General features: G+C 67.5%; 41 protein-coding genes, 1 pseudogene and 1 riboswitch (1 of these 43 running past the window's edge). Of the genes and pseudogenes, 25 read left to right on the top strand and 17 right to left on the bottom strand.

Going from position 1 to position 57,671, the window contains the following annotated elements:
• Positions 1-346: the 5' portion of a MerR family transcriptional regulator gene (locus tag BMX65_RS04490; protein ID WP_074998848.1), read on the bottom strand. Its footprint begins 23 nt before the window's first position; the window shows 346 of its 369 coding nt (coding positions 1-346); the start codon lies at positions 344-346; its stop codon lies off the left edge, out of view.
• A gap of 113 nt (positions 347-459) precedes the next feature.
• Here BMX65_RS04490 and BMX65_RS04485 point away from each other — a divergent pair, with 113 nt between their 5' ends.
• The 3 genes from BMX65_RS04485 to BMX65_RS04475 all read left to right on the top strand — a co-directional run bounded on the left by BMX65_RS04485 (position 460) and on the right by BMX65_RS04475 (position 2,157).
• Entirely contained in the window at positions 460-1,056 is a 597-nt protein-coding gene (locus BMX65_RS04485) for a DsbA family oxidoreductase (RefSeq protein WP_074998847.1), read from the top strand.
• Positions 1,057-1,220: 164 nt separating this feature from the next.
• A complete protein-coding gene (locus tag BMX65_RS04480) occupies positions 1,221-1,541 on the top strand; it encodes a DMT family transporter (protein ID WP_074998846.1) in 321 nt (106 codons plus the stop codon).
• Between the two features lie 121 nt (positions 1,542-1,662).
• A complete protein-coding gene (locus tag BMX65_RS04475; protein WP_204357580.1) occupies positions 1,663-2,157 on the top strand; it encodes a DMT family transporter in 495 nt (164 codons plus the stop codon).
• A gap of 59 nt (positions 2,158-2,216) precedes the next feature.
• Here BMX65_RS04475 and BMX65_RS04470 read toward each other — a convergent pair whose 3' ends face one another.
• From BMX65_RS04470 to BMX65_RS04460, 3 genes are read right to left on the bottom strand one after another with little or no spacing between them, the layout of a single operon-like run.
• Entirely contained in the window at positions 2,217-4,004 is a 1,788-nt protein-coding gene (locus tag BMX65_RS04470) for a precorrin-2 C(20)-methyltransferase (RefSeq protein ID WP_275435219.1), read from the bottom strand.
• Positions 4,001-4,627 (bottom strand): precorrin-8X methylmutase, encoded by a 627-nt coding sequence (locus BMX65_RS04465; protein ID WP_074999241.1) that lies wholly within the window; start codon positions 4,625-4,627, stop codon positions 4,001-4,003. Before BMX65_RS04465 ends, BMX65_RS04470 begins: the two co-directional genes overlap by 4 nt.
• A gap of 17 nt (positions 4,628-4,644) precedes the next feature.
• Positions 4,645-6,210: a precorrin-3B synthase gene (locus BMX65_RS04460; protein WP_074998845.1), complete on the bottom strand. Its 1,566-nt coding sequence runs from the start codon at positions 6,208-6,210 to the stop codon at positions 4,645-4,647.
• Between the two features lie 273 nt (positions 6,211-6,483).
• Positions 6,484-6,559: riboswitch (cobalamin riboswitch) on the top strand.
• 124 nt (positions 6,560-6,683) lie between these two features.
• Here BMX65_RS04460 and cobN point away from each other — a divergent pair.
• Positions 6,684-10,556 (top strand): cobaltochelatase subunit CobN, encoded by a 3,873-nt coding sequence (gene cobN, locus BMX65_RS04455; RefSeq protein ID WP_107437404.1) that lies wholly within the window; start codon positions 6,684-6,686, stop codon positions 10,554-10,556.
• A 194-nt stretch (positions 10,557-10,750) separates the two neighbouring features.
• On the opposite strand, the gene BMX65_RS04450 is transcribed toward cobN, so the two are convergent.
• From BMX65_RS04450 to BMX65_RS04430, 5 genes are all read right to left on the bottom strand, one after another.
• On the bottom strand, positions 10,751-11,407 hold the full coding sequence (locus BMX65_RS04450; protein ID WP_074998844.1) for a histone deacetylase: 657 nt from the start codon (positions 11,405-11,407) through the stop codon (positions 10,751-10,753).
• Positions 11,408-11,453: 46 nt separating this feature from the next.
• Positions 11,454-13,187 (bottom strand): methionine--tRNA ligase, encoded by a 1,734-nt coding sequence (gene metG / locus BMX65_RS04445; protein ID WP_074998843.1) that lies wholly within the window; start codon positions 13,185-13,187, stop codon positions 11,454-11,456.
• 942 nt (positions 13,188-14,129) lie between these two features.
• Positions 14,130-15,878 carry a hypothetical protein gene (locus BMX65_RS04440; protein ID WP_239502149.1) on the bottom strand — a complete coding sequence of 583 codons (1,749 nt, stop codon included), beginning with the start codon at positions 15,876-15,878 and terminating at the stop codon, positions 14,130-14,132.
• A 187-nt stretch (positions 15,879-16,065) separates the two neighbouring features.
• Positions 16,066-16,899, bottom strand: a complete 834-nt coding sequence (locus tag BMX65_RS04435; RefSeq protein WP_074998841.1) for a PIG-L family deacetylase — start codon at positions 16,897-16,899, stop codon at positions 16,066-16,068.
• Between the two features lie 1,757 nt (positions 16,900-18,656).
• The gene (locus BMX65_RS04430; protein WP_074998840.1) at positions 18,657-19,196 is read right to left on the bottom strand and encodes a VUT family protein; all 540 of its coding nucleotides are present in this window, start codon (positions 19,194-19,196) and stop codon (positions 18,657-18,659) included.
• Between the two features lie 474 nt (positions 19,197-19,670).
• On the opposite strand from BMX65_RS04430, the gene dpdE reads away from it, so the two are divergent.
• Genes dpdE through dpdD form a run of 8 tightly spaced genes read left to right on the top strand, consistent with a single transcriptional unit; the run spans position 19,671 to position 37,280 of the window.
• Positions 19,671-22,946, top strand: coding sequence for a protein DpdE (gene dpdE, locus BMX65_RS04425; RefSeq protein WP_079171692.1), 3,276 nt, complete (start codon positions 19,671-19,673; stop codon positions 22,944-22,946).
• Positions 22,939-25,536: a protein DpdF gene (gene dpdF, locus BMX65_RS04420; RefSeq protein ID WP_239502151.1), complete on the top strand. Its 2,598-nt coding sequence runs from the start codon at positions 22,939-22,941 to the stop codon at positions 25,534-25,536. The genes dpdE and dpdF overlap by 8 nt, the downstream gene beginning before the upstream one ends.
• Positions 25,536-26,468 carry a protein DpdG gene (gene dpdG, locus BMX65_RS04415; protein ID WP_074998839.1) on the top strand — a complete coding sequence of 311 codons (933 nt, stop codon included), beginning with the start codon at positions 25,536-25,538 and terminating at the stop codon, positions 26,466-26,468. Before dpdF ends, dpdG begins: the two co-directional genes overlap by 1 nt.
• Positions 26,461-29,553, top strand: a complete 3,093-nt coding sequence (gene dpdH / locus BMX65_RS04410; RefSeq protein ID WP_074998838.1) for a protein DpdH — start codon at positions 26,461-26,463, stop codon at positions 29,551-29,553. The genes dpdG and dpdH overlap by 8 nt, the downstream gene beginning before the upstream one ends.
• The gene (locus tag BMX65_RS33280) at positions 29,550-30,236 is read left to right on the top strand and encodes a hypothetical protein (RefSeq protein ID WP_074998837.1); all 687 of its coding nucleotides are present in this window, start codon (positions 29,550-29,552) and stop codon (positions 30,234-30,236) included. Before dpdH ends, BMX65_RS33280 begins: the two co-directional genes overlap by 4 nt.
• Positions 30,233-34,735, top strand: a complete 4,503-nt coding sequence (dpdJ, locus tag BMX65_RS04400; protein WP_074998836.1) for a protein DpdJ — start codon at positions 30,233-30,235, stop codon at positions 34,733-34,735. The genes BMX65_RS33280 and dpdJ overlap by 4 nt, the downstream gene beginning before the upstream one ends.
• Entirely contained in the window at positions 34,732-35,250 is a 519-nt protein-coding gene (gene dpdK, locus BMX65_RS04395) for a phospholipase D-like domain-containing protein DpdK (protein WP_074998835.1), read from the top strand. Before dpdJ ends, dpdK begins: the two co-directional genes overlap by 4 nt.
• Positions 35,247-37,280 (top strand): protein DpdD, encoded by a 2,034-nt coding sequence (dpdD, locus tag BMX65_RS04390; RefSeq protein WP_074998834.1) that lies wholly within the window; start codon positions 35,247-35,249, stop codon positions 37,278-37,280. Before dpdK ends, dpdD begins: the two co-directional genes overlap by 4 nt.
• Positions 37,281-37,346: 66 nt before the next feature.
• Here the strand turns inward: dpdD and dbpB (BMX65_RS04385) are convergent, their stop codons facing one another.
• Genes dbpB (BMX65_RS04385) through BMX65_RS04370 form a run of 4 tightly spaced genes read right to left on the bottom strand, consistent with a single transcriptional unit; the run spans position 37,347 to position 41,669 of the window.
• Entirely contained in the window at positions 37,347-38,441 is a 1,095-nt protein-coding gene (dbpB, locus tag BMX65_RS04385; RefSeq protein WP_074998833.1) for a DGQHR domain-containing protein DpdB, read from the bottom strand.
• Positions 38,442-38,488: 47 nt separating this feature from the next.
• Complete coding sequence (gene dpdA / locus BMX65_RS04380) at positions 38,489-39,712, bottom strand: tRNA-guanine transglycosylase DpdA (RefSeq protein ID WP_074998832.1); 1,224 nt, start codon at positions 39,710-39,712, stop codon at positions 38,489-38,491.
• The gene (dbpB, locus tag BMX65_RS04375; protein ID WP_074998831.1) at positions 39,709-40,851 is read right to left on the bottom strand and encodes a DGQHR domain-containing protein DpdB; all 1,143 of its coding nucleotides are present in this window, start codon (positions 40,849-40,851) and stop codon (positions 39,709-39,711) included. The genes dpdA and dbpB (BMX65_RS04375) overlap by 4 nt, the downstream gene beginning before the upstream one ends.
• Positions 40,848-41,669, bottom strand: a complete 822-nt coding sequence (locus tag BMX65_RS04370; protein WP_239502152.1) for a hypothetical protein — start codon at positions 41,667-41,669, stop codon at positions 40,848-40,850. Before BMX65_RS04370 ends, dbpB (BMX65_RS04375) begins: the two co-directional genes overlap by 4 nt.
• Positions 41,670-41,871: 202 nt before the next feature.
• Here BMX65_RS04370 and queC point away from each other — a divergent pair, with 202 nt between their 5' ends.
• The 4 genes from queC to BMX65_RS04350 are packed head-to-tail and all read left to right on the top strand — an operon-like array spanning position 41,872 to position 44,332.
• On the top strand, positions 41,872-42,567 hold the full coding sequence (gene queC, locus BMX65_RS04365; protein WP_074998829.1) for a 7-cyano-7-deazaguanine synthase QueC: 696 nt from the start codon (positions 41,872-41,874) through the stop codon (positions 42,565-42,567).
• A gap of 2 nt (positions 42,568-42,569) precedes the next feature.
• Positions 42,570-43,205, top strand: a complete 636-nt coding sequence (gene queE, locus BMX65_RS04360) for a 7-carboxy-7-deazaguanine synthase (protein ID WP_074998828.1) — start codon at positions 42,570-42,572, stop codon at positions 43,203-43,205.
• Complete coding sequence (queD, locus tag BMX65_RS04355; RefSeq protein ID WP_074998827.1) at positions 43,206-43,562, top strand: 6-carboxytetrahydropterin synthase QueD; 357 nt, start codon at positions 43,206-43,208, stop codon at positions 43,560-43,562.
• Positions 43,563-43,564: 2 nt separating this feature from the next.
• Positions 43,565-44,332, top strand: a complete 768-nt coding sequence (locus BMX65_RS04350) for a GTP cyclohydrolase I FolE2 (RefSeq protein WP_074998826.1) — start codon at positions 43,565-43,567, stop codon at positions 44,330-44,332.
• 101 nt (positions 44,333-44,433) lie between these two features.
• On the opposite strand, the pseudogene BMX65_RS31865 reads toward BMX65_RS04350, so the two are convergent.
• Positions 44,434-45,217 (bottom strand): annotated as a pseudogene (locus tag BMX65_RS31865) (IS5 family transposase); the annotation flags it as partial.
• Positions 45,218-45,973: 756 nt separating this feature from the next.
• On the opposite strand from BMX65_RS31865, the gene BMX65_RS04330 reads away from it, so the two are divergent.
• The 4 genes from BMX65_RS04330 to BMX65_RS04315 all read left to right on the top strand — a co-directional run bounded on the left by BMX65_RS04330 (position 45,974) and on the right by BMX65_RS04315 (position 51,206).
• Positions 45,974-46,621 (top strand): PE-PGRS family protein, encoded by a 648-nt coding sequence (locus BMX65_RS04330; protein WP_338068952.1) that lies wholly within the window; start codon positions 45,974-45,976, stop codon positions 46,619-46,621.
• 895 nt (positions 46,622-47,516) lie between these two features.
• Entirely contained in the window at positions 47,517-47,885 is a 369-nt protein-coding gene (locus BMX65_RS32700) for a hypothetical protein (protein WP_162637676.1), read from the top strand.
• Positions 47,886-49,204: 1,319 nt separating this feature from the next.
• A complete protein-coding gene (locus tag BMX65_RS04320) occupies positions 49,205-49,660 on the top strand; it encodes a hypothetical protein (protein ID WP_074998825.1) in 456 nt (151 codons plus the stop codon).
• A 37-nt stretch (positions 49,661-49,697) separates the two neighbouring features.
• Entirely contained in the window at positions 49,698-51,206 is a 1,509-nt protein-coding gene (locus BMX65_RS04315) for a hypothetical protein (protein ID WP_074999237.1), read from the top strand.
• 192 nt (positions 51,207-51,398) lie between these two features.
• Here the strand turns inward: BMX65_RS04315 and BMX65_RS31190 are convergent, their stop codons facing one another.
• The 3 genes from BMX65_RS31190 to BMX65_RS04300 form a co-directional block, all read right to left on the bottom strand.
• On the bottom strand, positions 51,399-52,370 hold the full coding sequence (locus tag BMX65_RS31190; RefSeq protein WP_162637677.1) for a restriction endonuclease: 972 nt from the start codon (positions 52,368-52,370) through the stop codon (positions 51,399-51,401).
• 553 nt (positions 52,371-52,923) lie between these two features.
• Positions 52,924-53,319: a hypothetical protein gene (locus BMX65_RS04305; protein ID WP_074998823.1), complete on the bottom strand. Its 396-nt coding sequence runs from the start codon at positions 53,317-53,319 to the stop codon at positions 52,924-52,926.
• Positions 53,316-53,729 carry a hypothetical protein gene (locus BMX65_RS04300; RefSeq protein WP_143081805.1) on the bottom strand — a complete coding sequence of 138 codons (414 nt, stop codon included), beginning with the start codon at positions 53,727-53,729 and terminating at the stop codon, positions 53,316-53,318. The genes BMX65_RS04305 and BMX65_RS04300 overlap by 4 nt, the downstream gene beginning before the upstream one ends.
• A 230-nt stretch (positions 53,730-53,959) precedes the next feature.
• Between BMX65_RS04300 and BMX65_RS04295 the strand changes: the two genes are divergently transcribed.
• The 5 genes from BMX65_RS04295 to BMX65_RS33275 form a co-directional block, all read left to right on the top strand.
• Complete coding sequence (locus BMX65_RS04295) at positions 53,960-54,274, top strand: putative quinol monooxygenase (RefSeq protein WP_074998822.1); 315 nt, start codon at positions 53,960-53,962, stop codon at positions 54,272-54,274.
• The gene (locus BMX65_RS04290; protein ID WP_074998821.1) at positions 54,264-55,490 is read left to right on the top strand and encodes a helix-turn-helix domain-containing protein; all 1,227 of its coding nucleotides are present in this window, start codon (positions 54,264-54,266) and stop codon (positions 55,488-55,490) included. Before BMX65_RS04295 ends, BMX65_RS04290 begins: the two co-directional genes overlap by 11 nt.
• Positions 55,491-55,803: 313 nt before the next feature.
• Entirely contained in the window at positions 55,804-56,154 is a 351-nt protein-coding gene (locus tag BMX65_RS04285; protein ID WP_027760583.1) for an SCO3933 family regulatory protein, read from the top strand.
• A gap of 2 nt (positions 56,155-56,156) precedes the next feature.
• Entirely contained in the window at positions 56,157-57,503 is a 1,347-nt protein-coding gene (locus tag BMX65_RS04280; protein ID WP_074998820.1) for an FtsK/SpoIIIE domain-containing protein, read from the top strand.
• An 84-nt stretch (positions 57,504-57,587) separates the two neighbouring features.
• Positions 57,588-57,671: DUF2637 domain-containing protein (locus BMX65_RS33275; protein ID WP_244905663.1), on the top strand; the 84-nt coding region annotated here is incomplete at its 3' end.

Here is a 57,671-nt window from a genome sequence, read left to right as displayed (position 1 = left end):
CGGGCACGGCGGTCTCGCTGCGGAGCGCCTGGAGCGTGTCGAGTTCGCGGTCGAGGTCGCGCCGTTTGTCCTGGAGCCGCTCGACCTCCTGGGCGAGCAACTGCTCCATGACGCCGTTGCGCTCCTCGAGCGGCGCCTCCAGGCAGGGCAGCAGTTCGTTGACGGTGGCGCTGCTCAGACCGGCGGCGAACAGGTGCTGGATCATCACCACCCGCTCGACCATGGACGCGTCGAAGTCCCGCCAGCCGCCGGGCGTGCGCTGGGAGCGGATGAGCCCGTGCTCTTCGTAGTACCGCAGTGACCTGGCGCTGACGCCGCTGGCGTCCGCCAGCTCACCGATGCGCATGAGACCTCCCGAGGCCGTCCGTCGGACTCCAGTCTTGCAGTTGACACCGGTGTGAGGTTCCACGCTTCTGGAGCCGCACCCACCGGGGGTGCCCAGGGGAATCGGAGGTCGTCATGACCGCGCGGATCCATCTGTGGTCGGACTACGTCTGCCCGTTCTGCCTGATCGCCGACGAGGTGATCGAGCGGGCGGTCCGCGGCCGGCCCGATGTCGAGGTCGTCCACCATCCCCACGAACTGCGCCCCCGTCCGGCTGCCACGCTCCGCCCGGAGGACCCGTATCTGCCCGACATCTGGCAGCGAGCCGTGTATCCGATGGCACGCCGCCACCAGGTGCCGATGCGGCTGCCGACCGTCTCGCCGCAGCCCTACACCGAGTCGGCCTTCCGCGGCGCCCAGTACGCCGCGGAGCACGGCCGGGCCGGGGCCTACCACCGCCGCGTGCCGGCGGCCTTCTTCCGCGACGATCTGGACATCGGGGACCACGCGGTCCTGGTCCGGCTGGCCGCGGAGGCGGGACTCGACCCGACCGGCTACGCCGCGGCCCTCGACGACCCGGAGTACGCCGAGCGGCACCGGCGGGCCCTGGCGGAGTCGGCCCGGCTGGAGATCACCGTCGTCCCCACGCTCGTCATCGGCGACCGGCGCATCGAAGGCGTCGCCTCCGAGAGTGTGATCCGCCGCGCACTGCAGGAAGCGGTCGCCGCATGACCGCGGAGACGGCCCGGCTCCGGGCCCTACCGGCCCGCTACCGCGAACCGCACTCCGTTTCCACCGCCCGCTCCTGACCCCGCGCGCCTTCTCGCCCCCCCCGAATCCGTTCATGCCCTTTCGCGTTCGCGCTCTTTCACCCTTTCGACCTTCAAGGACACCTCATGCACTGGCTCTACCTCGGCGCCGCAGTCGTCTTCGAGATCACCGTCGCCCTCTCGGCCGGCAAGGCCCAGGGCTTCACCCGGCCCGCCTGGACCGCGGTCACCCTGGCCAGCGGCGGCATCGCCACCTATCTCCTCAGCCTGGCGCTGCTGACCTTCGACGTCGGCGCCGGTTACGCGATCTGGACCTCCGTCGCGGGCGTCGGGATCGTCGTCCTCGGCGCCCTCCTGTTCGGCCAGCGCCTGGACTGGCGCAAGCTCCTCGGCATCGCCGCGGTCATCGTCGGCGTTGTCGGCCTGCAACTCAGCGGAGCGGCCTGACCGCCCGGCGCGCTGCCGGCCCGCCAGTCAGCCGGCCCGCCCGCGGTCCGCCGTCCCCTGTTCCGCCGCTTCCCCCGTTGCCTCGTTCACCCGTTCCCGTATTCATGAGAAGGGCCCGCACATGTCCCACCACTCCGCCGCCGTCCGCAACAACGAGACCCTGGGCAGCAAAGAGACCCTCGGCAGCAACAACACCGTCCGCCACGACGACACCACCGGCGGGGGCGACGCCGCCGCCCGCAGCGGCCGGGCGCGAGCCTGGCTCGTGCTCCTCCTGGCCGGAGCGTTCGAGGTCGGCTACGCGCTCGCCGTGGGAGGGAGCCACGGCTTCACCGTGCTGTCCTGGTCGCTCGTCGCGGTCGTCTTCTTCCTGCTGACGCTCTTCTCGCTGAGCCTCGCGCTGCGCACCCTCGACGTCGGCATCGGCTACGCGGTCTGGGCCGGTATCGGCGCTGTCGGAGCGGCGTTGCTCGGACCCGCGTTCTTCGACGAGACGCTCACCCCGGCCAAGGCCCTGTGGCTGACCGTGATCATCGCCGGGGTGGTCTGGCTCAAGCTCGCCGACCGGCCCCAGCACCCCCCGGCCGACGAACTGCCCGCCCGGCCGGACCGGTGAGCAGCAGCCCACCGGCCCGGGGCCGCCGCCCGCTGTCTCCGCAGCGGGCGGCGGCCGTTTCAGACCTCCGGATACCGGCGCGGGGTCCACACCCGCGCCGAGCCGTCCGCTCCGCGGAAGGTCCGGGTCTGCGAGGAGCCGATGAGCAGCAGGGTGCGCATGTCCACCTGGTCCGGGTCCAGTTCGGCCAGCGGGACGGTGCGGATGCGCTCGCCGTCCCCGCCGACGTCCCGGGCCACCACCACGGGGGTGTCCGGCGCCCGGTGCTCCAGCAGTACCTCGCGGGCCTTGCCGACCTGCCAGGTGCGGCTGCGGGACCCGGGGTTGTAGAGGGCCAGCACCAGGTCCGCCGCCGCCGCGGCGCGCAGCCGGCCGGCGATGACCTCCCAGGGCTTGAGGCGGTCGGAGAGGGAGAGCACGGCGTAGTCGTGGCCCAGCGGTGCCCCCACGCGGGCCGCTGCCGCGTTGGCGGCCGTCACCCCGGGCAGCACCCGAACCGGGACGTCCGCGTACGCGTCCTGCTCTGCCGCCTCCAGCACGGCCGTCGCCATGGCGAACACGCCGGGGTCCCCGCCCGAGACGACGGCCACCCGCCGCCCGCGCCGAGCCAGTTCCAGGGCGAACTCCGCGCGCTCGGCCTCCACCCGGTTGTCCGAGCCGTGCCGCCGCTGGCCGTCCCGCCGTGGCACCCGGTCCAGGTAGGTCGTGTAGCCGACCACGTCGTCGGCGGTGGCCAGCGCGCCGCGCGTCTCGGGGGTGAGCCACAGTGGCCCGGCGGGGCCGGTCCCCACGACGACGACCTCGCCGGGGGCGTCCTCGCCGCGCTCACGGGCCGTCGCCCCGACCTTGCTCGGCAGCACGGCCACGGAGAAGTACGGCACCGAGTCCGGGTCCACGTCCGCGACCCGCCCGGTGCGCTCGCCCTCCATGGTGGCGCGCTCGACGTAGCGGGCCTCGGCCAGCCGCCCCGACCGCTCCAGCGCCCGGCGCACCTTGGGGAACGTACGCCCCAGCTTCATCACGGCCACCGCGTCGCTGGAGGCGAGCCGGGCGGTCAGCTCCTCCTCGGGCAGCGTGCCGGGCAGTACCGTCAGCGCCTCCTCGGCCTCCGACAGCGGAGTGCCGAGCCGGGCGGCCGCCGCGCTCACGGAAGTGACCCCGGGGACGACCTCGGTCGGATACCGGTGCGCCAGCCGCTTGTGCATGTGCATGTACGAGCCGTAGAAGAACGGGTCGCCCTCGGCGAGCACGGCCACCGTCCGCCCCGCGTCCAGGTGCGCCGCCAGCCGCGCGGACGCCTCCGCGTAGAAGTCCTCCAGCGCGCCCCGGTAGCCGCCCGGGTGGTCGGTGGACTCGGTGGTGACGGGGTAGACCAGCGCCTCCTCCACGTGGTCGGCACGCAGATGGCGCGCCGCGATGGAGCGCGCGATCGACCGGCCGTGCCGGGCGCTGTGGTACGCGACGACGTCCGCCTCCGCGATGGCCTCCACCGCCCGCACCGTCATCAGCGACGGGTCGCCGGGCCCCAGCCCCACGCCGATCAGCCGCCCGGCGCCGCCGCCGGCTTCCGCGGCTCCTGCAGCTCCCGGGGTCCGGGCTTCGGCCGGTGCGCGGCCGCCGGTTGCCGGGTCGCCGGTTGCCGGGTTGCCGGTCGTCGGGCCGCCGGTTGCCGGGCCGCCGGTTGTCGGGCCGCCACTCGCTGCTGCACCGTTCGCTGCTGCACCGTTCGCGGGTGTGCCGCTCGTGGGTGTGCCGCTCCCGCCGTTCGCCGCCGCGTCGAGCGCTGCCGCATCGTCGGACACGGTGTTCACCTGCTCCTCCTCCGCGCTGCCGGTCACCTGACTCATTCCTCCTCGCTCGCAATGGCGTTGAGCGCGGACACGGCCATGGCGCTGCCACCCCTGCGGCCGTGGACGATCAAGTGCTCCAGTCCGGAGGAGTGCTCGGCCAGCGCCTGCTTGGACTCCACGGCCCCGACGAACCCGACCGGCACCCCGATCACGGCAGCCGGCCGCGGCGCCCCCTCCTCGATCATCTCCAGCAGCCGGAACAGCGCCGTGGGCGCGTTGCCGATCGCCACGACCGCGCCCTCCAGCCGGTCCCGCCACAGTTCGAGGGCGGCCGCGGTGCGCGTCGTCCCCAGTTCGGCCGCGAGCCGGGGCACCTCCGGGTCGGAGAGCGTGCACACCACCTCGTTGTCGGCCGGGAGCCGCCTGCGGGTGACGCCGCTGGCGATCATGGCGACGTCGCAGAGGACGGGTGCGCCCGCACGGAGGGCCGCGCGGGCCTCCGCGACGACCCGCGGGGTGTGGGCGAGGTCCCGGACGAGGTCGACCATGCCGCACGCGTGGATCATCCGTACCGCGACCTGGCTGACGTCGGCGGGCAGCCCCGCCAGGTCCGCCTCGGCGCGGATGGTGGCAAAGGACTGCCGGTAGATGGCAGCGCCGTCCTTCTCGTACTCGAACACTGTCTTCTCGCTCATCGTCAAGGGCCTGCCGTCGCTGAGTCCTCGCGCACGGGCCCGTGGGCCGCGCCGCGCTCGGACGGTCGGTTGCTCTCCCGTGTCGCGGCGCCCGCAAGCGCGCCGCTGCCGTACCGGGTCTGGTCGCACCGGCGCGGTCCGGTGCCCTCCGCCACGCGGGCCGCCGCGGCGGCCGCGCCCGGGTCGGAGCCGGCGGGGACCGGTACGGGGTGCTCTTCGCCGGTGCCGCGCACCACCGCCACCCGGTAGCCGTCGTTCCCGGCGACGACCTCCACCCGGTCGCCGCGCGGATGCCCGCACCGGCGCTCGCACCCGGACCAGTACACGGGCAGCGCGGACGAGCCGCTGCCGGCGCCGGGACCGGGACCGGCGCCGTAACCGGAAACAGGACCGGAAACAGGACCGGAAGCAGGACCAGGGCGGGCCAGGGCAGCGGCGGCATCGGCGCGTACGTCCGTCAGGGACTTGGCGCAGCCCGGGCGCCCCGCGCAGGCGCCCGCTCCCCGCCAGGGCGAGGCCGGATCGGTCACCAGCCCCGCGGCGTCGAGCGCCGCGAGGGCGCCCGGCGCGCGCGGGGGTGTGAGGCCGGGTACGACGACGCCCCGCCACGGAGTCATCCGCAGTTCGCCGTTGCCCTCGCGCTCGGCGGTACGGGTCAGGAGCTCCCACTGCCGACCGGTCAACCGGCCGAGCGGGGCGAGCACGGAGAGCGCCACCACCCCGGAAGGGCCGGTGACCGGGCCGGGCACGGGGGCCTCCGCGGTCTTCTCCACGAGGGGCGCGAGCGGTGCGTCCCGCGCTCCGGCTCCCAGCCGGAGTGCGGTCCTGCGGGCCAACTCGGCGCCGGTCACCGCGAGGTCGGCGACCCGCCAGGCGCGGAGCCCCGACTCCCGTACGGCTTCCAGGAAGGTCTCCGCGGCCACCACGGCCGCGGCTGCGGCGTGTTCGTCCGCGACGCGGAGGACCCCGGCCTCCCGGTCGGCGCCGAGGTACAGAAGCGTCGTGCCGTCCGGCTCGGCGAGCAGGGTCACATCCGCTCCGAGCGCGGCGACGTCGCCTCTCCCGTCGTCCACGGCGAACAGGAAGCGCCCCGAGAGTTCGCGCAGTGCTTCGCTTTCGCACAGGAGTTGATCCAGTTCGGTGAGCTGTCCGGCGACGTCCCGGTGCCCGGAACCGTCCAGGCCGGACAGTGGCGAGGCGGCGATGTTGCGGACGCGCTCGTGCGCGAGCGAGGGCAGTAGCCCCGCTCCGCTCAGCAACTCGGCCAGTTCGGGGCCCGCATCCTCCCGCAGGCCGCGGAGTTGGACGTTTCCGCGGGAGGTCAGATGCAGTTCGCCGGAGCCGAGCCGGGTCGCCGCCGCGTGCAGGGCCGCCGCCTGGGCGACGTCGAGCACGCCGCCGGGTACCCGTACGCGCGCCAGTCCGCCGTCGTCCGCCCGGTGCAGCCGCAGCGCTCCCGGGCAGGCGTCGGCTCGCTCACGCGGGGCCGCACAACTGGTTGCATCAGCAACCGGCGTGGTGCCGTGCGCGGACGGACGACTGGAGGGCATGACCATGTCGGCGAGCATACCGACCCCCGTCGCCCCCCTCCCGGAGCACCGGACCGCCCCCTCCCGCGGCTGCCGCAAACCTGCCGCACCCGCCGCTCCGGACGATGGTCGGCGGTCGGCGGTCGGTGGTGGGCGAGCGCCAGGCGGTCGGCGGACGGTCGGGTGACCACCGCGCTGTGACCACCGCGCGAGCCGCCCCGGACGGGTGCCCTCCCGCCACGCGGCGCGTCCCCGTACGATGCTGTGGGCGGACCACCCGGTCCGCCCACATCGCCAGCGACGGCGACAGGGGAGGAAGCCCGGTGCGAGTCCGGCGCGGTCCCGCCACTGTGAGCCCGGCCACGACAGCCGGGTGAGCCAGGAACTCCCGCCGTCCGAGACCGCCCGGGGCGCGGACACCCCGAGGAAGGGCCGACAGCAGCATGCCGCTTTCGTCACGCGACAACGCCGACTCCGACGCGACCGTCGCCACGCCCGACGACGCCCCCCGGGTGATCCTGCTCCTGTCGACCTCCGACACGGACCTCCTCAGTGCCCGTGCCGCCTCCGCCGAGGTCTCCGCGCCGGCCCCGGGCGACGCCGCCGACGGCCCTGCCGCCGCCCCGCTCACCTACCGCTACGCCAACCCGAGCCGCATACCCGAGGACACCCTCGGTACCGAACTCGAAGCACTGCTGGACGGCGTCGACCTCGTCGTCGTCCGGCTGCTCGGCGGCGTGAGGGCCTGGCAGCAGGGCATCGACCTGCTGCGCGGCTCCGGCGTCCCGCTCGTCGTCCTGACCGGGGAACAGGCCCCGGACGCCCAGCTCATGGCGGCGTCCACGGTCCCCATCGGAGTGGCGGCCGAGGCGCACGCCTACCTCGCACACGGCGGCCCCGCCAACCTCGTGCAGTTGGCCCGCTTCCTCTCCGACACCGTGCTGCTTACCGGCCACGGCTTCGAGCCCCCGGCACCCGCCCCGGCATGGGGCCACCTGGACCGCGAACCGTCCACCCGCGAACGCCCCGCAGGTGAGCCGGGCCCGGGCCGCGACGCCACGTCCGGCGCCCCGGCGCCCTCGGGGACGGCCCCCACCATCGCCGTCCTCTACTACCGCGCCCACCACATGAGCGGCAACACCGCCTTCGCCGCAGCACTCTGCGACGCCGTCGAAGCGGCGGGCGGCAGGGCGCTCCCCCTCTACGTGGCTTCGCTCCGCGCCCCCGAACCCGAGCTCGTCGAGGAACTCCGCGCCGCCGACGCCATCGTGACGACGGTGCTCGCGGCGGGCGGCACCAAACCCGCGGAGGCCGGTGCGGGCGGCGACGACGAGGCATGGGACGCGGGCGCTCTCACCAGCCTGGACGTACCGATCATCCAGGCGCTGTGCCTGACCGCGCCCCGGACCGACTGGGAGCAGAACGACGAGGGGGTCTCCCCGCTCGACGCCGCGAGCCAGATAGCCGTGCCCGAGTTCGACGGCCGGCTCATCACGGTGCCGTTCTCCTTCAAGGAGATCGACGCCGACGGTCTGCCGTCCTACGTGGCCGACCCGGAGCGCGCCGCGCGGGTGGCGGGCATCGCCGTACGCCACGCCCGGCTGCGCCACATCCCGGCGTCCGAGAAGCGGTTGGCGCTCGTCCTGTCCGCGTACCCGACCAAGCACTCCCGGATCGGCAACGCGGTCGGCCTCGACACCCCGGCCAGCGCGGTCGCGCTGCTTCAGCGGCTCCGCGCGGAGGGCTACGACTTCGGCGACGAGGACATCCCCGGCCTGCCCCGAACCGGAACCCCGGCAGCCGGTACCGGCACCGCCCCCGAGGCCCAAGCCGCCTCCTCCGCCTCCGGCTCGTCCGCAGCCGCCTCCTCCGCAGCCGCCTCCGCCACGGCCCCCGAAGCCGACTCAGGCGACGGGACCGAGCCGGAGGAGCACGTCGGCGACGCGCTCATCCGCGCGCTCATCGAGGCCGGTGGCCACGACCAGGACTGGCTCACCGAGGAGCAGCTGGCCCGCAACCCGGTCCGCATCCCGGCGGCCGACTACCGCCGTTGGTACGCCACGCTCCCTCAGGAGCTGCGCGACGCCGTGGAGGAGCACTGGGGCCCGCCGCCGGGTGAGATGTTCGTCGACCGCACGCACAACCCGGACGGCGACATCGTCCTGGCCGCCCTGCGCCACGGCAACCTGCTGATCCTCATCCAGCCGCCCCGCGGCTTCGGCGAGAACCCCATCGCCATCTACCACGATCCGGACCTGCCGCCCTCGCACCACTACCTGGCGGCCTACCGCTGGATCGCCGCGCCGCAGGCCGACGGTGGATTCGGCGCGGACGCGATGATCCACCTGGGCAAGCACGGCAACCTGGAGTGGCTGCCCGGCAAGAACGCGGGCCTGTCGGCGGCGTGCGCACCCGACGCCGCGCTCGGCGACCTGCCGCTCGTCTACCCATTCCTGGTCAACGACCCGGGGGAGGGCACCCAGGCCAAACGCCGGGTGCACGCCACACTCGTCGACCACCTGGTCCCGCCCATGGCCCGCGCCGACTCCTACGGGGACATCGCCCGGCTCGAACAGCTCCTGGACGAGTACGCGCAGATCAGCTCCATGGACCCGGCCAAGCTTCCGGCGATCCGGGCCCAGATCTGGACCCTCATCCAGGCGGCCCGGCTCGACCACGACCTCGGCCTGGAGCAGCGGCCCGACGACGACGGCTTCGACGACTTCCTCCTGCACGTCGACGGCTGGCTGTGCGAGGTCAAGGACGCGCAGATCCGGGACGGCCTGCACGTCCTGGGCGCCGCACCGGCCGGTACCGACCGCGTCAACCTGGTCCTCGCCATCCTCCGCGCCCGGCAGATCTGGGGCGGCACCAACAGCCTGCCCGGCCTCCGCGAGGCCCTCGGCCTGGACGAGTCCGCGGCCACCCGCACCACCTCCGACGAGGCCGAGGAGCAGGCCCGCGCCCTGGTCGAGGCCATGGAGGCGGCGGACTGGGACCCCGCGGCGGTCCCCCGCGCGGCCGCCGGGCATCCGCAGCAGGTCGCCGACATCCTCGACTTCGCGGCCCGCGAGGTCGTTCCCCGGCTGGCGGCCACCACCGCCGAACTCGACCACGCCGTCCACGCGCTCTCCGGCGGCTTCGTCCCCGCCGGGCCGTCCGGCTCCCCGCTCCGCGGGCTGGTCAACGTCCTGCCGACCGGCCGGAACTTCTACTCCGTCGACCCCAAGGCCGTCCCCTCCCGCCTCGCGTGGGAGACGGGCCAGGCCCTCGCCGACTCCCTCCTGGAGCGCTACCGCGCCGACAACGGCAGTTGGCCCACCTCCGTCGGCCTCTCCCTGTGGGGCACCAGCGCGATGCGCACGGCAGGCGACGACATCGCCGAGGCCCTCGCCCTGCTGGGCGTCCGCCCGGTGTGGGACGACGCCTCCCGCCGTGTCACCGGCCTGGAGCCGATCCCCGTCGCGGAACTGGGCCGCCCCCGGATCGACGTCACCCTGCGGATATCCGGCTTCTTCCGCGACGCGTTCCCGCACGCCGTGGCCCTGCTGGACGACGCGGTCCGGCTGGCCGCCTCCCTGGAGGAGCCGGACGACGTCAACCACGTGCGCGCCCACACCCAGCAGGACCTCCGCGAACACGGCGACGAGCGGCGCGCCACCACCCGCATCTTCGGCTCCCGCCCCGGCACCTACGGCGCGGGCCTCCTCCAGCTCATCGACTCCCGCGACTGGCGCACCGACGCCGACCTCGCCGAGGTCTACACCGTCTGGGGCGGCTACGCCTACGGCCGGGACCTGGCCGGCCGCCCGGCCCGCGACGAGATGGAGACGGCCTACAAGCGGATCGCCGTCGCCGCCAAGAACACCGACACCCGCGAACACGACATCGCGGACTCCGACGACTACTTCCAGTACCACGGCGGCATGGTCGCCACCGTGCGCGCGCTGCGCGGCTCCGCGCCCGAGGCGTACATCGGCGACTCCACCCGCCCCGAGACGGTGCGCACCCGCACCCTCGTCGAGGAGACCTCCCGCGTCTTCCGCGCCCGGGTGGTCAACCCCAAGTGGATCGAGGCGATGCGCCGCCACGGCTACAAGGGCGCCTTCGAACTGGCCGCCACCGTCGACTACCTCTTCGGCTACGACGCCACCACCGGTGTGGTGGCCGACTGGATGTACGACAAACTCACCGAGACCTACGTCCTGGACGAGACCAACCGCGCCTTCCTCCAGGAGTCCAACCCCTGGGCCCTGCACGGCATCGCCGAACGCCTCCTGGAAGCCGAGTCCCGCGGCATGTGGTCCAAGCCCGACCCCACAGCGCTCGACGCTCTCCGCCAGATCTACCTGGAGACGGAAGGCGAACTGGAACAGGACGACTGACCCCGGCGCACGCGCCGCGCACACCGCCGCGGTCCCGTCCTGCGCAGCCGGGCCGGCAGATCACCCCGCAGGATCTGCCGGACCCGGACTCGGAGCCGGACCCGGACCCGGAGCCGGACCCGGACCCGGACCCGGGCTCGTCCGTGCACTCGGACCCGCCGTCCCCGACCGACCCGTCCCGGCGTCGGGGCGAACTACTCCATGAGCTGCAGGACATCCGCGGCCGACCACTGCCGCTCGGCCCCCGGCGATCCGGCGAGGTACTCCGCGACCGCCGCCGCGCTCCACCCGCGGCCCGCCGCGAGCAGTCCGGTGGCCAGGAAGCGCAGATACGCGGCCGCCGGAGGCAGGTGCGGCACCTCTCCCACGCGCCACGGCGCGGTGCACGTCAGCACCGGCCGACCCGCCAACTCCCCGGCGTACACGAGGGTCTCGTACCGTCCGGCGCCGATCCGGTCCCGGCCCCGCGCCAGGACGTGCGACAGGTCGAGATCCGTCCCCGGATCCCGGTACATCTCCTGGGCGGCGATGTCCGAGAACTGTCCCGCCGTCACCAGGTGCGCCACCGCGAGCGTGCGCCCGTCGGCGGCCGGATCGTAGAAGGCCCGCCCGCCGCCCCACACGGGCGACGTGGTCGCGAAGTACAGCACCCCGGGCAGCTCGACCGGCACCGACTCCGCGGGCATCGTCCGGTCCCGGCACCCCGGATACCACCGGCTCGCACCCTGCGGCCGCCCTCCGGCGAGGTAGGCCCGCAACCGCTCCGGATGGACGTTGGAACCGTAGGCCGCGTACCAGAGCTTCCGCGGCGTCTCCGTACGGTCCGCGGCCCTCCGTTCCACCTGCCGCACGGGACTCACGCCGTCGCTGCCGGCACCGGACGTCCCGGCAGCGCCGCTACTGGGCGTCCGCGTCCGCTTCCGGCTCGCCGCCGAAGCGCTCGCGGTAGCTCTCCAGATCGTCCTCGGTGATCTTCTGGAAGAGCACCGGCGGCACCGTGAAGCCCGTACCGGCGGGCACCGAGGACAGGGACCGGGCCTCGTCCGCGCTCACCCACGCCGCCGTGTCGTCCGGCAGCGCGAAGGCGCTCCGCATGGCCTTGGCGGAGCTGGGGACGAAGGGCTCGGAGACGACGGAGTAGAGGTGGATCAGGTTCATGGCCGTCCGCAGGGTCAGCGCAGCGGCGTCCTGGTCCGTCTTGATCTCCAGCCAGGGGGCCTTCTCCTCCAGATAGGCGTTCCCGGCGCTCCACAGCGCCCGCAGCGCGGCCGCGGCCTTGCGGAACCGGAGCGCGTCCATGTGCTCCTCGTACTCCGCCAGGAGCCCCGCGATCTCCCGGCCGAGCTTCTCCTCCGCCTCGCCCGCCTCCGCGCCCGCCGGGACGGCGTCGCCGAAGCGCTTGCGGGAGAAGGACAGTACGCGGTTGACGAAGTTCCCGAGCGTGTCCGCGAGGTCCTTGTTGACCACGGAGGAGAAGAACTCCCACGAGAAGGAGGCGTCGTCCGACTCCGGGGCGGCCGCCAGCAGGAAGTACCGCCAGTAGTCGGCGGGCAGCAGCTCCAGCGCCGCGTCGGTGAAGATGCCGCGGTTCTGCGAGGTGGAGAACTTGCCACCGTAGTAGTTGAGCCAGTTGAAGGACTTGACGAAGTCGACCTTCTTCCACGGCTCGCGGGTGCCCAACTGCGTCGCCGGGAACATCACCGTGTGGAAGGGGACGTTGTCCTTGGCCATGAACTCGGTGTAGCGCACGGACTCGTCCGCCTCGTACCACCAGGACTTCCAGTCCCGGCTGTCCGGCTGCGCGTCCGCCCACTCCTTGGTGGCACCGATGTACTCGATGGGCGCGTCGAACCAGACGTAGAAGACCTTGCCCTCGGCCGCCAGCTCCGGCCAGGTGTCCGCCGGCACCGGCACGCCCCAGTCCAGGTCGCGGGTGATGGAACGGTCCTGGAGCCCCTCGGTGAGCCACTTGTGGGCGATGGAGGAGGAGAGCACCGGCCACTCGTCGGTGTGAGCGTCGACGAACTTCTTGACCTCGCCCTCCAGCTTCGACTGGAGCAGGAAGAGGTGTTTGGTCTCCCGCACCTCCAGCTCGGTGCTGCCGCTGATCGCCGAACGCGGTTCGATCAGGTCGGTGGGGTCGAGCACGCGGGTGCAGTTCTCGCACTGGTCGCCGCGGGCCTTGTCGTAGCCGCAGTGCGGACAGGTGCCGATGATGTACCGGTCCGGCAGGAAGCGGCTGTCCGCCGCCGAGTACATCTGCCGGATGGCGCGCTCCTCGATGAACCCGTTCCGGTGGAGCTGCCGCGCGAAGCGCTGGGTGATCTCGACGTTCTGCGGCGAGGAGCTGCGGCCGAAGTAGTCGAAGGCCAGGTCGAAGCCCTCGTAGATGCCCCGCTGGACCTCGTGCTGCTGGGCGCAGAAGTCGGCCACCGGCAGTCCCGCCTCCGCCGCCGCGAGCTCGGCGGGCGTGCCGTGCTCGTCCGTCGCGCAGATGTACAGCACCTCGTGATCGCGCTGCCGCAGATAGCGGGCGTACACATCGGCCGGGAGCATCGACCCGACCATGTTCCCCAGGTGCTTGATCCCGTTGATGTACGGCAGCGCGCTGGTGATGAGGTGTCGAGCCATCCCGGGATGCTCCAATTGATCTTGCGGCCCCCACGGGTGCCACTACGGGTGCAGACAGACGGGCCGCGCGGGCGCCACCATCACCCACGGCACCGGCACGTACGCCATGTACGCCGCGTCCATGAGTCGTCCACTCTCGGTGACGACACCCCACTACGGGCCGCAACCATCCTAACGACAGCTCCCGGGCCCTCGGAATCAGGATTCCCCGGGAGAGGGGCTGGGAGCGTCGGTCGAGCGCGATGCCGGTGTCGCCCGCTCGACCCTCTCCGCGGGTGCGGACGCAGTGGCGTTACCAGGGAGAGGGAGTTGAGGAGGTGTTGCGGCGGTTTCGGGTGTGTTGCCGGAGATACCGGATGTAACCGCTTCCGGTCGACGAAGAGCTGTCGCTTCCGGTCGGCCTCCACCTCGGTTCCCCAGGCATGCGAAGGCCCCACTCGCGATCAAGGGAATGGTTTTCTGACCTGCGTCGGGGTGGCCTGACAGCGACCTCGCCGACGGAGTCCTGACCGATCGGTCCTCGGTGCGGCTCGTCATCAGTTACTGATCCTGTCGCAGGCGGGCGCGGCCGTTGACGGGAACGGCCGGCCAGCGGGACGAGTAGGCGGCGACTCCGACGATGTCTCCCGTCTCCTCCTCGGCGAGCAGCGCGGAGGCCGGCGGCGGCGAGCCGACAGCGCACGCCGCGGTTGAGGGCCACGATGTCCCCCGGCATCCGGACACCGAGGCCGTACTCAGGCCGGGCGGGCCGACCGTCGCACACTCCGCTCATCCACAGCCCCTACCCGGGCACACCCGGGTCGGTGCGGCAGGTCGCTGTGGGCCATGTGCGGACCTTGGGCAAGGGTGCGTCTGAGTCACGGCGTGCACCAGCTTCCGCAAAGCGCGGTGGCCGCTTCCCTGTCGGCCCCCGGCCAGGAACGGGTCAGTCGGGCTCGGGGCCTATTCGGCATCGCACGCCGTGGTCGCCGATCCGGTCGGTTCGATGGCCCTGGTGCCGATGTTCTCGCTCTCCAGGCCCGCCTCGATGGGGGCGTAGCGCCGCTGTTGCAGCTCATCGCGTTCAACGTCCGGGATCGTCATCGACTCGGCGAGCACGGCGGCGAGCGCGTCCACTTGAGTGCTGTCCATGTCAGCGTGGAAGAGCCACCGGATGTTCTCGTCGCGCGTGATGAGGTCGATCGCCAAGCGCGCGCTGCCGTCCTGTGTGGTCGTCGCCCGGACGTATCGCACGTGGTCGATCGGGATGTCGTGCCGGATCTCGGCTTGCTCGAGGAAGGCGTTCGACTTGGCCGTGATGATGCGGCGATCCGTGACGGCGACCAGTGTCCTTGCCACAGCTTTGTCCCTCGCTGCCGCCAACTTCTCCTTCGCGCCGCCGAGGATCGCAGAAAGGGGACCGAGGGCGTCGAGCTGGTCGGGGAAGCCGAGGACACGTAGGGCCTCATCGTCCTCGAGGAACCATCGCAGGATGCGAAGGTACGGCTTGAGATCCAGCGATTCGGGTGCGCAGACGATCTCCGGGGCCTTGAGCGGAGGAGCCGGCGGATGGAGAGCGTCGGCAAGAGGCTCGATCGCCTTCAGCAGACGGGCGGAGGTTTCGCGGGCTGCCTTCACGTCCTTCCGCTTCCCCGGCATCGGCCATGCGTCGGGTCCGGGGAGTTCGGCGGTGATCCGCAGCTCCCGCGTCAGCGCGTCGACGAGGCTCGTCGACTCGGCGAGCGCCGAGTCGAACTCGGCGCGCGTGTCGCGCGCGATGACCTCGGCGTACTGCGCCTCGGCGGCGTCTTCGCGTCCCGCGGCTCTCGCCCTTGCGGCGCGGAGCGCGTGATACCCGGTCCATGCCTTGAGGGAGGACAGGAGGGCATAGGCGTCGAAGGCGATCGCCTCGGCGTTCGTCTGCAGATACTCACGGTGGCTGCGTGCGTCGGCCCGATCGATCTGCCTGATGTGGTCGCGGACGTTCCCTTCATACAGCTCAAGTTGCTTCTGCAGCAGCGCCCCACTGCCCGCGACGTCCTCCCACAAGGACGTCGGAACCGATTCGATCTCTCGCGCCTGGTCGACCGCGCGATCGATGGCGGCGACGAGCCCCGTCAGTTCGGCCCACTGATCCTTGCGGATGGTGGTGAGGACCTGACTTGTCACCGCGAGGTTGGTCCTGACGAGGCCCGAGACCTCGCTCAGCATCACCTGAAGGCCGACCATGGCCAGCGCCGGCCCGATCGACGCCGCGGTCTGCGCCTTGCTCACCGCGTTCACGGAGTAGAGGCGGGCCTGACGCAGGATGCGGCCACGAACCATCACCGTTCCGAGGTTCCCGCCGTCCTTGGCGGCGAGCGTCGCGCCGCTGTTCAGCAGGGCCTGTGACGTGGCGTCGATCCTGTAGAGCCCCTGCACGCCGGCGAACGCGTTTCCGAGATTGCCGACCACGGTCGCCGCGTTCCCGAGCGAGGCGAGGATCGCTGAGATCTGCTGGCGGTCGGCAGCCGGCACGATCCCGAAGTCGATCAGATCGGACTTCAGCTCCGGCGGGACCTCACCGGCGACGACAGCCACCCCCGGGAGCACCTCCACCAGGGCCGTCGACCCCGTCGTCGGGTCGATGTCCGAGTCGGACGCCGACTCGTCCACGACAGACGAGTCGGCGGTATCGCTCCGGCCGTTCTCCTCAGGCTCGACGATCTCCATCGAGTTCGAAGGGTCCTGCATGCGATCTCCTCCCCCGCGGGCGCGTGCAATGGCCGGACCTCGTCGGCGTTGACTGCCGAAGTCTATGGTCCAACGCCTGCGGTTCGGCCCGAATCCGCCGGGCCGATTCCGCACTCGCTGGGACCGGCTGCGCTCTCCAGGGCTCCGCTCCGGATGAGTGGATGGATCAGCGCAGTCCGGCGAAGAGATCGTTCTCGGGTACGGCCGCGCCGGTGGCGTCCCGGACACGTACGAAGGTCTCCATGCCCATCAACTCGCCGAACCTCTCCTTGCCCATCCTGAGGAAGAAGATGTTCTCGCCCTGACTGGCGTGCGCGGCCAGCGAGTCGTACTTCTGGCCGCTGAACGCGGTGGTGTCCACCCACGTGGTGATCTCGTCGTCGGGGAGGCCGATCTCGGCCATCGCAGCGGCCTCGGCAGGATCCGGCTCCGGCATGTCCGGATGGAGCTCGCGCATGATCTCCTCGAACCGCTGCATCCCCGAGCGGGGCATCGTGGTCCAGTACACCTTCGGCGTCAGCGCGGTCATCTCCAGTGCCGCCATCGTGATGCGGTGGGCCTGGATGTGATCGGGGTGGCCGTAGAAGCCGTTCTCGTCGTAGGTGACGACCACATCAGGCCGGTAGTGCCGCATGAGTTCCGCGAGTCGGGCCGCGCCTTCCTCCACGGGGGTCTGCCAGAAGGATCCCGGAGCGTCATTGCTCGGCCAGCCCATCATCCCGGAGTCGGCATACTCCAGCATCTCCAGATCACTGATCTTCAGGACGCCGCAGCTCTCCTGGAGTTCTTGACGGCGCATCAATGCGACGGCCGCGGGATCGTGCCCGGGGTCGCCCGGCTTGACCCCCTCCGGTCCGTCACCGCAACCGCCGTCGGTACAGGTCACGAGAACCGTGCGGATGCCTTCCGCCGCGTACCGCGCGAGGACCCCTCCGGTTCCGGTGGCCTCGTCGTCGGGGTGGGCGTGCACCGCCATGAGCGTCAACGGCCGGTCAATCATCAAGCAGTCCTCCTGCAGAAATACGTCTTGGTCCGAGTGCGCGGCGGGCCTACCGCGATCCCGCGGCCCGGATCCTGTCGGCGCAGACGACCCTGTGGTCTCCGAGTTCCCCGCCCGTGCGGTGCCGGTCCCCCGGACGATGCAACAGCGCCGACCGGACCCGCTGTTCCCGGCGCAGCGGCACGTCTTCGCGCCGGATCGGATCCGACGTCCATCCGGCACCAGGCGTGCGATTCCGATGCGCAACCTGAGACCCCGCATGTCCATCTATCCACCGGTTCGCCGCAGGCAGACAGGAAAGATCCCGAAACCGGGACCACTGGTGAGCAGTTGCGCAGCTACGTCAACCTGCAACACCCTGCCGGAGGACCTGGTCAACGAGGTGACGCCAGTGACCCTGGGGCCAGTTTCCCCCTGCGAGTTTCCCCTGCGAGCCCACGGAGGCACCCCTGCTTCCGCACCATTTCAGCGACCGTTCCCGACTGAATCTGCCGGACCCGGTGTACTGGGTCACCCCGCGTCATCCGGCCGGTGACGACGGTGGGTCCGCCGGGCGGATCGGCGTCCCCCTGTCCGACCTCGTCTGACGCATGCGGCCCACCGCCCGTCGCCCCCTTCTCTGCATAAGCCCGGACGGGCTGCTTGGGGCCGGGCCGGTGGTCGTCGTGATCTCCGATAGCCCCAGCCTGGTCGCCGCCCACTTGCGCAAGGCGGTCGCCAAGGCCCACGGCGGTCAGGCTCACGGGGACGATGAGGCGGGATCGGTAAGCACGGACGGCGCCGCCGGCCCCGAGACCGAGGCCGGTTCCTATACCGCCAGACCCCCGCCGTGGTCATGGCCATGCCTGACGCTCCCCGCGTGCTGCGGGGATCCGTGCCCCGAGTTCGGCTCCCAAATGGCGCCCGAAACGGCCCCCACAACCACTCAGGGGCCCGACCCGCTCCCGCGGATCAGGCCCCTGAACTGGTGTTTCCTCTGTCGGGGTGGCGGGATTTGAACCCACGACCTCTTCGTCCCGAATGAGGGACGGGTCCTGACACTGCTGGCGCCGATTGCGTTTCCCCAGGTCACAGACTTGGCCTCGGTTGGTGCAGGACTGCCCAGGGCGGCCCCGGGGAGCGGCCCGGCTCCTATGTGGCTCCCAAGCATGTATCAGCGATGCACTCCCACGCCCGCTTCTGAGGTGACCGCACCTCGCTGGCGCCGGACACTCTGATCACCGCCAGACAGACCACTGGGCCATCGCCGTCTGCCACGACGACCCATCCCGGCATGGTCAAGCTCCCTCGGGGCCGAAGAGGACGGGTGCGGTTCCTTTCCGGGGAGGAGTGAGCTGGGGTTTTGCTGGTCAGGGGTGTGGTGGGGTGGTGGTGTCCTACCGTGCAGGTAGAGGAGCCGGTGCCGGATGGGCTCGTTGATCGGGGAACTGGAGGCACGGCAGGCGGCGGTGCACTCCCGGGCGGCAGAACTCGAGGAGGAGATCGCGGCGTTGACGGCCCGACTGGAGGCTGAACGGGAGCGGCCGGCGCGGTTGACGGTGACGCGGGAGGGCTGGCCGAACTCGCGGCCGAGGGGATCGCCGTCGATGCGGCCGCGGTGGCTCCGCCGTTGGCGGAGCCGGTGGGCAGGGGCCAGGTGGTGGTGCAGGCGGTGCACGTGGCTCGGGCTGGCGGCGGGTGACGTCGAAGATCGAGAGGCATATGATCCTTCATAGTCAAAAGACAGCGAACCGCCTGGAGTTGCCGATCTTGCAGCCTTATGCGGGGGGCAGGGCTCCTGCGGCGGTGAGCTTCCGGCGGCGTAGGAAGGCGAGGACCGCTACGGCCCCGAGCGTCATCCACGCCTTTCCGAGGATCTGCCCTTGCAGGAAGCCGAAGGAGCCGAATGCCATCCTGAGGAAGATCAGACTGTCGGCGACTAGCCCCACTGCGTTCGAGGCGAGCATGGCTACAAGGAGCCCTCGTGTGCGGAGCGGCTCGTAGACGGCGAAGTCCATCGTCTCCGCGACGGCGAATGCGGCGGCCGACGCGAAGGCCAGGGCCGGGTCGGCCAGGAAGTAGGAGACGACAGTGCCGAGGGCGATCGCTGCGAGGATCGCACGGCGGCCCGCGGCCTCACGGGCGAGGTCGCGCAGCACCAGGGCCAGGCCCACCATGTAGACGCCGGCCGGGGCTTCATAGCCGAAGCCGACAGGCAGGGCGCCGATGTGAGTGACGGCCAGGTTGGCGGCCGGGATGGTGGCGATGTAGGCGACGAGCGTCGCGATTCCGGCAGGAGCGGGGACGTCCACGATCATTTTCCTTCTTGGTGTGACAGGAACCCGGCCCGCCTGCGCTGAGCGGAACGAGGCGGACGGCGTCCAGACAGTACAACTCATGCCACTGACGCTGGCGGGGTGGTCGGAATAACTGCAGATCATGCGCTTCTTGTTCCGGCTCCGACGGGACGGACGGAATCGTCTCGATCGGCACCTTGCAGAGGGGCCGACTGGGCGTCTCGGGCCCGGCTGCGCTCGTGCGGACCAGCCACGCCCACGGGACGAGAATGAGCCATCGTCATCTGCTGGCCCATACGCACCTACACCTCTACCTCACCCACTTTGAGTGATCTTAGAGCGGTCTGTCGTGTGGCGAGCGCAGGACTACTGACAGCTCTCAGCCACTCTCGAATATATATGCGAATTCATATTCGCTATCTTCAGCGCCGTTGTCAGTACCTCCGTTTAGGCTCGTTAGCGCTGTCATGCGAGCAGGTGGGGGGCGACCAGTTGATGTCTTCGGGCTTCGCAGTTGGACACCTCGTCGAGTTCCGGGGAGGCCCTGGAATCGGACGGGTGGGAGCGATCACCGACGGCTCGCTGCGCGTGGACTTTTTCGAGTCCACGGCCGAGCCCACAATCGAGTCCCAGACCGTCCCCGCGTCGGCCTGCAGACGGGTACGACTGGCGGCCCAGACGCGGACATTTCGGCACAATCCGAGCACCGGTGAGTGGATGGCCGGCCGCATCCTGGCCACGGCCCCCGGCGGATACTTCGTCCGGTTCCCCAACGCCGACTACGACATGCCGGTCCCCGAAACCGAGCTCCGGGTCCGCTGGAACAAGCCGGTGCGCAACCCTCTTGAGGTCCTCGTGTCCGGCGGCAACGAATCCGGGCACCTGTACAATGCCCGCCTCCCCATGGTGCACAACCTGATTGCTCAGCGCGCGGCCAGCGCCAGCACCCCCGCTCTCCTAGCGGCCGCCGCCGAGATCTACCCGCACCAGGTCCGCGCCGCGTTGACCGTGCTCTCCGACCCCGTCCAGCGGTATCTCCTCGCCGACGAAGTCGGACTCGGCAAGACGATCGAAGCCTCGTACGTGGCGCTGCAGACCCTGATCGACAATCCGCAAGCGCGCGTCACGTTCCTCGTCCCTGATGCCCTGCGCCGGCAGTGGGTGACCGAACTGCGCACAAAGTTCTTCACCGATGACTTCCCCAGGCGCATAAAGATCATCTCCCACCACTCTCCCGACCTGTGGGAGCAGTATCACGGCAGTGATCTCGTCGTGGTAGACGAAGCCCACCAACTGGTGCAGGACCGCGATGACACCGACCCCATCTATCGCGCACTGCGGGATCTCGCACATTCCGCGTCAAGGCTCCTCCTGCTCTCCGCCACACCCGTCACCTCCAGCCACACCACGCACCTGGGGCTACTGCACCTGCTCGATCCAGACGTCTACAAGTGGAGCGAGCGGGAGGAGTTCGCACGGCGCTACCAACACCGGGCCGAGTTGGCGAACCACGTTCTCAGCCTCGACGCGGAGTTCCACCCTCTGCTGCCGTCCACGATCGAAATGATCAAGGAACTGCTGCCCCCGGAGGACTCCCGCTTCACGCACCTCGCGGCTGACGTACTCGAGTTGCTGGACGAGTACGAGGGCCTCCGCGACGAGGCGAGGATGCCGGATCTTGAGGCTCGGGTGACCGCTCTTCGGGCGCACATCAGCGAGACGTACCGGCTGCACCGCCGGGTGATCAGAAACCGCAGGTCGAACGTCCTGCGACAGAATGACGACTCGGCAGCCGTCCCCTACGAGGTCCGCGGCCGCGCCGAACCGGAGAAGCTGACCGCCCAGTCCTACTCCCCGGCCGCCGACAGCCTCCTGGCGTGGCAGACCCAACTGTGGGGCCATCTCCTCGACGAGGGACTGGAGAACCGGCGCATCGACTACGCGCTGGCCCTTGCTGTGCTCGCCTCCCGTCTCGGTGGCTCGTCCGCCGACTATCTGGACGCCCTGCGATGGCGGGTGCGCCGCGACCAAGGCGCCGCTGAGCGTGCCGGGCTCAACGCCCGGGAGCGGAAATACCTCTCCAGCGTGCCCGTGGCGCCGCACGAGGCCGCAACTCTGGAGAACCTCGAGTCAGCAAGCGCGGGAGAGGGAGCCCGGGAAGTCGACGAACTCATCGACGCCCTTCTTCCCGCCCTGCGCAAAGGGGGACGCATCGCTGTCTTCTGCGGCCCCGGATCCCTCGCCTCGACGCTCACCGCCCGCCTGCGATCCCGCTTTCCCAAGGTGAGCTTCTTCGAGCACACCCGCGGCGCAGGCCCCGACGCGTCTGAAACGGCGACTTCGTCGTGGCGAAAACCCGTCGTAAGCGCTGCCGTTCTTATCGCCGACGACTCTGCGGAGGACGGCCTGAACCTCCAGGCAGCCCGGTCCGTGGTCCACGTGCGACTGCCGTGGTCGCCCAACCAGTTGGAGCAGCGCCTGGGCCGCACCGACCGATACGTCGAATCCAACGAGCAGCGCCAGGCACCCCGCCAGTACGTACTCACGGACGCCGAAGCCCACAGCGACGAGTGGCTGTCGCTGCTCACCGGCGGGTACCGCATCTTCGACGGATCGGTGTCCACGCTGCAGGACGCCATCGCCGAGGGCCTCGCCGTTGTCTGGGCCCAGGCCCTCGAGCACGGGCCGGAAGGCCTGCCGGGCTTCGCCGAGGCGGTGCAGGAGCAACTCGACCGGGCCCGGCGCGAGATCGACAGCATGGACACCCTGGAGTCGATCTTCGACACATCGCCGCACGACATCGACTTCGCCGAACGGCTGGCCACCTTTGACGCCGACTGGGCCGCCACCCGCAACGACCTGCTCGGCTACACCGGGCGGGACAGTTCGGACGGAATCAAGCTCCGCCACACCGTGCGCAAGATCGACGATGTAATGTGCGAGGTCTTCGACCTGAAGTCACGCCCCCTTATCTCCCCCCACCTCTATGACCGCGCGAACCTCACGAAGGAGATGGCCAGGGGTACGTGCAGTCGCTCGCAGGCACTCAAGGCTCCGGGCACCCGGCTGTTCCGCATCGGAAACCGGCTGGTCGACACGCTCGCCAGTGTGGTCTGGTGCGACGACCGCGGTCAGGCCACGGCCTTCTGGCGCGCGGAGGTGGCACACCGAGGGGAGCCGGAGCCCTATTTCGGCTTTGACTACCTCGTCGAAGCCGATATCTCTTCGGCGCTCACGCTGACGCTGCCGCTCGTTCAGCAGTCCCGGGACGCTGAATCGGCGTTGCGGCGCCAGGCCGAGCGGCTCCTCCCGCCCTTCACACTGAAGGTGTGGGTACCAGCCGGAGCATCTGAGGCCCTGGCGGACGGGGACATCCGAAGGTGGCTACAGGCTCCCTACCGCGCCACGGATCACAACTACAACTCCAAGAACATCCACGAGTTGATGAATCTGTTCGACGGGCAGGCGCGCTACGCCGCATCCGCGCGGGGTGCCGAGGCAGTGGCTCGCGCAGAACTAAAGCGGGTAACAAACTTGGCCGACAGGTGCGCCGTGGCCCAGGAGCAGGGACGCCAGCGCCTGTCCGTGGCGAGGGCCCAGGCCGAAGCTCGCCAGGCAGCTGGCCGGCTGCTGGGAGAGAAGGAGAATTACCTGCTGGATGTCGCCATCACCGACGCGCTGGTGCAGGGACTGAGCAACCCGACGGTCCGCCTCGTGGCGGCGACATGCCTGGTGAAGCAGGGGCTCAGGAGGATCCCTCGCAGTGACTGACAACTGGACCGGTGCCAAGACGCTCTTCGACCACCTCTCCCAGCACCGAGGCATTCAGCAACTCCCGGAGGTTCCCGAGGCGAAAGGGACGTTGCGCAGGCTCCGTGACGCTCTGACCGGCGACCCCGGCGGGTGGCGGGACCTGGCCTCGCTCACCCGGCAGATCTTGCTCGAGGCTCAAGCGCGAGAGAACACCTCCGGCTTCACGATTCCGCTGCTCCCGTGGCTGCCTACGCGAGAGCAATGGGAGGAGATGCGCTGTCAGACGGCGATAATTGATGGCGGCACCAACGTGTGGGTGAACGCGCTGCCGTGGCACCCGCCCGTGCCGGACGCAGTTTCCCGCCAGGCAGCGCAAGAAGACCTTCGGCAGATCCATCTCGGTGAGGACTCACCGCACCGCCGCATGCTGGACTCCTACCAGGCCGACCCGTTCTTCACCACCGCCCTCGGTGACGACCACAGCCACTACGTCTCGGCCGGCCAGCGGCAGGCCGCCAGGGCTGTCGCGCTCGCCGAGCCGGGAAGCACCACGATTATCTGCCTCCCCACAGGGCACGGGAAGACCGCCGTAGCAATGGCGCCCGTGCTCCTGGCCAGCAAGAGCAGGGGCGTATCGGTCGTCGTGGTACCCACAAGTGTTCTCGCAGCCGACCTGGAGCGGCGCGCCTTGGAAATCCTAGACGAGCACGGGCCGCACAGCCCCACCCGCCGGTACGCCTACACCAGCGGACTGCCCGAAGAAGACCGACGGCTTATGCGGGAGGACATCTCCGCAGGTCGCCAGCGGCTGGTGTTCACCTCGCCCGAGGCTCTGGTGAAAAGCCTGAAAGGTCCCCTGGAGGACGCAGCCGAGGCGGGGTTGTTCAACTACTTCGTGATCGACGAAGCCCATCTGGTCGAGCAGTGGGGCAACAGTTTCCGCACCGAGTTCCAGACGATGTCCACACACCGCCGAATGTGGCTCAGCAAGGCGCCAGAAGGCCGGCAACCGGCGACCGTGGCGATGAGCGCGACACTCACGGGCCAGCAGGTGCAGACACTCGACACCCTGTTCGCTTCGCCGCAGCAGGCGGAGATCGTGTGGGCCTCCCAACTCCGTCACGAGCCGAGCTACTACCTCGATATCTTCCCGAACGAGGAAGACCGCCAGGCCGCCGTTGTGGAGGCCGTCTCGTACCTGCCGAAGCCGATGATTCTCTACACGACCAAAGTCATCGACGCGCAAGAGTGGGCGGGCCGACTCCGCAGCCACGGTCTTGGCCGCGTAGCCAGCGTCACGGGTGAGTCCAGCGAACTGCAGCGGCGCGATGCCCTGGAGGGATGGACCGGCAGGACCACGGAAGGCGATGCGCCGACGCGATACGACATCGTGGTGGGCACCTCCGCCTTCGGCCTGGGGGTGGATCTCGACGACGTCAAGACGGTGGTGCACGCCTGTCTGCCGGAAACAGTGGACCGCTACTACCAGGAAGTGGGCCGGGCCGGACGCAATGGAAGCCCTTCCCTCGCCTACCTGGCCACCACGCGCAAGGACGAGGCCATCGCCGACCGGATGAGCGATGAGGTGGTCATCGGCGCCCCGCGCGCATGGCAGCGGTGGGAGGCAATGTTCCACAACCGAGAGACCGTCCAGGAGCGTCACCGTGTGAGTCTCGATTCCTACCCCCCCGACATGAACGAGGGCTTTGAACGCAACCGACAATGGAACATCCGGATCCTGAATCTCATGATGCGATCGGGGGTCCTGGCCGTCCATCCTCCACAAGAGCCCGCCATCCGCGAGGGCGAATCACATGCGTCCTGGAGGGCGCGCCTTGATTTGTTCTACGCCAGCGCCGACGGCTACGCAGACGTGCAACTCCTCGATTCCGACGCGAGGAACCCCGAGCAATTTGCCAACCGGTTCAAGGCTGAGCGTCAAAAGCTGCTGGATGGGGCGAAGTCGGCCCTTCGCGAACTGAAGGCCACCCTGCGACGTGATCAGTGCGTCGGCGAAGTACTGGGAGCGTATTACCGAATCGCACACGGCGAGGGTTACCGCCGCACCGGGGTCACCTGCCGGGGCTGCCCGCACTGTCGGGCCACCGCCGAACTCCTTCCCGCAGGGTTCTACCGGCTCGCCGGGGAACCGCGTCCGCTGCTGCCGACCCCGGGGGCGCCCGGGCACCTGCCCTTGACGCCGTACTTCGGGGAACGGCATTGCCTGAGCCTGTGGTGGGAAGACGCCAGCGACCAGGCACTGGCGGCACGCCTGGTGGACAGCCTGGTCCGCCGCAGGATCAGCGTCGTCGGAGGACCGGGTCTGGACGGCCGCCTCAGAAGCCAACTCCGGGTGACAGCACGCACCCGCACGGTGATCTACGACGACGACGGCGCCCTCCTCTCGGGCTGGGCCGGCCCTGTCATCTGGATGACCGATCCGTTCACAGATCATCCGGGGCCGCAGATCACTCAACGCTTCGCCTGGGATACACCGACCTACCTGATCCACCCCCGAGGCATGCAGCATCCAGAACGGCGAGATACCCCTCTCGTCGATGTCCACCCGGCGAACCTGTCGATCCGCCGTGCCCTGGAGGAACTCTGATGACTCTCTTGAACGTCGACGCAGCCATCCCCTCCCAAACATGGGCACTCGTGCGCCTGCTGACCAATTGGGGCAAGAGCATTGTGATGGAGGAGGCACGGGCGCTGGTCAGTCCCCCGTCCCTGCGGACAGAGGACACCTCGACCAGGCATCCCTTCGACTGTGCCGTGGCATCCCTCCAGGCCCTGGGGTTGGTTCAGGTCAGTACCGGTCAGCAAGAGCTGTCGCTGACCGAACCGGCCAGAGATCTGACCGGCAGCGATGATCTGGAGACGTACACCCGCATCCTGCGTCGCGCCGTCCTCAAAGCGGATTACAACAAGAACCTGGGCGTCGACAACGACGCGACAGGGCCCAAAGACCTGACCCGTGCGCTGGCCTGGTTCCTCATGCACGATCCCATGGAACGACCGATCGACTGGGTCGCCGCACAGCAACTCCTGGATCAGGAGGACGGCAAGGACCGCAAACTACTGAAGGACGAGGTGCTTCCCCTCTTCCCCAACGACACCCGCTGGCCCCGGTTCGGATACTGGGCCACCGCTCTTGGGCTGGCCGCCGCACCTGTCTTTCGCACTGACGGCCGCGGCCCGCTCATGACGGACTGCACGCTGGCCGTCAGGCAATCCGTGCTCGAACTGTGGCAGTCGGGCCAACGTGTGAATGCCGTCGAGGCCCTGCAGATGCTGCGAGAACACCTGCCCGTCCTGCCCGGCGGCGCACACTCGCTGGCCGTAGGGCTCCCCAACCCAGGTGACAGCGTGGCCGGCACTGCGCTTTCCTTTGCCTTGCTGCGCGGTCACGACGAGAAGTGGCTGCGACTCGAGCAGGACGACGACGCCCGGAGAATCCTCCTGCTGCACGATCCCGAACGGCCCGGAAGCCCCCGTCCCATCAGCGACATCACGATCCTGGAGCCCACCGATGGCTGACTTCCGCGGAACGCTCTGCTGGGACCCGGCAGTGGCGGCCTCCACCATCAACACCGAGGCGGTCAGCCCTTCCAGAGCCGTCTTCCTTGCCACGCACGCACCGCTGCGGATCAAGCGCGCCCGGATCACGGACGGGAGAGAGATCGCCATCGAGGGCGACCCGATCGGGGAGCGGGCCGTCCTCACGGAGTTCATGGCACTCCGTGCAGACAGCGGCGCCCTGCTCATGCCCGTCGTCGGCGACTCCGGCTCGGGCAAGTCGCATCTTGTCCGGTGGGTGCGCGAAGAGTTGGCTGTGATGGAGGAGGGCTCAAATCAGCGCGAGGTCATCTACCTCGAGAAGTCCAAGACCAGTCTCAAGGCTGTCGTCAGTACGCTCATCGCCGAGGCTGACAGCAGCGAGTTGGCGCAACTCAAGGACGACATCGACAGATTCACCGAGGGCATCGACGAGGAGGCCCTGTCACGCCGCATCCTCAATGAGTTGAGCGAGGCGCTGGAGGCCACCCCTCCCCACTCGGAATCCCGCCCCCTGGCCCGCATGCTCGTCGGCCCGGGCAAGCTGGCAGCGATACTCCTCGACCCTCATGTTCGGGCAGAATTGCTCGCACCGGGCAACTTCGTGCCCGAGTTGGCCCACCAACTCATCCACAACCGCAGGGACGGCAAAGCGGACCGTCCCGAGGGCTTCAGCGTGAGCGACCTGCCCCTAGACATCCGCGACATCCAATCCGCCTCCGGCATGGCCCAACGCCTGCTCGGCACCATTAGCACCCGCGGCGACCTGCAAGGCATCGCCGTCGACCTGCTCAACAAGCACCTAGAAGCGGCCATCAAGAGCGCCGCGAACCTGGGAGCGGGTCGGCTCCTCGATGCGATGACCCAGGTGCGCGAGGAGTATCACCGCCAGGGCAAGGAGATCGTTCTTCTCATCGAGGACTTCGCTCTCATCCAAGGGGTCCAGCGCGACCTCTTGGATGCCGTCGTAGAGGCAGCCAACCGCGACGGCAAGACGAATCTCGCGCCTATCCGCACCCTCATGGCTGTGACGACCGGCTACTTCCAGTCCCTGGACGAGACCGCCCTGACCCGTATCCAAGCCGGCACGGGCTACGTCTACCACCTAGACGTGCCCTTCAGTCCCGAGGAAACGGGACGCACCGAGATCGCCTCATTCGTCGGCCGGTATCTGAACGCCGGGCGAGTTGGACGCGACGAACTCGAGCGCGCGCACAACAGCGAGGTCCCCAACAAATGCCTGAGCTGTTCATTTCGCGCCGAATGCCACGCAGCATTCGGGGCAACCGACGAAGGCTTCGGGCTGTACCCGTTCAACGAGTCCTCTCTCATCCGGGCGGTCCACTCAACGGCAGATCAGCACAAGCCCTGGACCTTCAACCCCCGTGCCGTACTGGGAAGCGTCGTGCGACCGATCCTGGTCGAACACGCCACGGCCCTTAAGCAGGGCGAGTTCCCCGATCCCGCCTTTCGGCAACGCTTCCGGCCCACGAAACTCGACCGGCCCGTCAGCCGTGACGTGCTCGGCTACGTAGCCGAGCATGACCCCGTCTCTGCAGAGCGACGCAACCTCGTCCTCGAGTTCTGGGGAGATGCTCCCGAGCGGGCCACCGACCTCCACCCCACCATCCTGGAGGCATTCTCTCTGGAGCCTCTGGGCGGCGAAACAGCACAACGCCGTCCCGCGGCTGATCCCGACTCAAAACCGGCCGACGACTGCGAGCGAAGGCCCGATACGGGCGCCAGCAACCGACGCGACGCGCTGCCCGGAGAACTGCAGCGCATGCTGGAGACCGTGGATGACTGGGTAACTCTCGAAGGCGGCCTGGATACCTCCACCGCGAACCGGATCCGCACAGTTGTCTCCACCGCCGTCTCGCAGCGCTATCAGTGGAATGCACCGTTGATGCGCGAGGTGGGCAGCCTCGAACTGCGTCGGGGCGCGTGGCCGACGAAGGCAACCGTCGTATCCATCGAGGGAGCCAAGGAGAACCTCGTCGGCGTCGAGGACGCCCCCATCACCTTCTCGCGTCGCCCCAAGGACAGTTGGTTCTTTGACAGCCTCCTCAGAGCGGAACGGGGGTTCCCGGCACGTGCCGAGGACATCCGCAGGCTGGCGTTCCTGGCAGAACAACACGGCCGAGATCTCACCGCACGGGTGCAGCGCCACATGGAGATCACCGACGACCACCTTGTCGCGGGTTTCCGCGCATCGCTGATCGGTGCGGCGCTGGCGGGCACGGCCTGGCCCGGAATGGCCCCCTCCCAACTCCTGGCCGCAGCACTCGACGGAGGACAAGAGTGGCGGCGCGAGGACGGACGGCTCCGTGGGCCAAAGTGGATGGACCTGCTCCAGGGACACCTCCAGGCGCGGCCCGATCTCGTGCGGCAACTGCGCCATGCCGTCGGCATCGCCCAGGGTATCGGCGGCGTGAACATGGTTGACGCCGCACGTGTCCTGCCTTTGCTCGAGAAGGCCGCCTCCGTGTGGGACTGGGATGTTCAGGCGTTGGATGTTCCCAAGTGGGTGCGGTCGGCGGTCACCGGGTTCGCGTCCTGGAAGACCCTCGTCCAGGGCCAGCTGCACCGCCACACAGAGTTGCTCGACTCCATCCGCAGCCGTCAGCCGCGAGGTGCCACCGGCGTCCAGACCATGGCAGCGCTCCGAGACGCTCTTGCTGCGGCCCGCGAGGTCGGGCTGCCGCTGACGGCCGAGCAGACACGCCGATTCGACGCGCTCCTGCAGGACGCCAAGAACGCGGACTGGAAGGCTGTCTCGGCGCTCGAAGACGATCTGGCCAAGACCGGCGACACTCCTTCCGACTCCGCAACGGTGCACAAGGCCAGCGTGGTTGCCGCGGTCAAGGACCGCGGCGACTCGCTCATCCTGATTCAACAACTCCTCGTGGCCAGCGACGACTGGCTGGACGCCGCACTGGCCAGCGCGCAGTCACGATCCAGCGGATCGGCAGGCGACAGTGCGGCAGAAGACGTGGGGCAAATCTGTGCCGAGTGGCAGGCACTCACCACAGTCCCGTCCGCCACAGACGACGGTGAGGAGCGGTGACCAACGTGTCCGTGTATGACAAGGCCGTACAGCTGCAAAACCGCGCCCGCCAGATCGCGGCGGGCGCCGTAGGGGAAAAGGAGGCGGCCCGCGCACTGAGCCGCTCGAGAGAACTGCGGGCGGGCCTGGCCGAACTCAGGACTCAGGTGGAGTTGAGCCACGCACTGGCCGCCCTGGGTGCGGCACACCAGCCTGACCTGTCCGGCATTGACGCCGCGCGCTCTGCCTTCGAGCGCAAGGCCCTCAACGGGCTGCCCAGTGACGCGGTCTTCAACACGGCCAGGAAGAAGGTGCAGGAGTTCGCAAGCAGGCTCAAGGCAGAGAGCATCGAGGCATGGGCCACCTGGGCCACCGCACAGGTCGCTGCTCTTCCGCTGGCCCGCATCCCCATCCTGTCGCGCGGGGAACGCGAAGCTGCACGCACCCGGGAGAAGGACCTTCGCCAGGCCATCGCCCCCAAGAACCTTTCCAAGACAGATCTCACCCTCTTCACTGGCACGTACGCCCTTCTCGCGGAGTCCCTGCACGACAAGAGCGATCCTCCTGGCGAACTGCTGGATCTCCTGGACGTGCTGGAAAAGCGCCCCAGCCCCACGCTCCGCGACATCACCGACAGCGATATCGCGCTGCTGCGCCGGTTCGAGATGGACATCCACATCACTCTGCAGAGGAGCGGAGCGTGACCGAGCAACTCGACATTCGCTTCGCGAACGAACTTCTCAATCGCCTTGAGAATCACGAACTGCCCCTGTTGAACTGGGGAATAACGGAGACTGCCCTCTCCAGGGCCGAGGTGATCGAGACCATTGACGATCTCCTGCACAGACACGGGGCCGCCCCGACGGGCATGTCCGCCGACGCCGTGCTGGAGGAGTTCCTGCTCCGTGCCCTGCTGTTCGAGGTGCCGGTTCCCGTGACGTCACCGCCGCGGTATCGCACCCGCCTGGCGGAGACGCTCAGACTCACCACCGGTCTTCGGCAGCTCTTTGACCGAGGCGGTTGGGCGAAGGAGGAACAGCCGGGCTGGTGGCAGCACCAGCGCCGACTGGTCGCCGACTACCGGCTGCACGTAGCACCTCGACGTTACCCGCACCGGGATATCCCGGCATCCGATGCCCTGCGCGAGCTGGCCCAACTGCCCCACTGGGGGGAGGTGCAAAGCCACGTCGCGGCCGCCCAAATGCAGGGCCGCAAACTGGCGCGCTTCCAGCTGAACGCTGCCCGGGCGGTGTTCACGTCCCTCAACTCAGAGCGATCCTGGGGAATCATCGTCGGTGCCGGTACAGGTAGCGGTAAGACACTCGCGTTCTACCTGCCCGCGTTTGCTGCGATGGCCCAGCACGCGCACCCTGGGACGGCAAAGCGCGTGCACACCCTGGCGCTCTATCCGCGCAAAGAACTCTTGCGCGACCAGTTGCGAGAATCGATCCGCTCGGTGGACGATGTCGAGCAAGCACTGCGCCAAAGCAGGCGACGTCCCATCCGAGTCGGCGCGCTCTACGGAGACACCCCGTGGAATGCCCGGGACCGCAGACTCGGACCGAACTCCGGCGTCTCCAACGCCTGGAAGCGCACTCCCCACGGCGTGGTGTGCCCGTTCCTCCCCTGCCCCACCCCAACCTGCGGCACGGGGGAACTCTTGTGGACCGACGAGGACCGTAGGCGCGGCAGTGAACAGCTGACCTGCACTCGGTGCGGATACACTCTGCAGGACGGGCGTCTTGCGCTCACCCGGGAATCCCTCAAAAAGAACCCGCCGGATCTGCTGTTCACCACGACGGAGATGCTGAACCGTTCCAGTGGTGACAGCTATCTGGAGTGGCTGCTCGGCTGGCGCGGCGCGCCCTCGGCCCCCTCCCTTGTGCTGCTGGATGAGGTGCACACCTACAACGGCCTGCACGGCGCGCAGGTGGCCCTGCTGCTGCGCCGCTGGCGTGAGGCCGCCCGACGCCCCATGACGTTCGTCGGCCTGTCGGCAACCCTGCGTGACGCGGACAAATTCTTTGCGCAACTGGTCGGTCTGCGGCCGGGCGACGTCGACCCGATTGAACCGGCCGAAGAGGCCATGCAGTCCGAAGGCCGCGAATACGCCCTGGCACTGCGCGGCGACCCGGTATCCGGAACAAGCCTGCTGTCCACCTCGATCCAGACGGCCATGCTCCACGGCCGCATGCTCGACCTGGACACGAGGCAATACCTGTACGGCTCCACCGCCTTCCTGTTCACCGACGACCTGGATGTCACCAACCGCTTCTACAACGACCTGCGCGACGCGGAAGGCGGCCAGAACCGGGCTGGCCGGCGCAACGGCCGCAAGCCCGTGCTTGCGGGCCTGCGCTCCTCTGAACGCAACGAGCACGCTGCGCGCTACCTCGATGGTCAATCCTGGGACATCGCCGAAAAGATCGGTCATGACCTCGACCCCACCTTGCAACTCCATCACTTGCATGTCGGCCGGACCTCCTCCCAGGACGTCGGAGTCGATCACAACGCGAGCCTGACCGTAGCGACGGCGTCCCTGGAAGTCGGCTTCAACGATCCGCGCGTAGGCCTGGTCCTCCAGCACAAAGCGCCCCGCGATGCAGCCTCGTTCATCCAGCGGCGCGGCCGCGCCGGTCGAGAGCGCGGCACCCGGCCGATGACGGTGGTCACCCTCTCGGACTACGGCCGCGACCGGCTCGCCTACCAGGCATACGAAACCCTGTTCGCGCCGCAGGTGCCGGCCCGGAGCCTGCCCATCGGCAACCGCTTCGTCCTCAAGATCCAAGCCACGCAGTCCTTGCTGGACTGGGCTGGCCGCAAGCTCCGTTCGAAGAAACTATGGGCCGACCCTCGCAAGATACTCAGAGCCCCCGCCAGCCATACCGTGCGCGACGAGGACCGGCCGGGCCACAACATGCTGACCTCTCTGCTGCAGGCCATCCTCGACAAGCCTGACCTGCAGGACGAACTCGCCCAGCACCTGGTAAGGGCGCTGCAGATCAGCGCGGACGAGGTGCAGGCTTTGTTGTGGGAGCAGCCTCGCTCACTGCTGCTGTCGGTCGTTCCCACCGCGCTGCGTCGGCTGCATAGTGACTGGTCGTTCCAGCGCATTGAACCGGGCGCCAAGGAAGGCACGCTGCTTCCCGAATTCATCACGCGCTCGCTCTTCGAGCCCCTGAACCTGCCCGAGGTCGAACTGCTTCTGCCGTTCACCACGCACGACACGCTGGAGCAGTTGCCCATCGCCCGAGCGCTGCGCGAGGCCGTACCAGGGCGCGTCAGCCGACGATTCGGACACCGCAGAGACGAACACCGCACATGGCTGCCGGTACCGCCCGCCGGCAGCGACATGCTGCCACTGCCCCAGATCGTGCAGCATGCCGATCCCGAGGGCACCTGGCATCCCGAGGGGCACGCACCGGCGGGACTCCAGGTCTTTCGGCCCACCCAGTTGAACCTGGAGCAGCCGGACCCGGAAATTTCCGACCGGTCGCAGGGGATCCCGCTCTGGGGCACACAGATCGTCGTCTCCCAGGACGCGCCACCGACCCCGGCAGACATTCCCACCCCCTCGCTGTGGCACGAGCGCGTGCAGGCCGTCCGCTTCGGCACGCACGCCGTCGGCAATCCCATCGAGATGCGACGCATGACCTTCGGCGCCGACTGCCAGGTGGCGCTCGAGCGCGGCGAAGTCGAAACCCGCAAGATCCATTACGAGTTGCACGGCAAGCCGGCTGCGCTCGGCTTCCGGCTGGGAGTCGACGCCGTGCAGATTCTGCTCCGGCCCCTGAATACCGCAGACCCCGCCGTCAGGCAGTACCTGTCGTCACCGCAATGGCGGTCCCTGGCGTTCTCGCAAACCTTTGCCGAGGACCCTGCCCTCGATGACGTCGCGAACAAGTTCCAGCGCGCGTGGCTGGGCCAGGTCTACCTCACCGCCTTCGCGCTCGAAGGCATCAAGCAAGCCCGGACCGCCCCCGAGATTCGAGCCTCGCTCGCTGGCGGAGCATGGGCCGGGGAACTGCCCCGCATCCTCAGCGTCCTCTATCGCGACACCAACGACCCTGACCACGCAATCGAGAATGCTCGGCTGGTCGACGGGCTCACGGAGTTGCTGCGCGACCCGCAGGTTGTCGCCGCCGTGGACCGTGCGGCCGAACACCTCGTCGCCCCGGACGTCGCCGAGCGCACGGAGGACCTGGCACAGCGCGCCTATCGCGACACCGTGGCCGCGGCGATCCTCGCCGCCGCGCAGCGTGCCTGCCCCGACGCCCAGGACGGGGATTTGATTGTCGACGTGATGCCAGGGGCTGGCCCCGGTGAACCGGCTGTCGTGTGGCTCAGCGAGACCTCCATGGGGGGCCTGGGCGTCGTCGAGAGCCTGGCGCGCTTCTACGCAGCAGACCCCCGGCGCTTCTGGGCGCTTGTCACCAGAGCGTTCGCACCCAGCGACTACGAGTACGTAGATGCCACCCTTACCCGGTTGCTGCGTCACCTGGCCGACGACCCTCAGGGAGATGCCGCAGAGGCCATGCGCGCCCTGCGCGCAGCCGACGGTGCCGAGTCGGCCCAGGAGGCCCTGAACATTCTGCTTTCCGCATGGGAGCAGTTGGATGGCCGCCCCCGGCGCACGGCGGTATCAGCACTGTCCACCCGCCTTCTCCGGCCCGGAAGCGACTCTGACACCGATGTGCAGGCCCTGGCCATGGTGGACGCGTGGAGCACATTGGAGCAGAGGCTCGGTGTGGAAGTTGATGCGAACGTCATTGCCTTCGCTGTCGGCGACAAGCAACTGCACGCCGGTGGAACAAGACAGTTGACGGCCGACCAGGCCTTCAGCATGCTCTGGCCCCGAGGACGACAGGCCCGCACACAGGATCTCCAGCATTACCAGCCCTACGCGGACACGCCGGTACTGGATCGCCTCCTGGTGCGCGCGGCTCACAACGAGCGGCTGCCCGAGGTCGACGTCACCGCCAGCGACTGGGACCTGGCCTATCAAAAGGCGATGTCCGATAGGGGCGCCGCCGACCTCATCTGTCCCGCAGACGCCTCGTCCGCCCTGGCCAAGGCTCTGGTCCGCGTACCGGCCCTGCCGGTGCACCGGGACGTCATGGTCGTCTACGGCGAGGTCCGCGGCTACGCCAGGCATCGAGACGAACTACGTGTACGGGTGGAGTTGCGGGAGGCAACCCAATGAAGGATCTGACCAGAACCGTGCGCACCAGCGCCCGCACTGGGCTGCGCATCGACTCGACGCTGTCCGCGGCGCTGATGGCCGAGGTACTCGACCCGAGCACCGACCTGTGGCTGGTCTCGCCGTGGATCACCGACATCCAGGTGATCGACAACAGCCACGGCACCTACGACGCCTTCTTCGGCGACGTCCCGCCCAGCGGATGGCGGCTGTCTGACACGCTCCTGCGCATCGCGGGCGCAGGCGCCTGCGTGCACGTGATCACGCGCCCGGACCCGCACAACGATGCCTTCCTGCGGCGGATGAGCGCGCCCGGCGTGGAGCGAGTGCACATCGAGCGCGATCCCGACGTCCACGAGAAGACCCTGTGCGGGCAGGAGTGGATCCTCACCGGGTCGATGAACTACACGGTGCGCGGAATGGCCAAGAACGATGAACTGGTCACCTACAAGGTGGGCGGGCCGGACGCCGGCCAGGCACGGCTGGACCTGGCACAACGGTGGAGGAGTGGCTCGTGACGCAGATACAGCATGAGCAGCAAGAGGCCCTCGAATTCTTCCTGCAACGCTTCTTCGGCACGGGAAATGGCGTCTGGCCGGGCCTCGATCCGGATTACCGCTTCAAGGACCGCACCCTGCCCTTCGTCGAGGCCCTTCGTCGAGGCGACGACGCCCCGGCCGTGCTCCCGCGCGCCTATACCGACCGCGACCGCTTCGTTGTCTATGTCATCGCGCGGGAACCCGGGGAACGGGCCAAGACAGCCGAGTTGATCCGGGCCTTCGCCGGGCCCACTTACATCGCGTATGACGAGCAGGTTGGCATCCAGCCCGTATGGCTGGACCCTGCCGACCCCGTCGAGCAGGCCATCCGGGACTACGCTGGCGAGCGGACCACGTTCCGTCTGGAGACGGGGCGCACCCTCGAGCACCGCCGCAACCTCGCCGGGGCCCTGGAATTGATGCAAAGGACCCAGGCGCGCCGTCCCCCCAGGATGTGGCGGGTGGCCAAGCCGATCGGCCGACTCCTGGCCGAATTCGACGCTTCCCTCTCCGCGGGAGCCGAGGCCGCCTCGAGCGTGGTCCTCGACCATCTGGAAGCGGCGGGCATCAATGCGGCCAACCTCGCCAATCTGAAGATCAAGCGGCTTGACCGGCTCGGCCGCAGCGAGGAACTCCTCCAGCTGTCCGAACTGGCCGACGTCGTCCAGCAAGACCTTCCCCTCCCGGTCAGGGAAGCCATCTTGAACGCCGTGTACGCGGCGCTCGAACGCCCCCTGGCGGAGGGCGATCTGCCGGCCGCGCGGGCACGGCTGGAGGAGCAGGGACGGATCGTCTCCGACTTGCTGAACACCGCTGGGGGCAACCTCGGCACCCCGGCCCTCTCCGTGCTTTTGCTGGCGGCCACCATCGTCGATGACCTCCCACACATGCGTCGTCTCGCGGAAGCTGTACAAGGGCAGGACCGCGTCGACGCATTGCCCCCGCTGCTCTGGCAGGACGCTCAGCGCATCCTGGCCGAAGACGATGCAGCCGCAGTCCCTGCCGCCGATACGGATTCCGGGCCGCAAATTGCCGCAGACGACACGCCGCAATCCGGGCAGAGTGTCGACTCCTGGCCGGCCTTCCTCGCTGCCGTAGCCGCGGGGAGCAGCGAGGGTACCGCAGCCATCGAGGAGCGCAGTTGGAGCGCATGGCCCCCGCCAGCCGACCACGACACAGTACTGGCCAATCTGCTGGACGGCTTGGAGAATCAGGCCGCTGAGGAGGCATGGCGGGCGGTCGGGGCGTTCATCGAAGCCGTCGGATATGCGGCCCCTGCCGGCCTGACGGCCCATGCGTTCGTCCGGAACGCGGTCGCCTTCGACCGGTTCGGCCCCGGCGACCTCGCCGCGCTCCAGGCACTGGCGGAGATCGCACTGCGCGCCGCTCCCTCCGCACAGACCTACGCAGAACTGCTCGATGAGATCGGCGCCTATCGCAGCCGATGGGTCTCCCCCGAACGGGCCGCAATTGCACTGGACTTCGTCGATCGGCTGCTCCTGGCCGCCTGCCCGGACCAGCAGGCCCGCGCCACGCTCGCCTACGACCTTCTGGAACCGCTGTGGCGTCACCAGCAACGGCTCAACGAAGCAGACCTGGCGTTCGCCAAGCGTCTTTCCGGAGAAATGGACATCCCGTTCTCCTGGCAGGAGCGGGCTGTCTCCGGCGGAGACCAGGAGTCGCCGCTCTCCGACCTTCCGCCCATGAAGGTGCTGCTGTATTCCCTGGACGAAGCCGTGCTCACGCGCTGCCTCGAAGAGATCAAGCAACTGGCCCCCGGGGTTGACGCCGCCCGATCTAGCGACCACGTCGGCAGTGCGCAACTCCGGCAGAAGGCTCGCTCCGCTGACCTGGTCGTCATCGCGACTCGCTGTGCGAAGCACGCGGCTACCGGCTTCATCACGCAGCACGCGCGTACCCAGCACATCTTCTATGCGGACGGCAGCGGCTCGGCATCCATGCTGCGGGCGGCGGTCACCGGCCTGCGCTCTGCTGCGGGAAGCCGCTGACCCACCGGTGGCCTCCTCCTCCGCTTTCGTGGAGGAGGCCACCGGTGGGTCAGCAGGGAGGCGTGACTATCTGTCGGCGCAGGCCTGCAGGTGGCTGCTGAGCAGCCGCACGTCGCTCGCCGTGTTCTGGAGGCTGTTCCAACGGCGTTCCTGGCCGTCTGCAAACGTCCAGGTGCCCGACGTCCAGGCGACGTTGCCTTCCAGGCCGCGCAGCGAGACGCGGACCCTGTCCCAATTGACCTTGTCATAGGGGACGTCCGCGGTGAGCCGGTCCATAACGAAACCCATGGCCTGGATGCCCACGCCGTGGGTCAGCCTCGACTCCTTGGGAGGTCTGTCCCACGCGTCCTCGAACATGCTCGCCACGGGCTTCCAGAAGGACAGCAGGTGCGCCAGCATCGCCTCTTCGTCTCCGGTACCGTTTTCGGCGTTGCGGTACTGGTACAGGGCGCCTTCGTAGATGCTGTGCTCCAGCATCTTCAGAACGCTGTTGTCCTTGATGCTGCCGCCGGGCGACGTGGGGCTGCTGATCCTTCCGCTGAAAGGGCCATCCCCCATGTTCAGCAGGACCATGATTTTCGCCGCGAGCTGGCGGCGCGCGTACGAGCGCGGCAGCTGGCCGGTGGTCTCGGGCAGCAGTTCGTACACGAGGCCCTTGGGCAGCGGCTTGGTCGAGTTGACCAGGATGAACTGCGACCGCTGCTCTTCCTGGGAGGCAATGAATCCCACCGCCGCGACGGGAAACTCCGCCAGGGCGGCGTCCCGAATCGCCGCGCTGCGCTGCTGACCGTCCACGAGCCAGGCCGGCTTTTCGTGCTCGGCGAGCGACTCGTCGACGGGGATGACCAACTCGCCCGGGACGGCGTAGTCGATGCCATTGGTTGGCCGCCCCGCAACGAACTCCACCCGGTCGTCGAACGCAAGGACCAGGGCGTTGGGCAGCATCGCCCCGTCGGACTCGAGGTAGCGGCGGATTGCCCGGATGTGGCTGAGGGCCTCGGGTCGCTGATACCCCTGCAGTTGCTTCTCATCATCGCGGCGGATGCGTGAGACGGCGGTGAAGTCGTGCAGTTTCTTGCCGTCGACCGCGAAGCAGTAGATCTGCTTGTCGCCTTGATTCACTTGCAGAGCGGGGAGTCGCAACGCGTATCGGTCGGCCACATCATCTCCTAGGTGGGCAGTTCGTATATATCGGGCGGCTCAGGTGTTCACGTGAAGTTGAGTTGGCTCATCTTCGCCTGGAGGACGGTCATGTTGTGGAATCCGCGGCGCTTGTTCCGTTCGGTACCGCGGAAGATGACGATCTCGACACCCAGGTCCTTGCAGAGAAGGCAGGAGCAGTGATTCCAAGGACGGTCGGCCAGGGTTTTCTTGTATTTATCGTGGTACTTGGCCCATTTTTTCTCGTCAACGAGAGTCAAGTAGGTCTCCAACGCTGCCATGGCCTCGGTCAGTTCCAGTTGATCGTTGCCGTACGCACGCAAGGCGTGGAGGCATTCGCGCTCCGCCTTGATGGCGGCTGACTGAGAGACCACCCCCGCCAGGATCTGCCTCTTGAGTGTGGGATTCCCGTCGACCTGGGGGACCCGGACGGCCGTGTAGGTCTCCTCGGCGGTATGGAAGTTGTTGCGCTCGTCCATGAATGCCTGCCGGAAGGCAGACGTGCTGTCGAAGCTAGCCACGCCGCGCTTGGAGAATTCTTCCATGCTGCCGATGCGCGTGATGCCCAGCAGGTGCAGTTTGGTGTTGCCCTTGTCGCGGATCTCTTCGATCTTGTCAAGGCAGGCCATGATCTCGTGGGTCTTGAGGGGAACCATGCCGCCAAGGGCGATGCGCTTGTATCCCATGTCCTGGAGTTGGGCCACGCTGTCTGCATAGCTGGCCGGGCTCCATCCCTGGGCGGCACCGAAGGGGATGACCTTGCTCTTGCGGTCCTCGATGCCGGCAAGGAATTCCTCGGCGAGCCTGAGCGAGATGCGTCGACGCTCGGCCCACGCCGGATCGACCTCGGCGTCGGTGGCCTCCGGTTGGTATCCGAAGATCACGTGGTCAATGCTGACGCCCTCGTCGAACTGGCATTCTTCATAAAAATCGAGAACTTCTTCAACTGAGTACGGAGGGATCTTCTCGTCGACATAGTTGAATGCGCCGCAGTCTCCGAGGCTGTCCATTCCTTCGGGGAGTCGGAAGAAGTCGCGGACGCCGAGGCGGTAGAGCCGCTGCCGCTGGGGAGCAGTGTACTTTCCGGCACCCTTAACAGAGCCGTCAACGATGGCCTTGCTGACCAGTATGCCCTTGTAGGGGGCGGGAGTGACTACCTGGTGCGCATAGCGGTCATCGCGCTGCCGGACACGAAAGTCGGGGTATTCATCGTTAAGGAAGTCGTAACTCGGGCTGACTTGGTCCTGACTGTCCGGAAAATAGAACTTCACGACGCGCTGGTCCTTGACTGGAAGTAGATACGAATCAGAAGGTTCGAAAGGGTGCTGATATGCCGTGGTGTGTTCTGGAGTTCGTCCCACGGGGTGTTGAGTTCCGGCCAGCGCCCCTTGGTCCAGTGGCAGTGGGGAGCGATGAGCGCCAACTCGGCCTTGGCCTGCTCGTGGGCCTCGGGCGAACCCGGTTCGGCGACAGCGAGGACCCGGTCCATGACTCGGTCCATGAGTCGCCCCATCGAGCGGATACCGACGCCGTGCATGAGGCGACTCTTGGTCGGTGATACGCCCCAGGCGTCGGGGAAGGTGTCCCGTACAGCGCTCCAGTAGGTGATGAGGATGCTGCGGATCGTGGCGGTTTCGACCGTCCCGTTCGAGAGATTCTTGTACGGGAAAAGAGCGCCCGACGGCTTCAGGGATTCCTCGATAGCGGAGATCAGGCTGTTGTCCTTCACCACGGCGCTGGATCGCTTGTCCGTGATGGTCGACGCCTGCTTGATCAGTCCCTTGAAGGGGGAGTCGGCGTCCTGGTTCAGCGCATTTACCAGGACGGAGGGAAGCTTCTTCGCGGACAGCTTTGTCGGGAGTTTGGTGTGCACCTCGGGGAGGAGTTCCGTCACCAGGTTGCCGGGCAGCGGTGACACCGTGTTGACGCGCAGGAACTGATCCCGCTGCACCTCGATGTCCTCGGCGACAAAGCCAGCCACCATGACGGGCAACTTGGATCTGCGGGTGCGCGCAAGCGCCAGGCTGCGCTGCTGCCCGTCCACGATGAAGGCAGGCCGGGGAGCGCCGGGCGACTCGGGCAGGTGAATTTCCAGCGTCCCGATCGTGGAAAGACCGTCCGTGCTGTTCGGCCCGCGGCTGCCCCTGAACCGCACTGAGGCCGGCAGGGCAAGGATGAGCCCATTGGGGAACAACACGTCCTCGCTGTCGAGGTACTCCAGGATCTGCTTCACGTGCTGCTTCTTCTCGGGCCTCTGGTACCCGAACAGTTTGCCCGCTTCGTCCCGGGAGATCCGCGCGACATCGGCCACCCGGTCAATCTCCCCCGCTTCGAGCGCGAACACGTAGAGCGGGATGCCCGGATTCTGCTCGATCCGCAGCGCCCTGCGTCTGATGACGTCTTCTGTCACCGCTCCCCCGTGGTCCTCTTGTACAGACTGGCAAACCTGCTCTGCTCGCAGGCTCGCCCGCTGTCACGCAGGGCCCGCAGCAGCCGGGTGCGGGAAATGTCCGGCACCTTCGCCGTCTCCCGCCCGATAAAGGCGATCACGTCATCATCCGACATGGGCTCCCGGTTGTACTGCACCGGCTTCGTGGTGGCGGTCGACCACGCGTTCCACGCCTTCTGCGCCTCCGGCGAGGTGAGCGCGTGATCCCGGGAGTGCTCGAGCCACGACGCGGCCATGCGCGCGTTCAGGCTCGTCAACGTGCCGCCCAGCGCATGGCTCAGGCCGGCGTCGGACCGGACCCGGTGCACTCCGGGGACCTCGCGCACGCCCCCGATGAGCAGCGCCTCACTGCCTTGCTTCCCCAGGGCAAGCAGTTCCTCTTCCATGGCGCTCGCGTAGACCTCGGAGAGCACCATGAGGACCGGCCCTCGCTGGCCGAGTTCCTGCAACGTGACTTGTCCGGTCCCCTCCTGAAGGTGACCCCACCACTGGGCGTTCTCCGCCGTCGACGTGGCGACGGCATCGGCGTGCCGCGTGCTGAACGTTGCGGCATAGACGGGTGCCCTCTGCGCTTCGGGCTCGACCGGCTGCAGGCCCAGCCCGGCCGAGGCCACCCACAGTTGCGCCTGGTACCCGGCGTCCGAGGCCGCCGCCACCAGACGGCGCGACCGAGCCCAGTGATCACCACGGTAGAGCTCCCTGAGGGAGGGCAGAGAGTGCCCTCCGCGCGCGGTCGCGCTCCGCAGGCGCTCCTGCCAGTTGCCGGAGCGCTGCTTCACGCTGCCCTCCGGCAGGTTTCTGGCGCACAGGGCCGCGTCCGGCCTCTCGACCTTGCGGTCAGTGCACGTAACCACCAGCGATAGTTGCCCCACGCGGTTCGACTCCCGACGCTCATAACTCGTACTTGCTGGCGGTTACTCTACCTGTCAGTTTCCACGCTAGGCTTCAGGCATACACACCGGCCTAACTAGGGAGTAAGGCATGGCACGTCCTGCGATCGTTCTGCTGAGCGGCGGTCTGGACTCGACCACGGTCTTGGCCATCGCGAAGGACCAGGGCTACACGCCGTACGCCCTCAGCTTCCGCTACGGCCAGCGCCACAGCGTGGAACTCGAGGCCGCGAAGCGCGTGGTCGAGGCCCAGGGCGCGGCCCGGCACGTCATTGCTGACATTGACCTGCGAGTTTTCGGCGGCTCCGCGTTGACCTCGGACATCGAGGTGCCCAAGCATGACTCTCTGGACCGCACCGAGGGGGGCGGCGTGCCGATCACTTATGTGCCTGCACGCAACACCATCTTCTTGTCGTTCGCGCTGGCATACGCCGAAACTGTCAACGCGAGTGACATCTTCACTGGTGTCACTGCCGTCGACTACAGCGGCTACCCGGACTGTCGTCCGGAGTACATCGACGCGTACGCAAAGATGGCCAACCTGGCGACCCGTGCCGGCGTCGAGGGCACCCAGCAGCTCAAGATCCACTCGCCGCTCATGGAGATGTCGAAGGCCGACATCGTACGTGAGGGCCTGCGCCTGGGTGTGGACTACTCCATCACCTCCAGCTGCTACGACCCCGACGAGCAGGGACGAGCCTGCGGCCGCTGCGAGACCTGCCTGCTTCGCCTGAAGGGTTTCGCCGAGGCTGGTTCCACCGACCCCGTGCGGTACCAGGACGCCTGAGAATGACGTATCTGATCAAAGAGATCTTCTACACCCTCCAAGGCGAGGGCAGCCATGCAGGCCGTCCGGCGGTCTTCTGCCGCTTCTCACGCTGCAACCTGTGGACGGGCCTGGAGAAGGACCGCCACCGCGCCATCTGCCAGTTCTGCGACACCGACTTCGTGGGTACCGACGGCGAAGGCGGCGGCCGGTTCGCCACGCCCGAGGACCTCGCCCAAGCCGTGGACAACGCCTGGCCTTCGGAGTCCGCTGAGCACCGCTTCGTCGTGTGCACTGGCGGCGAGCCGCTCCTGCAGCTCGACGAGGCGGCCGTCGAGGCCCTGCATGACAGGGGCTTCGAGGTCGCGGTCGAGACCAACGGCACGCGCGTGCCGCCAGCGGGCATCGACTGGCTGTGTGTGAGCCCCAAGATTGGCTCCGAACTTGTGGTCACCAAGGGCGACGAGTTGAAGCTGGTCTACCCTCAACTGGGCGGAGTTCCTGCCCAGTTTGAAAATCTGGACTTCAGGTTCTTCCGCCTTCAAGCAATGGATGGCCCCGATTTGGAGGCCAACACCCGTGCTGTAGTGGAATACTGCATGAAAAACCCGCGCTGGATTCTCTCTCTCCAGACGCACAAGTATCTGGGAATTCAGTAAATGGAAATCTTTCGCGAGTTCAATTTCGAGGCGGCGCACCGGCTGCCCAACGTCCCCGAGGGCCACAAATGCTCCCGGCTGCACGGCCACTCCTACAAGGTGATCGTGCACGTCGAGGCGCCGGTTGACCATGAGGCGGGCTGGGTCATGGACTTCGGTGACCTCAAGCGAACGTTCAAGCCGATCGAGTCGCAACTCGACCACTATTACCTGAACGACATCGAGGGCCTGGAGAACCCGACCAGCGAGGTCCTGGCCCGCTGGATCTGGGAACGCCTCCAGCCCAACCTGTCGGGGCTCTCGGCTCTGACGGTCCGCGAGACGTGCACGTCGGGCTGCACGTACCGGGGCGAGTGAGCATGCACGACATCCAAAACGAAACCGATTCCCGGGGTATTGAACTCGACCGGGTCGGTATCGACGGTGTCCGATACCCCGTGTCCTTCGAGGACGGCCACTTCCGCCAGGAGGGCATCGCGGACTTCGGGGTGACGGTGCGCCTCCAGAACGACCGGCGCGGCACGCATATGAGCCGCATGGTCGCCCTCGTGCACGAGCACTTGCAGAGGTTCGACCCGCGGCGGTTGCCCACTGTCCTCAAGGCCGGTGCGGGGCTGCTGGATGCGCCCGCCATCACCGTGGCGATGGCCATGCCCGTCAGTACGACCGTGGTCGCCCCGGCAAGTGGCCGTGAGTCAAAGCAGGTGCACGACATCCGTATCGAAGGGCAATGGGACAACGGCAACGTGACGGTCCAGACGGCCGTGACCGCGGAGGTGACCAGCCTCTGCCCGTGTTCCAAGGCCATCTCCGACTACGGCGCACACAATCAACGCAGCAAGGTCACGCTCACCGTGACCGGCCAGGGCGACACCCCCTACCCCCTGTCGGTTCATGGCGCCGTGCGGTTGCTGTCGTCCTCTGCCTCGGCGCCAGTGGTGCCCTTGGTCAAACGCGCCGACGAGCGTGTCTTGACCATGCAGGCGTACGACAGTCCGGTCCTCGTCGAGGACATGGCCCGCGAGGTCAGCGCCTCCTGCCGGGCTCGGGGCCTTCGGCACGCGGTGAGTATCCGCAATCTGGAGAGCATCCATAGCCACGATGCCATCGCCTTCATCTCTGGTTAGCCACCCAGTCCATGGCATCCAGCGCGCGGGCTCTCTCTGGCCATGACCCCGTACATCGCACGGGCCGGGCCAGCTTTCATGCGCTTTTCCGAGGGCGTTAAGAGACGGCGGTAGCAGATGAGAGTGTAGGCGAGACTGGCGAAGGCGAGGAAGTGCTCGGCCTTGCGTTCGTAGCGACGGTGGAGCCGACGGCAGCCGCCGAGCCAGGCCATGGTTCGTTCGATGGTCCAGCGGTGTCGACCGAGTCGCTACGGTTTCTCGACGCCCTTGCGGGCGATGCGGTGCTGGATGCCTCTCTGTGACAGCCGTTGCCGCAGGTGCCGGTAGTCGTAGCCCTTGTCGGTGTGGAGCTTGCCGGGCCTTCGTCCGACGAGGGCCGCGGCGGGATCGGATCGGAGGTATGCCCTTCACCAGCGGGACCAGGGCCTGGCTGTCGTGGACGTTGGCACCCGAGATGCCGACGGACAGGGGTAGACCCGTCCGGTCGGTGATCAGATGGTTCTTCGAACCGTACTTGCCCCGGTCAACAGGATTCGGATCTGTCAGTCCCCCCTTCAGGGCTCGCATGTTGACCGAGTCGATCGCGCACCGCGACCAGTCCAACTCGCCGCGGGAGCCGAGTTCGTCCAGGACCAGGCGATGGAGTTTGGCCCACACACGGGCTTTCGTCCACTCGGTGAACCGGCGATGCGCCGTCTCACCGGACGGGCCGAACGAGACCGTCGGCAACTGCTGCCACTTGCAGCCCGAGGTCGCTACGAAGATGGTCGCGGCCAGGACCTCACGGTCACCGTGGCGACGCCGGCCGCCGCCCTGCGGCCGTGACGGCGCCTCGGGCACCACGGCGAGCAGCTTGCCGGCCTCCCGGCCCAGGTGCCCCAGCACGTCACCGGGCGGCTGATGAGCGCATGCCGCGACGTACTCGCCGAGGGTCCTGGTCTTCGAAGACGCGATTGACGAGGGCCTGATCACCTCCAATCCGGCTGCCAGGCGCCGCGGGCGCGGCACACGCGCTGGCCGGAACCGCGGCCCGGCGGGCCCGGGCGTACTCGTCGAGATCGTCGATCACGAACAGGTGACTCGACCACTCGCCGGGCCACACCGCGTAGAGCCGAGACTCTCCCGTCACGGCTCGCTCGTAGGCCGCTCGGTCCGCGCCGTGTGTGACGTCGCCATCCTTGTGAACTTCGATGTAGCAGGTCGTCCGCGAGGTATAGGGGAAGTCCACCCCCACTGCACCAGCACTTCTCGGGTCCACTGCTTCTCCCTGAGGCGAAGGTTGGGCTTCAGTGAACGGCAGTTTCAGTAAGAGCATGGTGAAGATGGAGTGATTTGATGTCTTTATGTGCTCTCCATATGACATGTGAAAGGGGCTGCAGTGTCCGCGTCGGCCCCCATGGGAGTCGTCAAACAGCAGTGGTGGGGTCGCCCGTTCTGGCTCAATGGGCACATGGATCTTGGGGAGAGCTGGGCCTATCGGGCGGCACCGAAAGACTTGGGATCGGACGTGCGCCGGGTGGAGATCGTCCGCATGAGTGGATCAGGGCGCTCCGAGCGGGCGCACGTCCGCTTCGTCGACGGGGACGAGGCCGGCCTGCAGGAGCGGGTGGGGCCCGATGTCTTCTGGCGCGATGGGAGGACGTGAACGCGTTTCTGGCCGACGACCGAGCGGAGTTGGCCCTGGCCGACGCGTCGCGGGAGGTACGGTGCAGCAGTGAGTTCGAGGCGGCCCGCATGGTCTTGGGGTTCGTCCGTCCGAAGAGCAGGCTGACTCTGCGCCGCACCGTGGCCGACGCGGGAGTACTAGAGTTCGGCCCGCTTGAGAGCGCGGCACAGATCCTTGGTATGGATCCCGGAGAGCTGAGTGCCGATCCCATGCTGTTCCAGGACCGCAACGACCGGTGCCTGGCGGGCTGGTCTCTCACCGAACGCATCGCCCGCCGGGTCGCACAGCGCCGCGCGGACGAGACCCTTCCGAAGGTGGACCGCAAGCAACGGGCTATCGAAGATGAGCGCTCGCAGTACTCCTGGAGCTCATGGCGGCGTGACGACCGCAAGCTCGACGCTGATGCGGCGATGCTCCGCACCGTTCGTGAGTGGTGTGGCGAGGAGAAGGCCGAGCGCTACGAAGAGATGGTGGCTCTGCGGGAGGAAGTGACGCGTCTGGGGAAGCTCGTCGAGCGCGCGCTGGAGGAACTACGTCGTCTCGGACACGGCGTCATCGCCTCAACCATTGAGTGCGACCTTGGCGTCCGTATCTTCAGCCTTGATCCCGAGGTACGTCTGTGAATCCTTGCCATGGCGATGGCTCCGGTTTGGACGGAGCGGCCTCGGCGTTCGGCTTCTCCTTCTCGGGACGTTCCGGATGCCAGCCGTCGAGGAACGGCCGCAGTTCGTCGTCCGTTGGCTCCATTTGAAAGGGGTGTGCGCTCAGCCCCTGGCCGCTCACGGTGGGGTCGAGTCGGTCGGCTTCCGCCTGCCCCCACTCTGCCCACTGACGCAGGCGATCGCTTTCGTCCGCATCCGTGGTGCGGTCGGCTGCGTCCGTGGGCAGAGTAGAAGGTGCGCATCTCGCCGGCTGTCCGCCACTGCTCGCAGGCCGTCCCGAAGCGCTCGGCCTGCGCGGCTTGCACGGCGTTCACCTTCGCCTTGCCGACCGCCGTCTCCCAATCCTGCTGAGTGCGTTTCCGCTCCTCAGCCTCTCGGCGTCTGCGTTCCTCCTCCTTCCGCTCTCGCTCCTCCCGCAGTCGTCGCTGCTCCGCTTCCCGCTCTTTTCGAGCGCGTTCCTCCTCCTCGGCGCGAGACTTCAGCGTCCGCGAGACCGAACTGATCTGACTCTCCGCCGGCTTCTTTGACGTATCTCCCCAGTCCTTCTTCCGGCTGTAGTTGCTGGATGAGCTGATGTGCAGTTCCAGGTCGTCCGACGGCTCGAGGCGATGCTGCGGAGTGACGCGCTGCCAGTCGTACGTTCTCTCCCCGGCGGCTTCGGCACGTACAGCACACGCTTCTGCCGTTCTTTGAAGGACACCTCGTAGGTGCGGCCGTGCACGGTGAGCAGGGGGCGCGGCTGCTTGCGCTTCTTGGAGACCGACAGGCCGCACAGACGGTTCTCCGCCTCCTCGGCCAGGAGACGGAGTAGGGACTGCACTCGGGGCAGCACGTCGTCCGTGATCTCGAAGGCGCTGTGATCCGCGGCGACGGCCGCGAGTACGTCGTCGATGTCGGAGATCACGCGACTGCGTTGGAGGCGGATCCGGTTCCACTCCGCGTCGTCCTCGCCCGTGATCCGCAGCAGGCCGAGGAAGAAGTCGCCCTTGGCTCTCCCGCTGTACTTCAGGTGGTAGCCGGGCGGAGCGCACTGGCGGGCCGTGTCGAAGGCACGACGGTAGCGCGCCCGGTCCGCGGCTTCCGGGTTCGGGATGCGCAGGAAGCGGCCCGCTTTCTGGACCTTCTCGATCAGGGCGGGTCCGGGGATCTCCAGGTTGGGGCGGGCGATGGGCGGGAGGCCGGCGTGGCCGCCTTGGCCGGGACGTCGCTCGGCGTGGACGACTGAGCAGCCGGCGCAGTACCGCGCTCGGCGTCTGCTTTGTCGGCGGTGAGCGTCTTCCTCCGAGGCGCTGGCGCGGGCTTGTCCGGATGATGTCCGTGCTCCAGATAGAAGCGGCCGGCATAGGTGATCTCGGCCCGCCATCTCCCCTCAGCCTTCGGCATGGTGATCAGGCCCCGCTCCCTCAACGCACTTGCGGTCAGGGCGAGGTCTGGCGAATCGGAGGCGACGGGCTCTGTTCCGTCCGCGATGCGACGGAGCAGCGTGAGCTGACGCTCGTTGAGCGATGACTATCGGTGCATGCACATGGTCGTACCGTGGGTGCCCACTCGGGGACGGCTGTTCGGGGAAACTCCTCCGAACCGAAGGACTCTGTGCTCGGGAGTCGCGCGTCGCTGGGCTCCCGGGGAGTCGGCTGGGAGCCACATCCAGAGCCCGGCTCCCAAACCGCTCCCAAAGGTGCCCCGGAAACGAGTCAGGGGCCTGACCCTCGATGAGGATCAGGCCCCTGAGCTGGTGTTTCTTCAGTCGGGGTGGCGGGATTTGAACCCACGACCTCTTCGTCCCGAACTACGGGCGGGGTGGTCGGTGGGGTCGGCTGGGGCCTGTGGCGGGGCGTCTGCGGCTGGTGCGGGCTGCCTGCGGTTGTGGGGGTTGCTGTACTTCGCTGCTGTACCGCAACGGCCCCTGTGGTGACCTCAGCCGGAGAAAGCCCGCCACGACGGCGGGGGCGCCGAACGATCAGGCGCGCGTGTGCCCGGTGCGCCGGCCACCAGGCTCAGCCGAGTTGCATGTAAGAACAGGTCTCGCACGGCGGGATGCCCGGCGTCACACCGGCACCCGCATTAGGAGAGGCTGGGGGCCCTGTGGGCTGAGCTACGGCCTCGTCGGCCAAGGAAGCGAACTGCCACTCGACCTCGGGGTACCGGTATTGCCCCCTGCATCTGGCAGGCATGTGGCACGAACCTCAGCCGACGGTCAGCCACGGTGACGGACCAGGCGCGCGTACGCCCTCCCTGCACCTCCACCGGCTTCAGCCACGTAGTCAGCAGTTGCTGCCGGTGAGTCCTTCCGCGGCGAGCGGAGCACACGGCTCCGGAGGGGGCGTGCGGGCGTGACATACGTGCTGGTCACCGCCTCGCGGTGTCGGGTGATGGGCAGCCTAGTCCACCAGTGGTCCACGTCGCTCTACCGGAGCTCTCTTTTCATGACGGCACGCCAGATCCGCCGTACGCAAAAGGGCCGTCGACCTCGCGAGTTTGACAGGCCGTCACTGCGCTGAGAAGCTGACACCTCTTCAAGAGAAGGGTCTTCGAGGGGGAGACGTGGCTGACGATCTCGCAGAGGACTTCGCGCACGAGTGCGCCATCCGGGACAGTTACGCGCGCCGACTCGTGGATTTCCGTCCTCAGGAGCGCCTGGTCCGGACGGAGTTGATGTTTCCAGAGGTTGGCCTTCGTGCCGACATGAAGACCGTTGATACGAACAACGTCCTGCGGGTCTGGGAGTTCAAGATCCAGGCTGACTACAACGGCTTGGGCCAAGTCCTTACCTATCTGGCCATGGAGCGTAAATGTTCGCCCGGTCGTCAAGTCCGTGCAGTCCTTGCTGCTTTCGAATTCGCCGATTCGATCATTGAAGCTAATGAGATCCTTAATCTCGGTATCGAAATGATCACACTGCCGTCCATGTTGCGCCGAGCCGGAACTGTTCCGTCGCAAGTAGTGGATGCCGACAATATTCCCTTTATTCCGCCTGCGGTTGAACCAGCGGAATCGTGAAACGATCGGGCAGTAGAAAACGAGAAGGGTGTTACTCATGAGTTTCCCGATGATCCCGTCCGCAACGCTCATCCCTGACAGTGAGGTCGCCGAAGACGAAAAATTCTTCAACCTCAAAGTTGTTCGCTTCCAGAGTGACAAAACTGCGCAGGAAGCGTTCCTCAATAGCAAGTACGAGTTTCAGCACGAGATCGGAAAACGTCATGCAATCCCGGGGGTAATCCTCGCTCTCAAGGGAGCTTCGCCTAGCTACCGAATCACTGCCACGTTGCATCCAACGCTTCGGCAATTTATCGAAATTGTCAGGTATAACCCGGCGAATCCGCCTGGTGACGACTACGACGAAATCGGCATGAGTGAGGCTCATCAGCAAACACAGTCGGACTTCAAGGGGGCGAAGAAGGATAACCTCGCACACTTCAGGAATTACAACATCGAAGCCATCAGGGGGGAGCGCGTCGCTTACCTTCCGACTGTTAGTGGATGGCAATCGAGCTCTGTCTTCGGGCAAACGATCTTCGTTGCATATGACGAGAGTAACCCAATGGCCCTCTACGGTACGCTATATCTGCCAAAATCTCCCGTAATGCAGTCCGACGGGCAAACGCAGACAGCGGCGCTTTTTCAGGCTGCGGGCACAGGATTGGCAATCAAGGCAGGGGCGCTCGATACCTTCGGTACCACCCTTGAGATTGAACTTAACGTCGACGTCCTCAGGGCTGGTCAGAGCTTCGCCGATCGAAACGGGCGTGGATCGAAGAAGAACAAGAACCTTGTATCGCGCCTCGATAACTCGTCCGCGCTCGCCATTATAAGGGAGAAGGCGGTAAAGGGAACTATCTTTGACGGCCGCCTTGCGGATGGTCGAACTGGTGGAACCTCGGAGACAGCCACAAAGTTCATTGTCGACCTCTCGACCATGGACCAGATGCTTCTCAACGTAATTTGCAAGGGAAGTAAAAAGCCGGAGCAGATCAAACACCATCACGTCGACCGGTTTGCGCCGTACTGCCGAGACTTCCTCACGATGCTAGGCGACACCTTCGGTACTCAATGGGCTGACCCCACTCCCAAGCACCAGGAGCCGTACCGTCGCCTGTACATTCACGGATGGGCTTTTGCGCAGAAAGCTATCGCGCTGGCCTATCACGAAGCCATGCGTCATGAGCTAGAACCGCTGGGTGCTGGCCTGGGGCTTTCGAGTGATCATTCCACTCCAACAGAATTGATCGAGGTGGACCGTAAGTTGGTTGAGGTCGCGAAGGCCGATCCGCCCACGTCGGCGCTGTCTCTCGACGAACTCAAGTCGCGACTCTCGTCAATCGACTGGGTTAGGTACCGTCAGCATTGGATTGACGTGACCGGACACAAGCTGGATAAGGAAGGAAAGAAGAAGACGAGGGAGATCAAGGACGGAACCGAGGGAGGGAAGAAGACGATCGTCGAAGGGCAAGCTCAGAACACGGCCGCAACGATCGGCTTCGTTCTGAACAAGGTCCTCTCCGATACCTGGACGGAGCTCACCTCGGACGTCAACGCAAAGTAGGGTCGGTCGCGTCTGAACTGGTGCCCCTTGACTTAAGTCAAGGGGCACTCTGGTCTACTCCGCGTCTAAGAGTTACCGATGCTGAGGAAGGTGCGCGGGGATGGGGATTTCGGGAGCCAATACGGATGTAACGATAGTTTCTGCTGCTTGATACGAATCGGTGTTTCCCGGCCTCGGTAGGTAAGGAAACCCTCAACGCCATTTCTCGTCGAACCACTTGCTCCGCTCTTCCTCAATCTTGGAGAGTACGTCCCGCCAAGGTTCGGCAGGCAGAGCGCGAGAGAGCATCGCATCCAATGATTTTTGGTCGACAAGCTCAATGACGAACCCTTTCTCGGAGGCGTTCCTGACTGCTTTGCGCGCTGGCAATGTGAAGTGATCCGCAGTAGAGACTACGGCCCCCAAAGTTTTTCCTTCAAGTATCATGGTGCCAAGAAGGTTGCGGATCGTCTCAACCGACTCACCCTTAGTAGGATTTTCTCTTCTCTTAACTTGCACGAGCCAGGAGTGCTCCTCGTCCTCGATGAGGAGCACGTCAACACCTCCATCTGCCGGGCGTCCAACGTGACGAACTTCTGTATGGTTTCCAAACTCTTTGAAGACTCGAGCAGTAAGTTTTTCGAGGTATACCGGTGAGACGCTGTGGTACAGATTCGGGTGTCGTCGGAAGAACTGTGAAATCTCCTGAAGGGTTCCCTCGGGAGCCCGCTCGTCGAAGGTGCGAGTTTTCGATGACAATACAGTAAGGGCGTGTTGATACCACCCATCATTTCTTATGATTATGCATTCCGATCGAGCCTCGTGTAGCCGCCAGTGCCTGCAATTCTGGCAATAATCTAGGCGGTGTCGAGCCGTGAGGTTGGGCACGTCATCAGGGTTATAGGGATCCTCGTGCAGTTCCTCGAAGGAATGCATTCCTGCATTACAGAAAGGGCAGTTGGTGTAGACAGTGGGGAGTTCTGCCAGTGTTCCATATGCCTCAACTGTCGTGAGGGATGAGAACTCCTCAAGGTCGCGCTTGGGCTTGGTAATGCCATTGAGTAGAATTTCGTTGTCAATTTGTTGTTGGTCGTCCCCCAAATCCTCCGAAGCGGCGGCCACTGCTTCGTCGTAGCATGGGACAATATCGAGGGAGGCGAATTCATCGTCGCCCCAAAGAGTCATTTGCATTTCCGTTCGCCCCCGAACTGCTTGTGAGCTAGTCACCTATCGCCTGTTGCTTTTATACACCGCAGTCACCGTGTCAGGGGTGCCGTTGAACGGAATCCCTTCTTGCATGCTCGACCTGTACCATCACCTTCCCCAACTCCCATCCCGTCTGCCGTCGACCCACACACCGTGGAGCGGGCGTGGTTCCTGGCGTCCAGGTGGAGCGCGCCACCGTACGAACGACCTGGATGCCAGGGGCCGCGTCTGCTCGGCTCTGCCTCGGTCGACGGCAGACGGGATGGGAGCTCCCGGCGCACGTCACACTCGGCCGGTACCCGCGAACAGCGCCCCGTCCATCTCGGAGCCTGAGCGCCCCCGCCGGAGGCACTGTTTTGACAGTGGGTCGCGCGATGCTCGCCGCTCATAGCCCAGCCCTACCCATTCGTGGGCGCGCGTCGGCGCAGCGCGTGCGGAGCGGGCCGGAGGCAGGAGCGGCGCCCGCAGCGGAGCCGAGGCGCGCCCGGCGGAGCGGAGCGCAGCCGGGTGCTTGAAGTCGTAGAGAAAGTTGTTACGCGCGACTGGTTCGTGGCCTGGGTGCGAACTCATAGGCGCAGGTCGGGAGTTGCCTGCCCTGGCGGTGGAGTAGGGGCAGGTAGGAGACCGGTCGCGCGGTCCAAGCGATGCGGGTGCTGTGCTGGGTGAGCGTGAGGCTGAAGGAACGCCCGTGGTGCAGTGCTTGGGCTGAGTGTGTCTGTCCGTCTGTCACCCAGTAGCGGGCTTGGCGGTAGGGCTCGTCGTCCAGGGCGGGTGCGATGGTGAGCAGACTGGTGCGTACCCAGTGGATGGCTTGCCGCGGGGTGGTGGCGTCGAAGGAGCCGAGCAGGGCGGGGGCGGTTCCGGTTGCCGGGCTCTGGGTCCAGCATTCGCACCAGTAGCCGTGCCGGGTGAGGGTTGCGGGGCTCATTGTGCGCTCCTGGTGGCGCGGGCGGACAGGGCGTACCGGGTGGTGTCGTCGAAGACGGTGAAGGTGTAGGTCTCGCCCCTCGTCAGGAGTGAGAGTGCGTGCTCGTGCTCGGCTTGGTCGCCGAGCCAGTGGAGTACGGGCTTGGCTGCGGGGGTGTCGAGCTGGTCTGCGATGTGGCCCGCCCGGTGGAGCAGCCAGCGCAGGGCCAGCCGTGGAGTGGGTGCCGAGCATGTCCCGAGCGCGAAGGACCGGCCCGTTGCCGGCGCGTAGGCGGCTGCTTCGCAGTGGTAGGCGCGCTTCGGTGTCGCGCTGCCGGAGCGATGCCGGCGGAAGCTTGCTGGCTGAGGGGGCGCTGTGCAGCTCTGGTGTTTGAGTGCCTGGTGCGGAAATGGGTGCGTCGAAACGATCAAGCTTCGGAGGTTGCGTGACATCGGCCCTCCCTGGGGTGACCTGCACGTTTGCACGGCAAAGCTGGGGTACGGCTGACGCGAAGGAGTCACGGCCGTACAATTAGTATCAGCACCGTACCCCGTGTGCGGATAGCGCAGATGCGGGATCGTACTTTTCGTGCGGGTTATCGCCGCATACGGTTCACGCTGAGGTGTGGTGCCGAGACGAGTGATCAGCGAAGGGAGAACGCATGTTCGGGCTGATGGTGCGCTTCACGTGCAAGGACGAGGACGCCGCGGCACAATTCGATGCCCTGGTCTCGCGCACTGGGGAATTGATCAAGGAGAACGAGCCGGGCACGCTGATCTACGCGGTTCACCGCGTAGACGGCCGGCCACTGGAACGGATCTTCTACGAGCTCTACCGCGACCGGGGCGCTTTCGAGGCTCACGAGTCGCAGGGCTACGTCCAGACGTTCCTCGCTCAGCGGGACCTGTACGTGGCCGATGTCCAGGTGGACCGTTTGGACCTCATGTCCGGCAAGGGCGTCGACGTTGAGCACTGAGTACGCGAAGGCGCTCGGCCGGAAGATCGCCTTCAATCGCAAACGTCGCGGCCTGTCGCAGAAGGAGTTCGCCCGGCTCCTGGAGCGTTCAGAAGCGTGGGTCTCCCAGGTGGAACGCGGAGTGCGCCGGATCGACCGCATGACGGTACTGGAGAAGGTCGCCGACGCCCTCGATCTTCCGGTGGGGGAACTGGCCGCCGAGGCTCCGATCGTCGCCTCGGTTGCAGACGGCGAGCCCCCAGGTGCCAACCGGCTTCGCCTGGTGCTGAGCGCCGCGCACTCCCTGACCGCCATCCTCGGCCGGCACGAACCCCCGGATGTCGCCGCGCTGAGCGCCCAGGTCGACCGGGCATGGTCCCTTGCGCATGGCGGGAACTACGCGGACTTGGCGGAACTCCTGGAAGAGCTGGTCCCCTCTCTGGAGGGGGCCGTGCGGTCCGGCCCCGAAGAGCAGCGTCCGCAGCTCTTCCGGCTGATGGCCGCCATGTACCACACGTGCAGCGGCGCCCTGGCCAACATGGGCGAAGCGGAAGCGGCATGGATCGCGGTTGACCGCGCCGTGGTCGCTGCCGAGCGCGCTGATGATCCGCTCCTGATGGCGGCCGGGGAGTTCCGGTTGTCCATCGTCTTCCTCGGGGCCCGGCACTTCGAACAGGCGGCGCAAGCCTCCGGGACCGCCGCCGACGCACTCCGCCCTCTCGCGGACTCCGGGGAGGCCGCGGCGGTGGCCCTTCGTGGCGCTCTGACGCTTCAGCGAGCTGTCGCCGCCGCACGCCTGAATAACGCTGACGCCGCGTACGACTTCCTGAGCGAAGCCCGGTCCATGGCGCAGCAGGTCGGAGAGGGGCGCAACGACTACAACACCGAGTTCGGGCCGACGAACGTCGGCCTGCATGAGGTCTCGGTGGCGGTGGACCTGGGCGACGCCGGCGTCGCGTTGCGAGCCGCACGGGACATTGACGCCTCCGCGCTCTCCTCGGAGCGTCAGACGCGCTTCAACCTCGACATCGCCAGAGCGCAAGCCCAGCGGCGACAGGTCGGACCCGCGGTCGAAGCGCTGCTCAAGGCGCGCGAACTGTCACCGGAGATGGTGCGCGCCATGCCCCTGGTCAAGCAGCTCGTTTCGGACCTGCTGACCATGAGCCAGCCACCATCCGACCAGCTCAGAGGGTTGGCCAACGAGCTGGGCGTACAAGAAGTGTGGACTAGTACGTGAAGTACTAGAAAGTACTTGGAGTACGGGTTACTGTGGTGAGCGTCAACATGCCCCTCTGCAACCAGCAGGGCAGGGGATGTTGGCATGCGAAAGCGCACCGACGCGGGAAGGCAGACCCGCACCGATGCGCTTCAGAGGCCACAGAAGAGATGTGGCCTGAGCGGGAGGCAGCCCACTCAGGCCGGGTGCGTCGTTGGCATCAACGCTTCTCGAAGCGTATCGCGCCCAGTCGGTAAGCGGTCAACCTCCCGTTGCGTGACTAGTTGTTGTCCTATGCCCCGAAATGGGGCAATCGCAAAGGGAGTACTGCGTCGTGCGAACGATCCGTATTGACACGTCCACCGCGACAGTCCTGCTGACCGAGATCCCCGAGCCGAAGGTGCGGGACCGCCAGACGGGCGAGATCGCCAAGGACGCCACCAGCGGTGAGTCGCTGATGAAGGTCGGCGTCGTCTACATCGATGAGGGCGAGTCCTCGCTGATCCACGTGACCGTTCCGGAGAGTGGCATTTCCGAGGGGCTGGCGCTGGGGGCGCCGGTTTCTTTGCCGGGTCTGGTGGCTCGGCCGTGGGAGTCGGTGTTCAACGGGCAGCAGCGGCACGGCATCGCCTACCGGGCTGCTGCTGTCGCGCCGGGTGCCGTTCCGGCGGGTGTGGGGGCCTGACCGTGTCCGAGCTGATGACGCTGATGGAGGTAGGCGGCCCCGCGGCCGGTCTGGGTGCCGGTGCCGCCTACCTCCGGGCCCGGCACCCTGCCGCCTACTGGTCGGCCGTGGGCATGCCTGCCTCGGCTGCACGCCTGGTGGGTTCGTACGGGTCGGTCATGGACTCGTGCGGGCTGACCGTGCCGCCCTCCCGCCTTCGGGTGCTGGCTGTGCGGGCTGCGACTCGTCGTGAGGTGCGGCCGGTGCCGCCTCGTCGGGGGATGCTGCGGCCGACCTCGACCGGCCTGCGCATCCGGTTGCGGCTGGCGCCGGGGCAGGAGCCTGCCGACGTGGCTGCCTCGGCTGAGCGGCTGCGGCATGCCTGGGGTGTGCATGGCGTCTACGTGGAGCCGGTCAAGCCCGGTGTGGTCGAACTGCGTCTGGTCGGCTTCGACGTCCTGCAACGAGTACGGATGCCACGCAAGGCAGGCGGCGGGTTCCTGCGGGTGCCGGTGGCACTGCGTGAGGACGCAACCGCCTTCGTCCGCGACTACCGCGCCATCCCGCACGAACTGGTCCTCGGCGCCACGCTGTCGGGCAAGTCCATGTACCTGCGACACCTGATCACCGGGCTCGCTGAACAGCGGGTCGCGCTGGCCGGCATCGACTGCAAGCGGGGCGTGGAACTGGCGCCCTTCGCTCCTCGGCTGTCCGCGTTGGCGACTGATTCGGGGCAGGCCGCCGAGCTGCTGCCCGTACTCGTCCGGGAGATGGAGGACCGCTACGACCTCATCCGCGCCCGCCAGGGCATCGCCCCGTCCACGCCGGATGAGGAGATCACCTCGGAAGTGTGGGGCCTGCCTGAGAGCGAGCGGCCGGTGCCGATCGTGCTGTTCGTGGATGAGGTGGCCGAACTGTTCCTCGTCGCTTCGCGGAAGGACGAGGAGCGGCGGGATGAGATGGTCACCCGGTTGATCCGGCTGGCCCAGCTCGGTAGGGCTGCGGGGATCTATCTGGAGGTGTGCGGGCAGCGGTTCGGTGCCGAGCTGGGCAAAGGCGCCACCATGCTCCGCGCCCAACTCTCCGGCCGCGTCTGCCACCGCGTCAACGACGAACCCTCCGCAAAGATGGCGCTCGGGGACAACGCCCCCGAAGCGGTCGGCGCGGCCTGCACCATCGCGCCCGAACGCCCCGGTCTCGCGGTCGTGGGTGACACGTCCGGCGGCTGGTCGCGCATCCGCACCCCGTACCTGTCCCTGGCCGACGCTGCTGTCGCGTGTGAGCGGACCGCGCACCTGGTGCCCGACCTGCCCGCGCTCAAGCCGTTCCAGCCTGCCTCGCTGACCAAGCCCCGGCCCGCCACCGCCTGACCCGATCCCCAATCCGGCCGGCGCGACCGCCCTCGCGCCACCTCCCTACCCCTCCCATGCCGAAAACAGGAAGGAGGTGCCCCGATGCGCGCCCACCTCGCCCGGGTCGATGCCGTGCTCGTGCAGGCGGTCATCGCTGCTGCGCTGTCCTTCGCCCACCTGCACGAC

This window comes from Streptomyces qinglanensis, assembly GCF_900111245.1.
Classification (GTDB): Bacteria; Actinomycetota; Actinomycetes; order Streptomycetales; family Streptomycetaceae; genus Streptomyces; species Streptomyces qinglanensis.
Note: the sequence above shows the minus strand (reverse complement) of the source record. Positions and strands in the feature narration are given on the sequence as shown.

Bases quoted from the DNA above. Each gene is read 5' to 3' on its own strand.
- BMX65_RS04485 (WP_074998847.1), top strand. From the start codon at position 460: ATGACCGCGCGGATCCATCTGTGGTCGGACTACGTCTGCCCGTTCTGC.
- BMX65_RS04480 (WP_074998846.1), top strand. From the start codon at position 1,221: ATGCACTGGCTCTACCTCGGCGCCGCAGTCGTCTTCGAGATCACCGTC.
- BMX65_RS04475 (WP_204357580.1), top strand. From the start codon at position 1,663: ATGTCCCACCACTCCGCCGCCGTCCGCAACAACGAGACCCTGGGCAGC.
- BMX65_RS04470 (WP_275435219.1), bottom strand. From the start codon at position 4,004: ATGAGTCAGGTGACCGGCAGCGCGGAGGAGGAGCAGGTGAACACCGTG.
- BMX65_RS04460 (WP_074998845.1), bottom strand. From the start codon at position 6,210: ATGCTCGCCGACATGGTCATGCCCTCCAGTCGTCCGTCCGCGCACGGC.
- metG (WP_074998843.1), bottom strand. From the start codon at position 13,187: ATGGCTCGACACCTCATCACCAGCGCGCTGCCGTACATCAACGGGATC.
- BMX65_RS04440 (WP_239502149.1), bottom strand. From the start codon at position 15,878: ATGGAGATCGTCGAGCCTGAGGAGAACGGCCGGAGCGATACCGCCGAC.
- BMX65_RS04435 (WP_074998841.1), bottom strand. From the start codon at position 16,899: ATGATTGACCGGCCGTTGACGCTCATGGCGGTGCACGCCCACCCCGAC.
- BMX65_RS04430 (WP_074998840.1), bottom strand. From the start codon at position 19,196: ATGATCGTGGACGTCCCCGCTCCTGCCGGAATCGCGACGCTCGTCGCC.
- dpdE (WP_079171692.1), top strand. From the start codon at position 19,671: ATGTCTTCGGGCTTCGCAGTTGGACACCTCGTCGAGTTCCGGGGAGGC.
- dpdG (WP_074998839.1), top strand. From the start codon at position 25,536: ATGACTCTCTTGAACGTCGACGCAGCCATCCCCTCCCAAACATGGGCA.
- dpdH (WP_074998838.1), top strand. From the start codon at position 26,461: ATGGCTGACTTCCGCGGAACGCTCTGCTGGGACCCGGCAGTGGCGGCC.
- dpdK (WP_074998835.1), top strand. From the start codon at position 34,732: ATGAAGGATCTGACCAGAACCGTGCGCACCAGCGCCCGCACTGGGCTG.
- queC (WP_074998829.1), top strand. From the start codon at position 41,872: ATGGCACGTCCTGCGATCGTTCTGCTGAGCGGCGGTCTGGACTCGACC.
- queE (WP_074998828.1), top strand. From the start codon at position 42,570: ATGACGTATCTGATCAAAGAGATCTTCTACACCCTCCAAGGCGAGGGC.
- queD (WP_074998827.1), top strand. From the start codon at position 43,206: ATGGAAATCTTTCGCGAGTTCAATTTCGAGGCGGCGCACCGGCTGCCC.
- BMX65_RS04350 (WP_074998826.1), top strand. From the start codon at position 43,565: ATGCACGACATCCAAAACGAAACCGATTCCCGGGGTATTGAACTCGAC.
- BMX65_RS04315 (WP_074999237.1), top strand. From the start codon at position 49,698: ATGAGTTTCCCGATGATCCCGTCCGCAACGCTCATCCCTGACAGTGAG.
- BMX65_RS31190 (WP_162637677.1), bottom strand. From the start codon at position 52,370: ATGACTCTTTGGGGCGACGATGAATTCGCCTCCCTCGATATTGTCCCA.
- BMX65_RS04305 (WP_074998823.1), bottom strand. From the start codon at position 53,319: ATGAGCCCCGCAACCCTCACCCGGCACGGCTACTGGTGCGAATGCTGG.
- BMX65_RS04295 (WP_074998822.1), top strand. From the start codon at position 53,960: ATGTTCGGGCTGATGGTGCGCTTCACGTGCAAGGACGAGGACGCCGCG.